We start from the raw sequence: 57,671 nt of genomic DNA on the forward strand, positions 1-57,671 counted from the left end.
AAGAAGAGGCACACTATCTCGGCGTGGATGTGCAATCGGTTCAACGGCTGTTGCTGGTATGCAGTGCCTTGCTGGTTGCCGCCGCCGTAGCGGTGAGCGGTGTGATCGGCTTTATTGGTCTAGTGGTGCCGCATTTAATCCGCATGTGGCTGGGGGCCGATCATCGTGCCGTTATTCCCGGTTCAGTTCTCGCGGGCGCGCTACTCTTGCTGATAGCCGATACCTTTGCCCGCACGCTGGTCGCCCCGGCGGAAATGCCGGTCGGCCTGCTGACCAGCATTCTCGGCGCACCGTGGTTTTTATGGCTGATTTTCCGTCGCGGAGGGCAACATGGCTGAATCACTGAGCGTGAAAAATCTGCATTACCGCGTGGCGAATCGGCTGATTATCCGCGATGTGTCACTCAGCCTTGAACGTGGTGAACTGTTGACGCTCATCGGCCCTAACGGAGCGGGAAAATCGACGCTGCTGCGCTTACTGACCGGTTATCTTGCGCCCGCCGGCGGCGAACGCTGGCTGGCGGGTAAAACGCTGGAGAGCTGGGAGGCCAACACGCTTTCTCGCCTGCGCGCGGTGATGCTTCAGCAGACGCAGATGGGCTTCGATTGGCCGGTTGAAGCGGTAATTGGTATGGGGCGCATGCCATGGACGCAACAGCCGGAAAACGCCGTGATTCAGCAGGTGATGCAGCTCACCGAGTGTCTACCGCTGGCGGGTCGACGTTATGCGTCACTGTCCGGCGGAGAGCAGCAGCGCGTCCAGCTGGCACGAGCGCTGGCGCAGCTATGGTGTGAGGGTTCACCACGCGGCTGGTTATTTTTAGATGAGCCTACCTCGGCGCTGGATCTGTACCATCAACAGCATCTGCTGCGTTTGTTGAAACGGCTGACCCGGCAAGGAGCACTCCACGTGTGCGTGGTGCTGCATGATTTAAATCTGGCCGCGCTGTGGGCCGACAAGATTGTGTTGCTGTATGAGGGCATGGTAGTTGCACAGGGTGCGCCTGATGCGGTGATACAGGCGGAGACGCTGGCGCGCTGGTACGGCGCGGAAGTGCAGGTGCGGACGCATCCTGAATGCGATGCGCCGCAGGTGTTTTTAGCCCGGTGACATTGCCGGGGGCGCTGCGCTTGCCGGATGCGGCGTAAATGTCTTATCCGGCCTACAAAATCATGCAAATTCAATAAACTGCAAAAATCTGTAGGCCTGATAAGCGAAGCGCATCAGGCTTCTGTGTTTCCGGCCTTACCAGCCGTATTTCACCCCCAGCATCCCCTGGGTGTCGCTATAGCCCTTATCGCCCATTTGCACGCCCACGTTGCCCCACACGCTCAGGTTTTGACTCAGCTTGCCTTCCACACCCGTGCGCACTTCGCCCAGATTGCGCGAGCCGTCGCGGCTGACGCGTACCCCGTCCATCCGCACGCCGTAGGTTTCACTGTTGTAAATCCAGTTTGCCTCCACATACGGCTGGAACTCACGGCCTTTACCTTCATCCAGCGTGTTATGGCTGTTGAGGAAGGTCTTCAGGCCCAGACGCGTCTGCACATTACCGTCGCCCTCACTGCGGATGCGCGTGCCGTCATGACGAGTATGCGCATCATCCTTCACCCCCATCCACGTCACCTGCGCCTGCGGCTGTACGTACCAACTGTTCAGCGTACCCGCGCTGCCGCTGAACTCGCTCGCTTTCAGCGTATAGCCCGCTTCCAGCGAGGCCGTCAGCCCCTTCGACTGGTAGTCGTCGCGCTCACGGTTGTCTGCTTCCACGCTGTTATCGAACCCGCTGTACAGCAGCCAGCTATCCACATATGCCCCGCTGCGGTCGGCCTCGTTCTGGTACCATGTGCCGTACACCCCGACGCTATAGCCGCTGATGCGTCCGTCTGAGTCATAGCCCGCCCGGTCGCTGCGGGTGTGACTGTGCGCGTTGGCGTAGCCGCCCATCACGCCCAGATGGAAACGGTCCTGCCCGCTGGCGCTCCACTGCGCCACTTCGCCCCCCACCTGTAACACATAGCGGTTGCTCTGCGTTTTCAGTTGACCATCACCCGCCTGTGAACGCTCATGCCCGCCGACGTGACGCATCCACAGGCTTCCCGCGAAGCTGTCCTCGTCATGCAGCCCCTCCGTGTACTGCGGCTCGCCCAGACGGTCGTGCAGACGGTGCGTGAAGAAACTGTTGGCCGTCGCCAGGTTACTGATGTAGCTCCCCGCTTCCGGGCGCAACACCGATGGCCCGGTCGGGTCAACGACGGGCGGCTGCGCCGGCGTGACACCGCTCCACTTACTGGTCAGATACCAGTTCGCGGCGTTATCGCCCTGCCCTTTCGCCAGGCTATAAACCCACGCGCCCGCTTCCACCGTGCCGGTGGTCAGGGCGAAGTTACCCGCCGAGTTACCGCCTACGCTCACCAGTTCAATACCGTTGGTCGTCTGCGCCCCAAGGCCGCCAACGTTATTCACCTGCACGCGGGTATTTCCTGAAGTGTCGCCCGTCACCGTCAGTTTATCGGTGGCCGACTGGTCATCGCCCAGCTCGGTGTTGAAGGCTATCAGGCCGTTATTTCCCGTGTAGTTGCCGTTGACCATCAGTTGATTACCCGGCTGAACGCCCGGCTGGTTCATCAGCACCGTGCCGCTGTTATTCAGGTTACCGCCCACCGTGGTATTCGCCACGGCCAGCGTGCCGCCCTGACGAACATCCATATCCCCCGCCGTGCGACCAAAGCCTGAGAGCATCGCCCCGCTGTGAATATTCACCTGCTGGCTCGCCATCGCCACGGCGTGGGCGGCATCCGCGCCGAGCGCCAGCTCTCCGCCGGTGATGTCCGTGTTGCCGGTATACTCCGCCGAATCCGCCGTTAATGTCAGCGTGCCGCTGCCCTGTTTGTTCAAGTCGCCGCTGCCGCTAACCGCAGGACTCAACGTCCAGTCGCTGTTGGTAGCCACCGTCAGCAGGCCGTCGTTCTTCACGCTGGCTGTGCCGAGGTTCGCCGCTTCCGTGACCGTCATAGCGCTGTCCGTATTGATAGTGAACTGCCCACTGAAACTCGGGTTATCGCCAGTCACGGCGACATCCGATGCCTGCGCCACGTCAACAATGCCCGCGCCGCTCAGGCTGTTGAGCAGTTCCCCGGTGACGCCATTCAGCGTCAGGGCTCCGTCATTAACCACGTTACCGCTGCCCGCGCCCTGTGCATTGTTCAGCACCACTTCCGCTGCGCTTTCGATGGTGGTGGTGGCGCTCAGCCCTGCGTTTACCCCGTCAATCGTCAGCACGCCGCCCGCCACGCCGAGATTACCCGCCCCGGTCAGGCTGCCCAGGCTGGCGCCGCCGTTCTGAAGCGTCAGGCTGCCGCCGTTGAGCGCCAGCGTGGAGCCCGCGTCTGCGGAGAGTTGGCCCGCCGTCTGCGTGGTGCCGTTCAGGTCGGCGGTGGCGCCATCACGGATCAACAGCGCTGACGTGTTACCCAGCGCGCCGTCCGCATCGGTGCGCAGCGTACCCGCCTGCACCTGCGTTTCGCCACTGTAACTGTTACCGGCGTTCGACAGCGACACCAGACCAGCCGTGTTAATGCCGAGATTCCCCTCACCGGAGATAGCCGCCGACATATCCGCCGCCGCCCCCTGCGCCCCAACGCGCTCCGCCAGTATCAGCGTCTGCCCGGCATGAATATCCAGCGCTTGCAGGCCGTAGTTGATGTACAGTCCATCGCCCGGCGCGGTGGTCAGGCGAAAGCCATACTTCCCATCCGCCACTACGGTACCGTTTTGCGCAATGGCGATGCGTTCATTTTCCACCACCGCGTTACCGCTTTGGTCGGTCAGCGTCAGCGCACCGCCCGAGCCGGTCACGTCCTGTGCCTGCACCAGTTGCACGCTCACATTCGTATCATCCTGCTCCAGCAGATTCAGTGTTGTGTCCGGGTTAGCCGCGCCCGGATCGTTCCACGGGTTCGCCACCGTGACCTGCACCGTTCCCGTATCCGCCGTCAGCATACCGGTTTGAATCGCGCCATGCGCCTGTGTACTTGCGGGTATTTGGGTGTTGAAAATCAGTTTGCCGCCGTTAAGATGCAGACCGCCAATCTGTTGTACGCCATCGCCGACAGTAGTGGTATTGCCCGCGTCCAGCTTCAGCGTCGCCTGCGTCAGCGCCAGAGTATTGTCGCCGGAAAGATCGAAGGTGCTGTTTTTAAGCTCTGCTGTCCCGGTATACGCACTGCCGGTGGTATCAGCGAAGTTAAAGGCGTTATCCGCACTGGCAAGGTCAACCTGCAGCAGGCCGCTGCCGGTAAGCGCGTTGCTCAGGGTGTAGTCGCCGGTCGCTTCACTGGCGCCCATCACCGAGAGCGAGCCCGCGTCGGCAATATTCACCGCGCTGCTGCCCAGCCCGGTATTACCGGTTGTAGAGTGCGATGCCACGGTTAGCGTGCCGCCATTCACCTGCGTGCGCCCGCCGTAGCTATTTTCGGCGGTAAGGACGGTGTGACCCGCGTCCTGAATAACCGCGCCATTTTCCCCTGCGATCAACGGATTAAAGAGATAGCCCGTCGCAGAATCATCGGTGTGGTTAAAGACCAGCGAACCGTTGCCGTCACCAAACTCAACGCTGTCGGTACCGGTGAGATGTCCGGCGACCGCCGCGATATCCTCGTGCGCCGCGCCGATGTTGAGCGAGCCGGTACTCCCTTCAGCCAAACCCAGTAAGACGCTTCCATTCGTCAACGCCAGCGTTCCCTCATTGCTGAGCGTCACGGCGCCATCACCGTATGCGCCGATCTCAAGGGTAGTGCCTTGCAGCAGTGAACCGACGCCGTCCACATTCACGCGGCCGACTCCGGTGTTATTTACTCCCACGGTGGTAGCGCCTGCGGTAACCGTGCCTTCGCTCGCAATATTGAGCGTGCCGTTCCCCCACTCACCTATCATCAGGGTTTGCGGGCTGTTACCCGCCGAGACAATCTTCCATTGGCCTTTGGTGCCCACGTTCACCACGCCGACACTCTCCTCTACATCGCCAATGGTGGCCCTCGAGGACGTGTTCACTTCAGCAGCGTCGCTGATATTCAGGGTTCCCGCTCCTCTCTCAGCGATCATGATTTCAGCGGTATTCAGTTGGGAACCTTCGCCGCTGACATTCACGTCACCCGTGGCCATTTCCCAACGCGCCAGCGAGACCTCTCCGGCATCCACTTTCCCCCCGCTGGCAATGTTTAGCGTACCGCTTCCGCCAGTGCCAACGGTCAGCATTTGTGCACTGCCGCCAGCATCTGCCAGACTCCAGTGACCGTTATCGCTGACATCGACCACGCCGACAGAGTCACCATTTAGCCCAACCGCACTTGCGCTGGTGCTCTGCACTACGGCAAGGTTGGAAATCGACAGGTTGCCTGTTCCAGAATCGGCAACAACCAGCTCGGCGGTGGTCATTTTCGATTCCTCGCCGTCAACGGTTACGATGCCCTGCGCGCCGGCACGCGAGCCAATGAAGGCGTTTCCCGCGATGACCTTCCCTGCGCTGTTAATGTTGAGCGTGCCGGAACCCGATTGGCCCACCAATAACTGCTGGTTATTAAGCACCTCCCACTCGCCGCCGGTGGATACCGTCACGGTGCCCGTTCCCGTTGCTCTTTGTGCAATGGTGCTGTTGCCGTTACTGTAGACAATGCCGGAGTCAGAGATGGAGAGTTCACCCTCGCCATAATCACTGACCCGCAGGGAGGCGGTCGTGAGTACGGAACCGCTCCCCGTCACGGTAGCTGTACCCTTGCCACTCTCAAAGCTGCCAAGTGTCATCACACCTGATGTAACGCTGCCGTTTGAATGAATATCCAAATTCGCTGTACCGTTATAACCAATATTCAGGCTTTGTGACTGATTTGTATCGTTAATCAGATTCCAGCTACCGCTATCCGTCACCGTTACCAGCGCAGTGACGTCAGCCTCAGACGCAATAATGACATTCTGCGCCGAGGTTATATTTCCCTCATTACGAATATTCATCATGGCGTTGCCTTGCCAACCAATAATCATCGCTTCGGTATTAAGTTGGGCGCCCTTTCCTTCGACGTTTAAGGTTCCATTCCCTCCGTCACGATATGCCAGGATAGTTCGACCTGCGCTTACAGTGCCGCCGTTAAGGATATTCAACGTTCCGGTACCCCGATTACCAATTGAAAACTCACTCTGCCCCAGTTCCCAGATACCTGTTCCGGTTACGTTCGCAGTGCCGACTGCATTGGTATTTGCCCCAATCGTTGAAGAGCCCGTTATACTGGTCAGGGCACCATTATCGTTAATGGTCATTGTCCCGGTGCTCGTATTTCCGACAATAACGCGCTCAACCGTCAGTGCATTGTTATAGGTTTGACTATCACCATTATCGATAGTGAGCACCACAGCCTGGGCGGAGCCGGATAGCGCCAGCATGATCCACAGTGACAGACGGCAAAGAGATTTAATGCTCAGCGCAGCATCGCCTGGTGAAACCGTTACGGCTTGCTGAACAGACACAGTTTTACCCAGCCGGCGAGTATGCTCCGAGCAAACCTGATAAACACGTAAAGTGCAGTTCCAGACAACACGGTAAATCCTATTCACTATTATTACTCCTTGTTTTCACAGGCAATGCCGGAAGCCCGCTGCACTTTTTACAGGCGAGCAGAGGCCGTAAACGCTAAAAAAGCGTTATTTCTCAGTACAAAACATTCACTCTTTTTCCTTATTCACCCTGCTAATTAGCCAGATCAAAATGAGATAATAAGAAAGTTTGAGCGTTAAGGATTATTCCATTCAGATAATATTTTCATTCCAGGTCAATATAAAACCGCCCCCTCAGAAGTGGCTTTCTACTTTACCTGTTAATAAAAGTGACGGCCCAGTTTCACATCACCAAAAAAAACTGTCAACATAGCCACAAAGAAGCAAACATTGAGTTAATAACATGACAAAACTATTTTGCGTAAAAACTCTCACCTTTGCGCCATTTAAAAAACGCGCACCGCGCCAGCTACCGCCCCTGCAACAATTCACCTTCAGAAATTTAAATATGCATATAAGATTTGCACACCTAAAATCTCTTTTTTCACAACAATTGCTCACCGCACAAATTGCCAAAAGCGATCAAATATCAACCAATAAATGATTAGCAATGAGAATGAATACCCTTCTTCACTCTTTCGAATCACAACGAAAAAAAGTTACGAACAAAAATCTTCACTTGCGCAGAAAATCATAAGTATTGCGTAATCTTGCTCTGTCAGCGTTTGCCGCCAGGTCTCGTCATTACTGGCTCCATAGCAATATTCCGTAACAAATGAAATGCTATTAGCTTTCTTAAATTACACTTAAGATGCGAAACGCTAACTATGAGAATTCTAATTAGTTGGCATGTAAATTATTTCACAACTAACAACACTTCAATAACACTTAAGATCACGTGCTTAGCAGGGGCAAAATGGAATTTAGGGTAATGCTCAAATCGCACTTCGAGCAGGTCAGATGCAAGTCGGATTTCCTTTCTTTTTTTACAGAGCTCCAGCGCAATAATGTTTCTTATTACATCTATTTTGTCGCTACGGGGAACGTCAAGGTCATCACCACATCCGATAATTATGTGGCGGTAAAGAGTAGCCGGGGTATTATCAAAATTAACGCAAATGCGAGTAAGTTTTTAACACGCGTGGCGGCGAAAAGACATTTCGCGGGAAGAACATCGTATGAGCAGTATTGTGTAGAGTTAGCGAATGCGGGTGTCTTTAAGTGGATCGTTGATTTAAATGAGAATATGCGCTTTTACTGGTCTAAGGATAATCGGCTGCTGTACTGCGAAAATATTATTCCTTGCGAAAAAGAATAAAATGAACAGTTATCTTCTTTCTAACATCAGTGAAGTAAAAATCGGCGCTGGCGCGCCGATTTTAAAGGCGTGACTATCAGGCGTTAGTCACCGGTTTCTGGTCATTCGGTGTCTGTGCATTCGCCAGCATACGGCGTACCGGCACAATCAACACCATCAGAACCGCCGCACAAATCAGCAGCGCGATAGAGCAGCGCGCGAAGAGGTCTGGCAGCATATCGAGTTGGTCGGCCTTCACGTGACCACCAATCAGGCCCGCCGCGAGGTTGCCCAGCGCACTGGCGCAGAACCACAGCCCCATCATCTGGCCGCGCATTCTTTCCGGGGCCAGAAGGGTCATGGTTGCCAGGCCAATCGGGCTCAGACACAGCTCACCCAGGGTCAGCATCAGGATACTGCCCACCAGCCAGAACGGCGATACGCCCGCCCCGCCGTTGCTCAGCACGTTCTGTGCCGCCAGCATCATCAGGCCAAAGCCCGCTGCCGCACACAGAATACCAATCACAAACTTAGTGATACTGCCCGGACGGATGTTTTTGCGCGCCAGCATCGGCCACGCCCAGCTAAATACCGGAGCCAGTAGGATGATGAACAATGCGTTGATAGACTGGAACCATACCGCCGGAATTTCAAAATCGCCGATCATGCGGTTGGTGTAGTCGTTGGCAAACAGGTTGAATGAGGTCGGTTTCTGCTCAAAGGCAGACCAGAAGAACGCGGCAGAAACCAGCAGGATAAAGCACACCAGCAGGCGCGCGCGCTCTTTACGATTCAGCCCCGCAAAGACAAACAGATAGATAAAGTAGAGCGCAACCGATGCCGCAATGATGTACACCAGCACGCTGGCGACCGCGACCGGATTGATCACTATCACGCCCTGTGCAATCAGGGTGATGATAATCGCCACGCCGACCGCCAGCGCCAGCAGCCACGCTCCGACGCCGTTTTTCTTCGCCACCGGGCTATTCCAGGTGGAATCCAGGCCGACTTCGCTGTCATAGCGTTTCATCGACGGAACCGCAAAGACGCGGAAGATGATCAGCGCCACCAGCATCCCGATGCCCCCGATACCAAAGCCCCAGTGCCAGCCATGCGATTTAATCAGCCAGCCGGAGATCAGCGGCGCGATAAACGAGCCCATGTTGATGCCCATGTAGAACAGCGAGAAACCACCGTCACGGCGTGCATCGCCCTTTTTATAGAGGGTACCGACCATGACCGAGATACAGGTTTTGAACAGACCGGAACCCAGCACGATAAACATCAGGCCGATAAAGAACAGGTTGTCGCCCATAAACGCCGATAGCGCAATGGAGAGGTGGCCCAGCGCAATCAGAATCGAGCCGTACCAGACGGCTTTTTGCTGGCCAAGCCAGTTATCCGCCAGCCAGCCGCCCGGCAATGCCGCCAGGTACATGGTACCGGCAAAAATCCCCACAATCGCCGAGGCGTTTTCACGCGCCAGCCCCATCCCGCCGTCATAAACGGTTGCCGCCATAAACAGAATCAGCAGCGGACGAATACCGTAAAACGAGAAACGCTCCCACATCTCCGTAAAGAAGAGTGAGCCAAGCGGATAAGGATGACCGAAGAAAGTTCGGCTTTCAGTGTTATTCACAGAGGAACGCATAGATTCTCCCAAAAGAGGTGTGTTGTCTTGCTTGCAAGCGCCATCATGCACGCTGGCCCTTTATCAGACGGGTCAGTCATTTACATAAGGCAAAATATTATTTAACCATTTAGCAACCGGATACTAATTTTGTCCGGCTGAGAACACAAAACTTTAAGATAAAAAGTCGACAACTGTCTAGTTTTAAAGATTTTATGTCACGAAATGTCGTTCTTTTATTGACATCGTCTGGGATAAATCGCCGGGCAATATTCATTTCCCGGGCCATTATTCGGGTATTTTCGCTTTTCGCATGTAAGTCCTGTTCATTTCAACGGCTTTTTCTCCCTGCCGTCACGCCCTACTCTTCAGCCCGTAATGTCACCATTGATTCTATTCAGGCAGGAAATTATGAACGTTAAAACGCGTAAAACCCTAATCGCACTGGCAATCAGTTTCGCCTCGGTTGCTGCCCCCTTAACGACATTTGCCGCATCGGTTCCGGCAGCGGTCTCTCTGGCGCAATTGCCCGCCGATCGCGCCATCGGCCATCCCGAAGTGGTGGCGACCTTTAGCGGCGCGATGCCAACCGGCGTCACCGTTACCGAAACAGGGCGAATCTTTGTGAACTTCCCGCGCTGGGGAGACGACGTCCCCTTTACTGTCGCTGAAATTAAAAACGGCACAGCGGTTCCTTACCCGGATGCCACCGTGAACAAAGCGGATAACGCACGCCCCGGCGAACGCTTTTTAAGTGTGCAGAGCGTTGTCGCTGATGGTCAGGGAAAACTGTGGGTGCTGGACACGGCTGCGCCCGGCTTTTCAAAACCGGTCGACGGGGGCGCGAAACTTGTCGCGATTGATTTACAGAGCAACAAAATCGTTAAAACGCTTGTGCTGCATTCGGATGTCATCCTGCCCGCGACCTATATCAATGATGTGCGGTTTGATTATCGGGTCGGGAAAGCGGGTGTCGCCTATATCACCGACTCTTCGTTATCCGGTATCGGTGGCATCATTGTCGTGGATCTGGATTCCGGTAAGGCCGTGCGTCGCTTGACGGGCGATCGTTCCACCTCTCCGGAAAAAGGTTTTGTGCCAGTCGTCGAAGGCGAAACGCTACTTCAGCGTCATGCAGATGGCACTACCGCGCCGTTTAGCGTCGCCTCGGATGGTATCGCCCTTTCCCCGGATGGCAAAACGCTGTACTACTGCCCGCTGTCAGGGCGACATCTGTTTGCCATTTCAACAGAATTACTGCGCGATCCGAGCATTACTGAGGCGCAATTATCCGCAGCAGTTCAGGATCTGGGTGAAAAAGGCGCGTCAGATGGTCTTGAAAGTGACGCCAACGGGGCGGTTTATGCGGGCGATTATGAACGCAACGCCATCCGTAAAATGGATAAACACGGCACCTGGCAAACCATCGCCCATGGCCCGCAAATTCTCTGGCCGGATACGCTCTCTGTTGGGCATGATGGTTATCTCTACTTCACGGTAAACCAGTTGCACCGCCAACCCGGTTTCCATCAGGGTAAAGATATGCGCCAGAAACCTTATTCTCTGTTAAGAATTAAAATCGACACCGCACCGGTAAGTACCCATTAATCTTTTTCAGCCCCTCAATAAGGGGCTGAAATATCATCAGTAACGCAAAGAAAAATCTCAAATAAATATCGGCTGAAACGTTTTGGTATAGGCTTAATAGTTCTTGATATTTATATCGCTGCTATTAAGGAAAATATCCACATTCATTACTGATAACCTATGCTTAAGGAGATATTTATGGCCGATCGCGACACGTTAAATCCACAATACCCATGTCCCCCTTTCCAGACGCAAACTCAGCAACCGCCAGGCCTGGATTCGAAAATGATCCCCGAGCCCGATCATGGCGAAGAGAGCTATCGCGGTCACGGCCGCCTGAAAGGGAAATGTGCACTGATCACCGGCGGTGATTCCGGGATTGGGCGCGCGGTAGCCATTGCTTACGCCAGAGAGGGCGCGAATGTCGTCATCAACTATCTGCCTGAAGAAGAGTCAGATGCGAAAAGCGTTATTGAGGTCATGAAAGCGGAAGGGGTCAAAGCGGTAGCGATCCCCGGTGATTTGCGGGATGAAAATTTCTGTCATTCTCTGATCGAACAGACGGTAGAGCAACTGGGTAAACTGGACATCCTGGTGAATAACGCCGGACGACAGCAGTATTGTGAATCGCTGGAAGATCTCACGACCGAAGCGTTTGACGCCACCTTCAAAACCAACGTCTATGCCGCCTTTTGGCTGACCAAAGCCGCACTTCGTCACCTGAAGGCGGGCGCATCAATTATCAACACCACATCCGTTCAGGCATTTAAACCCAGCCCGATTTTGGTTGATTATGCGCAAACTAAGGCCTGTCTGGTGGCATTGACCAAATCGCTGGCAAAACAACTGGGGCCGCGCGGTATTCGGGTGAATGCTGTCGCACCGGGGCCATACTGGTCAGTGCTGCAAACCAGCGGCGGGCAGCCGCAGGAGAAGGTTGAGCAGTTTGGTGCCGACGCCCCGCTGGGTCGTCCAGGGCAGCCGGTGGAAATTGCGCCACTGTATGTGCTGTTTGCCTCCGACGAGTGTTCGTACGCGTCCGGGCAGGTATGGTGTTCAGATGGCGGTACCGGAACACTGTAATTGCCTGATGGCGCTGCGCTTATCAGGCCTACGGGTCGGAGTTAACCCGTAGGTCGCGTAAGCACAGCGCCCCCGACAAAGCCGAGCGATTAGGGTTTCAGCCGCTTACCCTGTTCATCCACCACCTTTTCACCATCTTCCTTGTTGAACGCGCGTTGCTGCGCATCCGGCAATATATCCAGCACCGTTTCAGACGGGCGGCACAGACGCGTGCCCAACGGGGTTACCACGATCGGGCGGTTGATTAAAATAGGGTATTGCAGCATGAATGCCATCAGTTCGGCATCGCTAAACCGATCTTCGGCCAGCCCTAACGTTTCATAGGGCTCCACGTTTTGACGGAGCAGCGCCCGCACACTGATGCCCATATCGGCAATCAGTGTGCTCAGCTCATCACGCGAAGGTGGATTTTCTAAATAATGAATGATGGTTGGCTCTGTGCCGCTGTTACGGATCATCTCAAGCGTGTTACGCGACGTGCCGCAGGCCGGGTTGTGATAAATGATGATATTGCTCATTTCAGTTTCTCATTACAGTGTGAGTGAGAGACGTAATACCAGTGCGGTTAAGGTAACAAGCAGCACCGGTAACGTCATAATAATCCCGACGCGGAAATAATATCCCCAGCGAATCGTCATATTCTTCTGAGAAAGCACATGCAGCCACAGCAGCGTTGCCAGGCTGCCAATGGGCGTGATTTTTGGCCCCAGATCGCAGCCAATCACGTTGGCGTAAATCATCGCCTCTTTAATGACACCGGATGCACTACTGCCATCAATCGAAAGCGCACCAACCAGCACCGTCGGCATGTTGTTCATCACAGAAGAGAGAAATGCGGTCAGGAACCCCGTACCCAGCGTGGCGGCCCAAAGGCCATTATTCGCCAGCATGTTCAACACGCCGGAAAGGTATTCCGTCAGCCCCGCGTTACGTAAGCCGTAGACCACCAGATACATACCCAGCGAGAAAATGACAATCTGCCACGGCGCGCCGCGCAGCACTTTTCCGGTATTGATTGCTTCTCCCCTTTTCGCCACCGCGAAAAGAATGAGTGCGCCCACCGCGGCGATGGCGCTAACCGGAATCCCCATCGGCTCCAGCACAAAAAAGCCTGCCAGTAGCAGAAGCAGGACAACCCAGCCGGTGCGGAATGTCGCCGGATCTTTAATCGCTTTTGCGGGTTCTTTGAGGCGTTCAAGGTCGTAGGTAGGCGGTATGTCTTTGCGAAAGAACAGATGTAACATCACGAGCGTTGCGGCAATGGCCGCGATATCGACCGGTACCATCACCGAGGCGTATTCCGTGAAACCCAGGCGGAAGAAGTCTGCCGAGACGATATTGACCAGATTAGAAACGATGAGCGGCAGGCTGGCGGTATCGGCGATAAACCCCGCCGCCATCACAAACGCCAGCGTTGTACTTTTACTGAACCCGAGCGCCAGCAGCATTGCAATCACGATCGGCGTAAGTATTAACGCCGCGCCATCGTTGGCGAACAGCGCCGCCACCGCAGCGCCAAGCAGGATGATATAGGAGAACAACAAACGCCCTCGCCCGTTGCCCCAACGCGCGACATGCAGTGCGGCCCATTCAAAAAAGCCCGATTCATCCAGCAGCAAGCTGATAATAATCACGGCAATAAAGGTTGCCGTGGCGTTCCAGACGATATTCCACACGATCGGAATATCATCAACGTGAACCACACCGAACCCCAGCGCCAGCACCGCGCCAAGCGTTGCGCTCCAGCCAATGCCTAATCCTTTCGGCTGCCAGATAACCAGAATAAGAGTCAGGACAAAAATTGCGCCTGCCAGTAACATACAACCTCCCCAAAACAATACATACGCAAAAACAGATATGTTTAGTTAAATTTTTTTAGCAACAGTTTGCCGTGCCGCCATTCGCTTCCCGCTTTTGCGCCATGCGTTGAAGGCCATCGCGCTCGCTTGACCAGGCCTGCTCAATCACCTGCGCCGCCCATGCGGGAATATGGGGCGAAAGACGATAGTGCACCCATTTCCCCTGTTTACGATCGAGCAACAACCCGCTTTCGCGCAGCATAGCCAGATGGCGGGAGATTTTCGGCTGGGATTGTTTCAGCGTTATGCACAGATCGCAGACGCAGAGCTCGCCTGACTCTCTGAGTAACAGAACAATACTCAGCCGCGTTTCATCAGAAAGTATTTTGAACAATTTCAGCGCGTTTAAAGGCATTCGTCCTCCTGTCAGATGCACGATAGCCTACGCCTTATGAGGAGAAAAGCAATCATACATATGAAAAAACATACCTGTTCTTTCTTTTCTATTTCTAATCCCACCAAGAATAATCTTATATTATTTTGGGAGATACACGAGCAGGGAAAATCTTACGTAAAGAAGCGTAAACAATCTCATCCAACATGAGAGTGAGTATTGATGAAAAAATAAATTTACGTTCTATCGCTATCCGCTTCATTTACTCATCTTTCTTCATAAAATATTTACCCTGAAGCGAAGCGCGTAGCGTGATTTATTTAACAAGAATATTTAGTTACATCCACAGAACGCAATTTGATCTTTACTCAATAACCGCTAGAGTTAATTCCTGAACGACATGAGATGCGAAATAAAATTTGCATCATCCTGACATAGTAAAATATGAGGTATTGAATATGGCAGAGCATCGTGGTGGTTCCGGTAATTTCGCAGAAGATCGAGATAAAGCCTCTGACGCAGGCCGTAAAGGTGGCCAGCACAGCGGCGGTAACTTCAAAAATGACCCGCAGCGTGCATCTGAAGCGGGTAAAAAAGGCGGCCAGAATAGCCACAGCGGTGGCCGTAAATCCGATAAATAACCTTTAATTAAATAAAATATATGAATAAGCCGCGAGTCTTCGGCCTCGTGGCTTATTATGATCCGGAGAGAATTATGAATATTAAAACCATTGAAGATGTTTTTATTCACCTGCTATCCGATACCTACAGCGCAGAAAAGCAGTTAACCCGTGCCTTAGCCAAATTATCACGTTCCACCGCCAGTGAAAAACTCAGTGCCGCTTTTAGTGCGCACCTTGAGGAGACGCACGGACATATTGAGCGTATCGATCAGATCGTTGAACAAGAATCCGGCCTAAAAATTAAACGCATGAAATGTGTCGCGATGGAGGGTCTCATCGAGGAAGCCAATGAGGTCATTGAAAGTACCGAAAAAAACAATGTTCGCGATGCCGCGCTTATCGCGGCGGCACAAAAAGTCGAACATTATGAAATTGCCAGTTACGGTACGCTCGCCACGCTGGCGCAGCAGTTAGGGTATAAAAATGCGTTAAAACTGCTCACAGCCACGCTGGAAGAAGAGAAGAAAACCGATCTCAAACTAACCGATCTCGCCGTGGGGAATATTAATACCCAGGCCGAGAAAAAAGGCGCTTAACCCCGTCATCGCCGGGATGACGTCGAAAGGGAGAGTTGTTCAACCAAAATGGCAAGAGAGTAGCGAACCGCTTTTTCGACGACATCCTGGCACTCGCCCGTAAACAGTATCCGTGCCGTTTCTATTTGACCGCGAATGTTCCATGCAAACCAGACAGTCCCCGCTGGGGTACCGTCGTCTCCCCCATCCGGGCCGGCATAACCGCTAATCGCGATACTGATATCAGCCCCAGCCTGAGTCAGTGCGCCTGCAGACATTTCCCGCACGCATTGTTCACTGACAGCACTAAACTTTTCTAATGTGCTGGCCTGAACATTCAGCATTTTTTGCTTTGCCGCATCGCTGAAAGTCACCACGCCAATATCATAAAATGCCGCGGTATTCTCTTCTGCGCAGAGTGCCGACGCAAGGTTGCCCCCCGTACATGACTCGGCGGTGGTTAAACGCCAGCCACGTTCCAGCAGCGCATTTGCGGCCAGTTTGGTCAATTCACCGGTGGTTTTTGAATCGTTATAAAGGGTTTCTTCCATCAGGTGCTCCTTATTTTTCTAACGGGATAATCGAGATATGCCCATTACGTTCAAGTATGGCATATTTAATTTTCTCCAGCTCTGTAATGCCCTGATTTTGGCGCGCGGCGACAAGTATGTCATCGCAAGAGACATCCACCTTTTTAAGTTTTTCCCTTAACACTGTCCCGTTTTCAACCAAAATAACCGGCGAACCATCCAGTTCCGACTCCGCGCCGGAAAAATATTTTTTCATCATCCCAAAAAGCATATCCACAACAATCAGCGTGATGATTGTCAGCATCGCACCGGTGACAGAGAAATCATTCCCTAATAGGGCCTGCTGAGTTGCCTCGCTGATAATCAATAATAATATCAGATCGAAACTGGTCATCTGCAACAGGGCTCTGCGCCCTGCTATTTTAAAGACAACCAGTAAAATCAGATAGATTGCAAGTGCACGAAATATCATCTCCATTCTTTTTTCTCCTAAGGATAGATAAACTGCCAGAAGTCTATTTCTGACCCGGCATTTAACCTAAGCGAGTTATGGGCATAACCGAATTCTTGTGGAGTGGCGTATAACCAGACGGTAAAGGGTTCTGTCTGTTGTGCGATATGATAAACAAAAAATAGCGTGTTATCCTGGCTGGACATTTTATCTGGCTTAGGCCAAATATTGCTGATTTCAAAATGTTTATTATAGTCACCATGCAGGCTGAAAACGAATAATCCCGTTCGTGCTGGTTTAGCGGAAATTTTTAATGCAAATTCCGTTTGTAATCTGCCAAAGCGTTCATATTCAACCTGCAACTTTTGGTCTGAAGATACCTTTATCGTTTGACTCAAATAGCCGTTGGAAAACAAGCCTCCAATTGCCAGTAAAACAACGAGCAACAGAAGAATTAATCCCCCATTTCTGCAGGCGGCTTCGAAATTTAGCGCGCGTTCACTCTCCTGAACACCGGGCAGTTGTTTTTCTTTTGACATTTCACACCTCACCGTTTCGCTTATTTTTAGCAGAACGATGATTTTTAAAGTAAACCCTTTTTAAGATTCATCGCGTTGCCAGTTTAAGGAATAGCAACCACGCTTAATATGTCAAGCCAATCACACGCAGGGAGTGTAGTATGAAAATATCTCTTGTTCCTCTTGTTTGCACATTATTGATTCCTGGCGCTTTTGCCGATGAAAAAGGTGGCCTGGAAAAAGATGCCGCACCTCCCGCCCCTCATGCGCTGGAAGAGGGATACCGCGGAACTGAAAATGCGCGAATCATGACCGTCGATCACGCTAAAACAATGCACGACGGCGCGACAATTTCGCTTCGCGGCAATCTCATCGACGATCAGGGCAATGACAAATTTGTGTTCAGGGATAAAACCGGAACGATCCACACCATTATTCCGCAATCGGTTTTTGATGGACGGACGGTAAAACCCGATAACATGATCAGTATTAACGGAAGCCTGGATAAGAAAGTCGATCCGCCGGTCGTGCGGGTAGATATGATTCAGAAATAATAAAAAGAAAAGCAGGATCGTGATGATCCTGCTTTTTATTTAAACATCTTGTTTAAACATCCGGGAACATCACGCTATTCCCAGGTGCTTCCCGATGTAAATGAATAAAGTTGAGGTGTCGCTCGTACTGGTCAAGAATATCAGTGATCACCTGCTCTTTACTGTAATCCATCAGGTCATTACCCTGGCTGCCCTCCAGCAGGAAGGTTTCCAGCCGGTAGTAGGTCGATTTCCCGCTGCGCGCGCGGTAGGTAAAGCCCGGCACCGAATATTGCCGTGGCCAGATCTGATAGACAAAGTTTTGCTCTTCACCCATATGCACCAGTAAATCCAGATGCCCCAGATGCTCGCCCTCTTCCGGTGGCAGGCTTTTCAGCTCGACGTACGCACCGCGTAGCCGCAGTTCCTGCGCCACATCTTCCATTGCCGGATAACAGACAGTTTCCATCATCTGTTTGGTGTAGCGCGTACCTGGGTAGTTCATCAGCCGCGAGAGACGCTTTTTCCAGCTGAGACGATCCTGAACGCTTAACGGTCGCGGTGCTGTATCACGATTGGCACTTTCGCGGCGATAGTCCTCCACTTTCAGCGATTTATACAATCCAGCCATCACGAAGAAGATCACAAAGCTGAACGGCAGCCCCATGATCACCGTGGTGTTTTGCAGCGCTGAAATTCCGTTAGTCATCAACATGCCAAGCGTCAGCAGGCCAATGGCCACCGACCAGAATACACGCAACCAGCCAGGTGCATCGCTGTTGATGTCTTTCAGCTGCGAGGTGAAATTGCCCAGTACCAGCGCACCGGAATCCGCCGAGGTGACATAAAACAGCAGGCCAGTAATGGTGGCGACGGAAGCACTAAAGGTGAACCCCGGATACTGTGCCAGCAGGCTGTAGAAGCCACGTTCCGGGTGCGCCATCGCTTCCTGTGCGAAGGCGGCACCGCCATGGATGATTTCATACAGCGCGCTGTTACCGAATACCGACAGCCACAGCAGCGTGAAGGTGAACGGAATAATCAAGGTGCCCAGCACAAACTGGCGAATGGTACGCCCGCGAGAGATACGTGCCAGGAACAGGCCGACAAACGGCGACCAGGCTACCCACCACGCCCAGAAGAAGAGCGTCCAGTTGTTCATCCACTCGACCGGGCGGTCAAAGGCGAAGCTGTTAAGTGTCATCCCCATAAAGCGATTTACATAGTCGCCAACGTTCAGTACCAGCGCATTGAGCAGAAACGAAGTGTCGCCCATAAACAGTACGAACAGGATCAGCCCCAGTGCCAGTGCGACGTTAAGTTCTGACAACACACGAATGCCTTTATCGACACCGGACGTCACCGAAATGGTGGCGATGATCACCGACAGCGCGATCAGCGCCGCTTTTGCCGCCATCGAATCCGGGATATCAAACAGTACGCTCAGCCCGTAATTGAGCTGCACCACACCAATGCCAAGCGTGGTGGCGATGCCGAAGATGGTGCCGATTACCGCCGCGATATCCACCGAGTGACCAATCGGCCCGTTGATACGTTTCCCGAAGATTGGATACAGCGCCGAGCGGATCGTGAGCGGCAAATTATAACGATAGCTAAAGTATCCGAGCGCCATCCCCATCAAGGCATACATCGACCAGCCGGTTAAGCCGTAGTGGAACAGCGTCCAGACCATCGCCTGACGCGCCGCCTCCATGGTTTGCCCTGCCCCTTCCGGCGGCTGCATATATTGTGTCACCGGTTCGGCGACGGAGAAGAACATCAGGTCAATACCGATACCGGCGGCAAACAACATCGCCGCCCAGCTCAGCAGGCTGAACTCAGGCTTAGATTGCTCCGGCCCGAGCTTTACCGAACCGAAACGCGAACAGGCAATGCAGACCACAAACACAATATAGAGCGTTGCCGCTAGCAGATAGTACCAACCAAAGGTTTTAGAGACCCAGTCCAGCGTGCGGCCAATCCACAGAGCGGAGAAGTCGCGAAAGAGGATCGTTGTCAGGGAAAACAACAAAATCAGTCCTGCGGAAGTGTAAAACACAACCGGATTGATTTTGTCCTTTTCCCTTGTCTGTGAAAGGTCTGTCATCCAGTATCCCCACTGTTTTTGCAACTATTAAAAATCAAATTCGCAACAATTAAGACACATTTTATATTGAACGTCCAATCAAAAACCGCTTTAATGTATAACCAATGCTGATGAATGGAGTGGCAAAAATGCCCAAACTGGGGATGCAGCCGATCCGGCGCAGGCAACTGATCGACGCCACGCTGGAAGCAATAAATGAAGTAGGCATGCACGATGCGACGATCGCACAGATCGCCCGTCGGGCGGGCGTTTCCACCGGGATCATCAGCCACTATTTCAAAGATAAAAATGGCCTGCTGGAAGCGACCATGCGCGATATCACCAGCCAGTTGCGTGACGCGGTATTGAGCCGTCTGCACGCCCTTCCGGAAGGTAGCGCAGAGCAGCGGCTCCAGGCGATTGTCGGCGGCAATTTCGATGAAACGCAGGTCAGTGGCGCGGCGATGAAAGCCTGGCTGGCCTTCTGGGCCAGCAGCATGCATCAGCCGATGCTCTACCGTTTGCAGCAAGTGAGCAGCCGCCGTTTGCTGTCCAATCTTGTGTATGAGTTTCGTCGCGAATTGCCGCGTCAACAGGCTGAAGAAGCGGGCTATGGGCTTGCCGCTCTGATCGACGGCCTGTGGTTGCGCGCCGCACTCAGTGGAAAACCGCTGGATATCACCCGCGCGCAATCGCTCACCAGCCACTTTATCAGCCAGCATTTACCGACCGATTAACCGAGGAGGAGTTATGTCCCGAATGGCAGAACAGCAGCTTTATATCCATGGTGGTTATACATCCGCCACCAGCGGTCGCACCTTCGAGACCATCAACCCGGCCAACGGTGAAACCCTGGCAACGGTGCAGGCCGCCGGACGCGAGGATGTCGATCGTGCCGTAGAAAGCGCCCGGCAGGGGCAGAAAGTCTGGGCGGGCATGACCGCCATGGAGCGCTCACGCATTCTGCGTCGGGCGGTGGATATCCTGCGTAAACGCAATGACGAACTGGCAACGCTGGAAACACTCGACACCGGCAAAGCGTTTTCGGAAACCTCAACCGTCGATATCGTTACCGGCGCAGATGTGCTGGAGTATTACGCGGGGCTGATTCCGGCGCTGGAAGGCAGCCAGATCCCCCTGCGTGAGTCATCGTTTGTCTACACGCGCCGGGAACCGCTCGGCGTGGTCGCGGGGATTGGCGCCTGGAACTACCCGATTCAGATTGCCCTGTGGAAATCCGCCCCGGCGCTGGCGGCAGGCAATGCGATGATCTTCAAACCGAGCGAAGTTACCCCGCTCACTGCGCTTCAGCTCGCAGAAATCTACACAGAAGCAGGACTGCCGGACGGCGTGTTTAACGTTTTGCCAGGCATCGGCGCGGAAACCGGGCAGTATCTGACCGAACATCCAGGCATTGCCAAGGTGTCGTTCACCGGCGGCGTCGCCAGCGGCAAAAAAGTGATGGCCAACTCTGCGGCCTCTTCGCTGAAAGAAGTGACGATGGAGCTGGGCGGTAAATCCCCGCTGGTTATCCTCGACGATGCGGATTTAGATCTCGCGGCGGACATTGCCATGATGGCGAACTTCTTTAGCTCCGGCCAGGTGTGCACCAACGGTACTCGCGTATTTATTCCGGCGGCGTTCAAAACCGAATTTGAACAGAAAATCCTTGAGCGCGTAGGCCGCATCCGCGCAGGCGACGTTTTCGATGTGCAGACCAACTTCGGCCCACTGGTCAGCTTCCCGCATCGCGATAACGTGCTGCGTTACATCGCCAAAGGCAAAGAGGAAGGCGCGCGCGTGCTCTGCGGCGGCGATGCGCTGAAGGGCGACGGTTTCGATAACGGTGCCTGGGTCGCCCCAACTATCTTTACCGACTGCACCGATGAGATGACTATCGTTCGTGAAGAGATTTTCGGGCCGGTGATGTCCATCCTCACGTATGAATCTGAAGACGACGTGATTCGCCGCGCCAACGACACGGACTACGGCCTGGCGGCAGGCGTCGTAACGGCTGACCTGAATCGGGCACACCGCATCATCCACCAGCTTGAAGCGGGTATCTGCTGGATCAACACCTGGGGTGAATCCGCAGCAGAGATGCCGGTTGGCGGCTACAAACACTCGGGTATTGGCCGCGAGAACGGCGTGATGACGCTACAGAGTTACACCCAGGTGAAGTCCATCCAGGTTGAGATGGGTAAATTCCAGTCCATATTCTAACCGGGAGGTTTATTTGCAATTTGACTACATCATTATTGGTGCCGGCTCTGCCGGCAACGTCCTCGCCACACGTCTGACTGAAGATCCGAATACCTCCGTGCTGCTGCTTGAAGCGGGCGGCCCGGATTATCGCTTTGACTTCCGCACCCAGATGCCCGCCGCGCTGGCCTTCCCACTACAGGGCAAACGCTACAACTGGGCCTATGAGACTGAGCCGGAACCGTTTATGAACAACCGTCGCATGGAGTGCGGACGCGGCAAAGGTCTGGGCGGATCGTCACTGATCAACGGCATGTGCTATATCCGCGGCAACGCGCTGGATCTCGATAACTGGGCGAAAGAACCCGGTCTGGAGCACTGGAGCTATCTTGACTGCCTGCCCTACTATCGCAAGGCTGAGACGCGCGATATTGGTGAAAACGACTATCACGGCGGTGACGGCCCGGTTAGCGTGACCACCTCAAAACCCGGCGTCAATCCGCTGTTTGAAGCGATGATTGAAGCGGGCGTGCAGGCGGGCTACCCGCGCACGGACGATCTTAACGGTTATCAGCAGGAAGGTTTCGGCCCGATGGATCGCACCGTAACGCCGCAGGGACGTCGCGCCAGCACCGCACGTGGCTATCTTGACCAGGCAAAACAACGTCCCAACCTGACTATTCGCACGAACGCCATGACCGATCACATCATCTTTGATGGCAAACGTGCGGTGGGCGTCGAGTGGCTGGAGGGCGACAGCACGATTCCGACCCGAGCGACAGCAAATAAAGAAGTGCTGCTGTGCGCAGGGGCGATTGCCTCCCCGCAAATTTTGCAACGCTCCGGCGTGGGTAATGCTGCACTGCTGGCTGAGTTTGATATTCCGCTGGTGCATGATTTACCGGGCGTAGGCGAGAACCTTCAGGATCACCTGGAGATGTATCTGCAATATGAGTGCAAAGAACCGGTTTCCCTCTACCCGGCTCTGCAGTGGTGGAACCAGCCAAAAATTGGCGCGGAGTGGCTGTTTGGCGGTACCGGCGTGGGCGCAAGCAACCATTTTGAGGCAGGCGGATTTATTCGCAGCCGCGAGGAATTTGAATGGCCGAATATTCAGTACCACTTCCTGCCGGTGGCGATTAACTATAACGGTTCGAACGCGGTGAAAGAGCACGGCTTCCAGTGCCACGTCGGCTCAATGCGCTCGCCAAGCCGCGGGCATGTGCGGATTAAATCCCGCGACCCGCACCAGCATCCGGCGATCCTGTTTAATTACATGTCGCACGAGCAGGACTGGCAGGAGTTCCGCGATGCAATTCGCATCACCCGCGAGATCATGCATCAACCCGCGCTGGATAAATACCGTGGCCGGGAAATCAGCCCTGGCGTGGAGTGTCAGACGGACGAGCAGCTCGACGAGTTTGTACGTAATCACGCGGAAACGGCTTTCCACCCCTGTGGTACCTGCAAAATGGGTTACGACGAGATGGCCGTGGTTGACGGCGAAGGCCGCGTACACGGCCTGGAAGGCCTGCGCGTAGTAGATGCGTCAATTATGCCGCAGATCATCACCGGCAATTTGAACGCCACGACGATTATGATCGGCGAGAAAATGGCGGATAGGATTCGTGGGCAAGAGGCGCTGCCGAAAAGTCTGGCGGCCTATTTTGTGGCAAATGGGATGCCGGTAAAACGCTCGCGCGCCTGAGAACAGAGCACAGGGACGTGCTTATCACCTCGCTTGAAAAGGCTTTATTCACGAACATCTGGACATTTTTTTCACCCAAACGGCAATCATCCCCACCGCCACAATATTGCAAAACCGTTCATAAATTGTGTTTATTTGTAAAATTATTTTTACCAATACTAACAATTAGTATTGATAATGAGAAACTCTATCGGCAAAATTCGCATTATCACATGATGTGGAATCTGCCTGATGATAACTTTGCCCATGAACCTGCTGGCGTGGAATCGCGTTGCACAGCGCATTCTGAAATGGCCTCTTCGTGAAAACACGACATCGCGCTACATCGCATGTTCCCCTTCCCAACTGATTATCACGCTCGCTAAATGCCTAACAGCGTCATCGGGTTATTCCCGAGCGTCCCTCCGGCATCAGGGCATAGGCATCTGCTCATATTCTGAATCTCGCCATGTCGCGCGATTTATTCGTTCTCACACATCGCCTGCGCTTCTCCCATGACGCAGCGGTAACCGGGAAAAACCGCAGCCAGCGGCTGCACCTCCAACTGCTACTCAGCCTCTTTGGGCAACACTTTTTTGCCCGCGTAAAGGAATGACGATGATAGCCAAAAAATATACGCTCTGGACCCTTAACCCGCTGCTGCTCGCCATCATGGCACCTGCGGTCGCACAACAGACTCCCGACGACACATTGGTGGTTTCCGCCAACCGCGCTAACCGAACGGTGGCGGAAATGGCGCAAACTACCTGGGTGATTGAAAACGCCGAACTTGAACAGCAGATTCAGGGCGGTAAAGAATTGAAAGACGCACTGGCACAGCTCATCCCCGGGCTGGATGTAAGCAGCCAGAGTCGTACCAATTACGGAATGAATGTGCGTGGCCGTCCATTGGTGGTGCTGGTTGACGGCGTACGCCTGAACTCATCGCGCACCGACAGCCGCCAACTGGACTCGATTGACCCCTTCAATATCGACCACGTAGAAGTCATCTCCGGCGCCACCGCGCTGTACGGTGGCGGCAGTACGGGCGGCCTGATTAATATCGTGACGAAGAAGGGCCAACCAGATACCCAGGTGGAGTTTGAGTCGGGGATCAAAAGCGGCTTTAACAGCAGTAAAGATCATGATGAACGTATTGCCAGCGCGATCTCGGGCGGGAACGATCGTATCTCCGGTCGCGCGTCGGTGGCGTACCAGAAATTTGGCGGCTGGTTTGATGGCAATGGCGACGCAACGTTGCTCGATAACACCCAGACAGGGCTCCAGTATTCTGACCGTCTGGATATCATGGGCACCGGCACGCTAAACATTGACGATACCCAACAACTGCAGTTGATCACTCAATATTATAAAAGCCAGGGTGACGATGATTATGGCTTGAACCTCGGCAAAGATTTTTCAGCAATTAGCGGAACCAGTAAGCCTTATGTCAGCAGCGGCCTGAGTTCAGACCGAATTCCAGGCACTGAACGTCACCTTATTAGCCTGCAATACTCTAACAGCGACTTCCTCGGCCAGGAGCTGGTGGGTCAGGTTTATTATCGCGATGAGTCGCTGAAGTTCTATCCTTTCCCAACCGTCAATGCCAATAAACAGGCGACCGCGTTCTCCTCATCGCAGCAGGACACGGATCAGTACGGTGCGAAACTGACGCTGAACGGTCAACCATTGGAGGGCTGGCAACTGACTTATGGGCTGGATGCGGATCATGAACGCTTTACCTCTAACCAAATGTTTTTCGATCTGGCACAGGCAAATGCGTCTGGCGGGATGAACAATAAGCGTATTTATACCACCGGGCGCTACCCAGCGTACGACATCACCAACCTGGCGGCCTTCCTGCAATCAAGCTATGACATCAACGATATTTTCACGATCAGCGGCGGCGTTCGCTATCAGTACACAGAGAACAAGATTGATGATTTCATTGGCTATGCGCAGCAACAGCAGATTGCTGCCGGGAAGGCACAGTCAGCCGATGCTATCCCCGGTGGCTCGGTCGATTACGATAACTTCCTGTTTAATGCGGGGCTGTTGGTTCACCTGACCGAACGCCAGCAGGCATGGTTTAACTTCTCCCAGGGCGTGGAACTGCCTGACCCTGGTAAGTACTATGGACGCGGCACTTATGGCCCCGCAGTCAACGGACACCTTCCGCTAATTAACAGCGTGAATGTGAACGAGAGTGAACTGGAAGGCGTCAAGGTCGACTCCTACGAACTGGGCTGGCGCTTTACCGGCGATAACCTGCGCACGCAAATTGCGGCTTACTACTCAATTTCTGACAAGAGCGTGCAGGCCAATAAAGATCTGACAATTAGCGTGGTCGATGACAAACGCCGTATTTACGGTGTCGAAGGTGCGATCGACTACTTTATTCCGGATACCGACTGGAGCACTGGCGCAAACTTTAACGTGCTAAAAACCGAATCCAAAGTCAACGGGAGCTGGGAAAAGTACGATGTTAAGGTCGCAAGTCCTTCAAAAGCGACGGCATACATTGGTTGGGCACCCGATCCCTGGAGCCTGCGAGTTCAAAGCACCACCTCCTTCAACGTGAGCGACGATCAGGGAGAGAAAATCGAGGGTTATACCACCGTTGATCTGCTCGGGAGTTATGAACTCCCTGTGGGTAAACTCAGTTTCAGCGTGGAGAATCTTTTCGATCGTGACTACACCACCGTCTGGGGTCAGCGCGCGCCGCTCTACTACAGCCCGGGATATGGCCCGGCGTCACTGTACGATTACAAAGGCCGTGGTCGTACTTTTGGTCTGAGCTATTCACTGCTGTTTTGAGTGATCGACTGTCTGCCCGGCGAAAGTCGGGCATGTCGGTTTGATACGCTTTGCTGACAAGGTGAGCAGATTGGCGCAACGTTGTTCCGCCTAATACTGGCATGGGCCTTATCTTTGAATATTTTATGGATCCATTTTTACACTCAATATTACTTCTATTTTTGATTATTTTTTGAAGTGAAACCGCCGGGGTAATCTGCAAAAATGAGTTCAGTTTTATTACGGGGCTTTCCCTTAATAAGTTCTAATCAACACCCCCCATTTAATAAAGAGTGATATGTAATGAAGAATATTATGAAGATTTGCGCCACTGCTGCTTTAGTATTGGCATATGCTAATTCAACTTTCGCTGCAAACCAGAGTACAGACCTGAAAGTTCAGGGTACGCTGACCATGGGAGCCTGTACACCGACGCTCTCTTCAGGTGGCGTCGTGGATTATGGGAAATTATCTATTGCTGCTTTGAATGCGAGTGCGGTAAACCAGTTGGGTGAGCATAAAGTCACTTTATCTATAACCTGCGAAAGCCCGACTAAAGTAGGTTTCACTGTGGTAGATGACCGGGCGGATACTGTCGCTGATACGGCCCCTAGTGCTAATGGCTTTTCTGCTAAACCTGCTCAGGAATTTGGTCTGGGTAAAACAGCGGGCGGAATTAATTTAGGTTCCTTCGCTATTCTTCCCTTTAGTGACTCTAATAATACAACGATTGATGGACAGCCTGGCCAACTCATCACCTCCAGAGATAATGGCGCTAACTGGTTCAAATTAAGCACGCTCGTTAAAAATGATGGTTCTGAAATCGTGGCATTTGCCAGTGATGATGTAACACCTGTGGCTCTGACAACCGCTACTGAAATAATGGATGTCAGCGCGGCGATTCAGGATACCACTACGTTGGCTATCACCGATGACACTCCGCTGGATGGTCAGGCGACGATTTCAATGGTATACCTGTAAAAATATAAATCCCTATCTAAATATAATCGGGGACACCCGATTATATTTAGATCTCGCAATAAACAATAGTACTATTTTAAAAAATCTGTTCGCTGCATCCGTTTTTATATTATAAATTAGAAAAATTGTCAAAGGGAGCATACAGCATTTTGTGAGAAAATCTGTTACTCCCTCATACGCGTTAAAATACATCCCCTTGATTCCAAATATGTCTCTTTTACTTAATCCAAATCGCCACCTCACCATACTCTTTATTTACGAAATAATAAATCATTAGGATAGTATAAAAACCAAAAAGTTGACAAAGGGGTCATCAAGGCGATATTCAGGCATCCTTAAGTGATGTAACCGAGATTTGGTTACTGTCCTTCTGAGGCTCTGCCCCTACAGTGAATATTGAAAAGTAGCCTGGATCGACGAATAACGTAATTTTTATATTTGGGGATGGTGAGTTCATACGATAAGACGTCGCTATATAATTACCTCAAAAATCCATTTTTACACCCAATACCGACTCCAGTCTTGGTTATTATTTAGCGTGAAGCCTCTTAGTTAATTTGCGAAAATTAATTGAGTTTTTATGAAGGAAAGTTAATCCCTTAAAAACCTCCAATCGATAACCGCCTATTATATAAAGAGTAATATGTAATGAAAAACATTTTGAAGTTATGTGCTACCACTGCTTTAGTATTGTCATCTGCGAATTCTGCCTTCGCAGCAAACCAGAGCACAGACCTGAAAGTTCAGGGTACGCTGACCATGGGGGCCTGTACACCGACGCTCTCTTCAGGTGGTGTCGTGGATTATGGAAAATTATCTATTGCTGCTCTGAATGCGAGTGCGGTAAACCAGTTGGGTGAGCATGACATCACGTTATCTATAACCTGCGTTAGCCCGACTAAAGTGGGTTTCAGTGTGGTAGATGACCGGGCCGATACTGCCGCTGATACCATCCCATCCGTTAATGGTTTTGAGGCTAAGCCAACTGAAGAATTTGGCCTGGGTAAAACGGCTGGCGGGACCAATTTGGGTTCCTTTGCAATGCTTCCCTTCAGTGGCACCAATAGCTCAACGGTTGATGGACAAACTGGCCGCATCATCATTTCAGACGACAATGGCGCTAACTGGGACACAAGTCACCTTGTTAAGAATGATGGCTCAGAAATCATCTCATTTGCCAATGAAACAGATCTTATCCCTGTTGCCCTGACAACCGCCACGGATCTCATTGGTGTTAACGCAGCCATTCAGGACACCACTACGCTGGCTATCACTGATGATACATCACTGGATGGCCAGGCAACTATTTCCATTGTTTATCTGTAATAATTAAATAAACAATATAAATATAACCGGGAAAATCCCGGTTATATTTAACAATGACACTGACCTGCGGTACCACTCTACATAGTCAGCACGTTTCCCTGTATTTAGCCCGAACCTTCCCTGTTACGTCATTATTATAAAATATGGCTCTGATATTATTGACAGACTTACAGATACACCAGATTAAGTGTGGCCTGGCCTTCATAGGGTTGATCGTCAGTCAGGGCCAGCGTCTTCAGGCTTTGTACCACCGGATGCACTGATAATGTGGCTGTGGCAGTTTCTACTGCTAAGGGTCGCGAGAAATCATCGGTACTGGAAAACGCCATGATATTACTGCCGCTATTCGATGCTTTCGTTGAACTGGAAGCCAGCTGCCACTGCGTGCCGCCATTGTCTGAATAAATAGTACGAGCAGGCGTATTATTAACGACTGGAGTCGGTAAGCTCGAATCTGCGACATACAAATAAAAATGCCCGATATGCACCTCCTCAGGTGTCAGACCAATTCCAAAACCATAGTTTTGAATATCTGCACTGCCCCCATCCAGAGTATCCTGACGGTTATCCTGAAACGAATAGCCCACCACAACTGGAGCTGTACAGGTTATGTGCATATTTATACTTCGGGTATCCAGGCCACTGGGCGTATCCGTATAAAGATGACTAACAGGAAAATCGCCAAATTCCAGCACCCCCCCATTATCCAGCGATGGCGTACAGGCACCCTGATCGATAGCTGCTTTTATTCGGATGTTTGTTGATGTCGCCCCCATAGAAACAAAAGGCAACATCGTGAACGGAAGATAACAGGCGAGTCTTAATAAAGAGAATTTCATTTTATTCCTTATTAAACAAAAATGCGTAAAGCACGCTTCAGGAAATGTAGTGTCAACACAGTGGAGAATGGAAGGTGAGATGAGAACAACGCTTTTGCTGGCCATATCTCTATATTCTCAGCCTTTTTATAGCGTGGCGGCACATCTCACCCTGGTAAAGATCCGCTAAATTAGGCTCTGTTGCAGCTATTATCAAGAAAGAGTTTAAAAAAAAGATCGCAAAATTGGACTCATTTTTGGCTCTATAAATGATTTATTTTTGGTGTGCTAAAAAACATCAGGCTAAGTAAAATAATGCTCATCAAGTAATCATGTTTTGTTTAATTTATAGATACCCGACTGGAGACAATATGTTTTCTCTTAAGCATTCTGCACGCCTGTTTACACTCGCACTGGTAATAAAATCCGTAACTGCTCTTGCTGCTGGTATGGTTCCGGAAACCTCCCTTCTCTTAATTAACGAACAAGATAAAGGAGGAAGTATTAATGTTAAGAATACGGATCCACATCCGTCATTGCTGTATACCAATATCGTTGATTTGCCTGATGACAAAGGGGTTCATCTGACGCCGACACAACCCGTGACGCGCGTCGAGCCAGATCAAACCCAACAATTACGGTTTATTCTGACCACCGATGCCCCACTGACCACAGAGCATCTTAAGCGTGTGACATTTGAAGGGATCCCCCCTAAAACAAAAAGCGATCATAGCCATGTCGCCATTAATATTCGTCAGGATCTTCCGGTATTGATCCACCCGGCAAATTTACCTGTCATAAAAGATGCGTGGACGCTTTTGAAATGGAGCGCCTCGGGTAACACGCTCACCGTTCATAACGACTCTCCCTACGTGGTTCGCCTGTCCGAGCAGGTAGTCGCACAGCCCTCCGGTGCCATGATGAAGCTTTCACGGACTTACATCCTGCCAGGCCAGACCCTGACGGCAAAGTCGAAGCAATCTCTGGAGGGCGATGGCCAGCTCAAGTTCTTTCCGGCCAGTCGCTACGGTATTCAGGTAGCCAGCTATACCGCGCCTTTGTCCAAATAACCTCTGCCGGATAATCATTTCATGTTCTCGTTATCAAATCGTTACTTACCGGTAGCGGTACTCAGCTGCCTGCCCTGCATATGTGCTTTTGCTTCAGATGCTCCGCTGGAGTTCGACGCTGGCATGTTAAAAAATCGCGGGCTTGACCCATCATTGGGGCAGTACTTTGCAGAAAAACCGCGCTTCATGCCGGGCGTAAAAGTCGTGAATGTCGTGGTGAATGGAGCGAAAAAAGGCAAGGTCGCCGCCACTTTTGGCCCGGATGGCCAACTTTGTGCAACCCCTGATTTTCTACAGGGCGCATCGCTTGTTGTTCCGGCAGATTTGCCCGACGCTCGTGATGATGAACATCTTGATAAAGCGCAATGTTATGACTACGTCCAGGCGTATCCAGGAAGCGTCATCACCCCCATTCCTTCACAGGAAGAACTCGATCTGGTTGTGCCTCAGGACGCGCTGGATACGACGGGTGAGGGTGATCAGGTACGGAATTATACGACAGGCGGTAGCGCCGGCATTTTTAACTATTCAGCATTTGCCACGCAGAACACGGCTAACGGAACCCGTACTGAAACAAAGCAGATGATGCTGGAAGAAGGGCTGAATATGCATGACTGGCTGTTGCGCAGCCGACAGTCATTGATGGAAGAGGACGGAAGTCGTCATACGGATAATCTGTACACTTATCTTCAGCATACGTTTGTCAGTCAGCAGAAAATTTTTCAGGCAGGACAGATTAATACCGCAGGTTCGGTCTTTGCCGGTACGGCGATTTCCGGGGTGCAAATCATGCCGGAAGACGCACTGGATAAAGAGGGTAACAGTGGCGTCATGGTTTCCGGTATTGCTCGCGCAGCGCAGGCCCGGGTTGAAGTCAGACAATCCGGACGAATGATCTATTCAACGCTGGTACCTGCCGGCCCCTTTACGCTGACTGATGTACCGGTAATCAGCAATAACGTAGGACTCGACGTCACGGTAACCGAAACAGATGGCAGCCGCACTCATTTTGAGATCCCGGCAGATGCCATCAACAGCCATCAATTGCGTAGCCCATCCGGGCTGTCTGCTGCAGTAGGACGGTATCGTAGTGATACGGAGAGCACCTCCTCTCCTCTGCTGGCAACAATGTCCGATGGCTGGAAAATCTCACCGCGGGTCAATGTGGGTACAGGTCTGCTGGCTGCCGAGGATTATGATGCTGCGGCAGTCACCCTGGACACGTTGGCTTTTCGCCAGTTACTGGTATCGGCAACCTTAAAAGGGTCTGCTGACAAGAAGCATGCCGTCAATGGACACAGCACGACATTCACTGCCAGTTATATGCTGGACAGCAAGGTCAGCATGGACATCAGTCTGACGCGCTACAGTTCCGGGTACAGAGAACTCGAAGACGCATTATCTGATGACGATGATTTTGAACAGTACCAGGGACAGTATTCCGCTGGCCTTCACTTTTCTCTGCCAGATTACGGCTCTTTTTCGTTCCGATACTCGCAAAACCAGGCGACATCTGGCGATCAAGGTAGTCAGTATATTAACGCCGCCTGGGGCAAATCGTTTGGTCGCGCCAATCTGAATATCAGCTGGCAGCACTCTCTGGGTCATGATGATCGTGTACAGGAAAACGATCATATCAACGATGACGAAGGCGATACCGTATTTGTAAACCTGAGTCTGCCAATAGGTGATCACCGGGTCAGTGCTTATTCGCATACCCTGCACCACGAGACGAATGTTGGTTTGCAAACAAATGGTGATGTGGGCGACAGCTCAAACTATTCACTCTCTGCCGAGCGCGATGTCAGCACCGGGGAGAATGACTTTAATGGCGCACTTAACAGTAATCTGCATTACACCCGTGTGGGCATAAGTGCCGGGATGAATGGCCCAGACGATCGCAATTACAGTCTGGCACTGTCAGGTGGGATGGTGGCACATAAAAATGGCCTTACCTTATCCCCATGGCCGGTCAAAGATACCTTTGCCATTGTGGAAGCCGGAAAAGACTTACCGAACACCCGGATCTCCACCCCTTCCGGTGATGTCTGGACGGATCATTGGGGGCGTGCTGTTGTCCCCTCTGTCAATCCTTATCACAAGGTTCGTGTGGAACTCGATCCCGTTAACCTGCCGGATAACGTGGATGTAGAAAACGGCTTTGGCGAAATTTCTGCCGGCCGTGGAGCCGTGGGAGCACTGCACTTTACTACGCTACATGTCCACCGGGCCATGTTACATGTCCGGATGGCCGACGGCAGCGTGCTCAAAAAGGGCAGTACCATTGTGGATGGTGCAGGCCAGTATGCGGCGACAGTCGTCGATGATGGGGTGCTGTTTATCGAAGATGTCAGCCATCAGCCTCAGCTTATCCTGATGGATAAGGCAAATCATCCGGTATGCCAGATTGCGTACCAGGCTTCTCCGGAAGCTGAAAGTCATGTGTTTGAGAACATCACAGGAGTATGCAAATGAAGCGCTGTCTTCGTAGTCTTATGTTTCTGGTCTCCGTACTAACGGTGTCATCCCCTGCTTTTGCGGAATGTAATGTCACCGTTTCTAACAACAATGTCGATTATGGCCGAATCAGCAGAAATGAAGTAAGCCAGCATCACGGTGACTGGTACTCACTCGATGAGCGAGACGTCAGGGTCAACGCATTTTGCAGCGAGCCCCAGGCTATGGCCCTTTTCTTCAGCGACAGCTCCGGATTACAACGTTTCCGGTTTGGTGATAATGGCGATCTTGTGATCACCGCGCAGCAAGGGATGCTGGATGGACGGCGTGTTGATCTGGGGAAAAGCCGTACTCACGGCATATTTTCGCCAATGGGAACGAAAAACAGAAGAACGTTATTGGTTCTCAATGACGAAGGGATTCTCCCGGTTCGCGGAGGAGAGGTCGCCATTGGGCAGCAATTCTCATTTGTCCTGCACCTCAAACCGGCGCTGAAGGCCGGACAACATTCTTCATCCGCCGATGAAGAACTGTTAACCAACCTGAACGTTCAACTTGAGACACAATAGCTTTTTGTGTAACTCACTCAGAACCGGCATCCCAGGTTTGCCGGTTCTGCACTATCTTTAACAGTAACAACAATGCGTGGATGACATGTGATGACGAATTCCAGGGAAATTATTCAGCAGCTTATTGACGGTTTATCACAGAAACAATCAATTTTTACGAAACGGAAAAACCAGGTTATTACGATGGATGGTTTTTCTGAACGTAACATTATCATCTTTCATCAAGGCATTATCTCAACATGCCGACTCAGCGATGACCGCCTTCTGGCTAATTTCACGGCCCCCAGAGTTTTTGGGCTAAATTACTATCTCGATGATGTACTTATGTATTTCAGGGCCTGTACTGATGTCAGCTATGAATTTCTACCACTGGCGGTGGCGGAAAAAGTGATCGTCGATAAGAATCTTTGGAAAGAAGTCGCGATCAACCATATGGTCACCCTTAATCAGATGTTCCGCTATGTCAACAACATGGCCGGCGTATCCAGCTATGCGCAAATTATTAATTGTCTTTATCAGTTGCAGGCTGAGCCTGACATCATACGTCTTCGTCGAACCGCGGCTGATTACATTGTTGAAAAAAGCGGTTTGTCCCGCAGCACGGTCATGAAAATGCTGGCGCAGCTTAAAGCTGATGGTAAATTACTGATGAGTAAGGGATTGCTGATGGATGTTCGGGATCTGGAATAACCCGCTGTGTTGAGCGGAATATCCTGAGTTGATTATCGTTTATGTACCTGAATATTCCGCACATTTCTCTGAATGCCTGCCCATTCTGACGTTGCCCCCACGCCATTGTTCATCTGACTTACGTAGGCGAGAGGTAAAATCAAGTGTATTTTTACATCCATTTCTAATCTTTATTTAGCTGGATTATTCAACTGTAAACACCGACAATAGCTGCGTTGTTTTAAAAGACAAACAACAATCTCCGGTTAGCGCTTACCCTGGCTTAATATAATATCGACGTCACGGTAGCATCCTTATCTTCCCGGTTATTTTAAAAAAGACTTTCCTGATATTGTCCAACCCGGGCAGGTTTCAGTCTTAATAATTAATATAAAAAACACATATAAACTTTTATTTATCGGCTAAGGAATAATTAACTCTGACTCTGGTTTGTTTTCATGTTTTTTCGTCATGCCTTTATCTCATTTCTGATTTGTTTTTCTTCGGCCACTTTTGCATTTGACCATATTTTGCCGGAAGAATGGGGGCCGACTCGTCTGGCCTCGACGCCCGTGAATGCCGTTTTGCCCGTCAGTCGCGCCCATTTGAAGCGGAGCATCATGCAAGAGTTCCTGTCATGGCAGGGGACGCGCTACCAGTGGGGCGGCAATACCCGACAAGGCATCGATTGTTCTGCCTTCAGTCGCCGGGTGATTGCAGCGGTATTACATCGCCCATTGCCCCGAACAGCGCTGGCACAAAGCCAAACTGGGGTAGCGGTGAGCCTCTCTTCACTGGAAACCGGAGACCTCGTCTTTTTTCTGACGCAGCCAGGGGTTCACCATGTCGGCATTTACATTGGTAACAATCAGTTTATCCATGCCTCCAGTTCGCAGGGAGTCACATTATCTTCTTTATCAAATCACTATTGGCGAGAGCATTACCAGATGGCGCGGCGGGTAACGGCTTAGTATATTGTGAGAGTTTCTCCAATCTGTTCCCGATATTCAGTACGCAATATTAGCGTTGGATGTTTGGCGCACGCAGCAAACGTTATTTTGAAGCGTTAACAACCACGCCGTAAAAAGGAGGGAAAAATGCCCCGGCACATGGATTTGAATGGCCGTAGCAATTTGTGTGAACGAGTAGCCCCCTTCCCTGCTGTGACACCTTTCCATACTCCGTCGCAGGTCGTGACCACCGTGTGGTGAGTCGATTCCGGGCGGCATGATCCTCCGGCGGACTACTCTCCTGCAACTGCCCGGCGTGGAATCAAGGATGAAACCGCCGGCGATACTCTCCGGGTGTCAGTCCAACGATGCGGGTAAACACCTTCCGGAAGGCCCCTGCATCGCTGTAACCCACATCCCACGCGATGCGTTCCAGCGGAAGCTGAGAAGACTGGAGCATTTCCCTGGCTCGCCCCACGCGCAGGCGCTGACAATACTCGGTGGTCGTCATACCGGTCGCTTTCTGAAAGCGGCGTAAAAAAGTGCGTTCTTCCAGGCCCGCCAGGGCTGCCAGCACCGGCAGCGCACTTTCCCTGGCACCCGTCTCTTCTAACCAGCGCTGAACGTTCAGTACCGCCCGATCGCCGTGTGACAGACGTGGAGAGAACGCGCTGTAGAAACGCTGCTGCCGACCAGGTGGATCAATCAGCAGACGCTGGGCGGTTTCAATCATAATGGCAGCCCCATAATAGCGGTCCACCAGACGAAGGCCCAGATCCACCCAGGCCATCGCACCGCCTGCCGTCATAATATCGTCATCATCTATCAGTAACTGATCAACATCGAGCCTGACATCAGGAAAACGCTGACTGAAAAGTTCAGCATATTGCCAATGGGTTGTGATGGTTCGTCCCCTGAGCAGCCCCGTTTCTCCCAGTAAAAAAGCGCCTGCACAGACGGATGCGATCGTCGCTCCCTTTGCATGCTGCTCGCAAAGCCACTCGATATAAGGGCGGGAAGAGAGTGCCGGGAGAGGGTCTTCCAGGCTCGGTGGCAGGATAATCACATCAGGGCCATTCTCGTGATCCCGGACGCTGTCATCAAGTCTGTGCGGGACACCTGCACTCTCTTCACGCAGCCATCGCGTCACCGTCACCGGAGTAGTTCCCTTCGCGTCATGCCGGAGCCGGATCTTTTCGGCAAAATTCAGCAAATCCATCAGGCCCAGAACGGCAGCCTGCTGCGCATGTGGATAAATAAGTATCGCGATTTCAGTCGTCAATCGCCTCTCCATATGTCGTTTTCACCCTTGAATATGTCGTTACCGCCACTTTGCATGTTATCTGCACTGATACACACTGTCTGTACTAAATTTGTAAAGCCAACAGAGGGAAACACGCCATGACCAGAGAAGCCATTATTGTTATCGATCTGCAGAATGAATATCTTCCGACAGGAAAATTGCCGCTGACCGGTATCGAATCCGCTGCGGCTAACGCGGCAAACGTTATTGCTTCAGCCCGCGAACGCGCTATACCGGTTTTCCATATCCAGCATATTTTCGCGAATAAAGAGATGCCGGTATTTGTCCCCGAATCCGATGGGATAAAAATTCAACCTTCTGTGCTGCCTGCAGGCAACGAACCGGTCATCGTGAAAAATTATGCCAACGCCTTCCTGAAGACCAACCTCAGACAACTGCTTGAGGAGCAAGGCATTACCTCACTGGTCGTCGTCGGCGCAATGAGTCATATGTGCGTCGACGCTGCCGTACGTGCAGCTTCAGATTTTGGCTATGACGTAACGGTTCTGCATGACGCTTGTGCCACACTGGATTTAGAGTTCAACGGTGTCCGCGTGCCAGCTGAGCAGGTACACGCCACCATGATGGCCGCACTGGCTTTTGCCTACGCCAGGGTGATTTCCACAGGGGAGTATTTGCAGCGCTGATGATTTAGCGAGCCGTTTATGCAAACCGAGCAGTAGCTTATTGCTGGTCGGTTTTGCATCAATAAAAAGGTGGGAGCCATCAGGAATTTCTGTGCGGGTATTGAAAAAAATAGGGTATGGGAAACGCTCAAGGGATTCCTCGAAACAGGCATCTTTCGGCAAGGCATTTTACGGAATATGCGAGCAAGGTTGATACGATTTTGAGCTGGAAGATCATCAATATGACATGAGCGGGAACGTGGATGACTTGAAGCGAGGTGATTCATTGAATTAAATGGTGCCGATAATAGGAGTCGAACCTACGACCTTCGCATTACGAATGCGCTGCTCTACCAACTGAGCTATATCGGCCCTGAAAAGGACGTGTTCACGAGTGCGAATCACGGTGGACAAGGTTAAAACTAACCGGGCGATGCGTCAATGGCCTTGAGAATCAAATGGCTACTTTTGCATCACCCGGTGTTAATTAGGCACGAATGGTATCGTCACCGAAGCCAATCCACTTATAGGTGGTCAGCGCTTCAAGTCCCATCGGGCCGCGCGCGTGCAGTTTTTGCGTGCTGACGGCCACTTCTGCGCCCAGGCCGAACTGGCCGCCGTCGGTGAAGCGCGTGGAGGCGTTCACGTAGACTGCCGAAGAATCGACTTCATTCACAAAGCGGTTGGCATTGCTCAGGGTGCGCGTGAGAATGGCGTCGGAGTGCTGAGTGCCGTGCTCACGGATGTGCGCGATAGCATCGTCCAAATTAGCCACAACCTTCACGTTAAGATCCAGCGACAGAAATTCGTTATCGAACTCTTCCGCTTTCACCGCCACTATATGCGCCGGGCCCGCTTTTAACAACGCCATGGCGTTATCTTCCGCGTGCAGCGTCACGCCGCTCTGCGCCATCTGCTTGCTCAGCGCAGGCAGAAAACGTTCCGCGATATTCTGATTCACCAGCAGCGTTTCCACCGTGTTACAGGTGCTCGGGCGCTGGGTTTTGGCGTTGACGATGATTTTCAGCGCCGGTTCAATTTCCGCCGTGTCATCCACATAAATATGGCACACGCCAATCCCGCCGGTGATCACCGGGATCGTCGACTGTTCGCGGCACAGCTTATGCAACCCTGCACCGCCGCGTGGGATCAGCATGTCGATGTATTTATCCATGCGCAGCATTTCACTGACCAGCGCGCGGTCCGGGTTGTCGATCGCCTGAACAGCACCCGCCGGTAAGCCGCACTCCTGCAACGCTTTTTGAATCACTTTTACCGTGGCGGCGTTGGTGCGATGCGTCTCTTTACCGCCGCGCAGAATCGCTGCGTTGCCGGTTTTCAGGCACAGGCTGGCTACGTCAACGGTGACGTTCGGGCGCGCTTCATAAATTACGCCAATCACGCCGAGCGGGACACGGCGACGTTCGATGCGCAGGCCGCTGTCGAGCACTCCGCCGTCAATCACCTGCCCTACCGGATCGGCGAGCGTGCAAACCTGGCGCACATCGCTGGCGATAGCGGAGAGACGCGCCGGCGTGAGCGCCAGCCTGTCGAGCATCGCGTCGCTCAGGCCGTTAGCACGCGCATCAGCCAGATCCTGCTGGTTAGCGTCGAGGATCTCTGCGCTAAATGTTTCCAGATAATCAGCAATTTTTTCCAGAGCCTGATTCTTTTCACGGCTCGATAGCTGCGCCAGCTTATAAGAAGCCTGTTTGGCAGCAATGCCCATTTGTTCGAGCATAGTGAACTCCTTAGCGGGTGATCATATCGTCACGATGGACGGCAACCGGGCCGTACTCATAGCCGAGAATAGCATCGATTTGCTGTGAGTGGTGTCCGGCAATAAGGCGCAGCGCATCGCTGTTATAACGGCTCACGCCATGCGCGATATCCCGCCCTTCAAGGCTGCGAATACGGATCACTTCCCCACGGGAGAAGTTGCCAGTCACGTTTTTAATGCCTTTTGGCAGTAATGAACTTCCTCGTTCGAGAATAGCGGAGGTTGCGCCTTCATCAACGGTGATTTCACCTGCTGGCGGTGCGCCGAAGATCCAGCGTTTACGGTTCTCCAGCGGCGTGTCCTGCGCGTGAAAGCGCGTACCGACGGAGACTTCCGCCATCACGTCGCCAATCACGCCAGGGCGGCTGCCTGCGGCGATGATGGTCTCAATACCCGCGCGGCAAGCGACATCGGCGGCCTGCAATTTGGTGCCCATCCCGCCTGTACCGAGGCCGGAGACGCTGTCGCCCGCAACGGCGCGTAGCGCATCATCGATGCCGTGCACATCGGTAATCAGTTTGGCATCCGGGTTACTGCGCGGGTCGGCGGTGAAGAGGCCCTGTTGATCGGTCAGCAGCAGCAGTTTGTCGGCACCGGCCAGAATCGCCGCCAGCGCAGAAAGGTTGTCGTTATCGCCGACCTTAATTTCAGCGGTGGCGACCGCATCGTTTTCGTTAATCACCGGCACGATATTGTTATCGAGCAGCGCGCGCAGGGTATCGCGCGCATTGAGGAAACGTTCTCTGTCTTCCATGTCCGCGCGGGTCAGCAGCATCTGCCCGACGTGAATGCCGTAAATAGAGAACAGTTGTTCCCACAGCTGGATGAGGCGGCTCTGGCCGACGGCGGCCAGCAGTTGTTTCGAAGCGATAGTCGCGGGCAGTTCAGGGTAACCCAGATGCTCACGCCCGGCGGCAATTGCTCCTGACGTTACAATGACAATTCGATGCCCAGCCGCGTGAAGCTGGGCGCACTGGCGAACCAGCTCAACGATGTGCGCGCGATTCAGGCGGCGCGATCCGCCCGTTAAAACACTGGTGCCCAGTTTGACCACCAGCGTCTGACTATCACTCATGATTATCTGCCGTTAAAAGTGAAATAATGAAACCAGGTTCACGTTTTATCAGGAGTCAGCCCGCTTGCCAACAGGCAGCGCGGAAAGCGAGGGATTTTATTGCGCGCGATCAGTAACCTTAACCGCACGTTTTGACGTTTTTATGACAAATCTAATTAACGGCACTTTTTTAATATAATTCTGACATTCAACGCATCTTGTCATAAATCTTTCATTGAGAAACGTTACAACCCTTCCTGTTTTTTCATCTGCATCCATTTTTATAAATGTTGTCTTATTAAAAACTCAGGAAAGGAAAATGAAAAAAAGCACTCTGGCATTAATGATGATTAGCGCATTGACCACCGCTTCGGCAGTACAGGCGGCAGAAGTATATAACAAGAATGGTAATAAACTGGATGTGTATGGCAAAGTCAAAGCCATGCATTATATCAGTGATTATGATAGCAAAGATGGTGACCAGACTTATGTCCGTTTTGGTATTAAAGGCGAAACGCAGATCAATGAAGATTTAACCGGATACGGCCGCTGGGAGTCTGAATTCTCCGGTAATAAAACGGAAAGCGATTCTACACAAAAAACGCGTCTGGCGTTTGCCGGTTTGAAACTGAAGAATTTCGGTTCTTTCGATTATGGTCGTAATCTGGGCGCGCTGTATGACGTTGAAGCCTGGACTGATATGTTCCCGGAGTTCGGCGGTGATTCCTCCGCGCAAACCGATAACTTTATGACCAAACGCGCCAGCGGCCTGGCGACATATCGCAATACCGATTTCTTCGGCGTGGTGGATGGCCTTGATTTAACCCTGCAATATCAGGGGAAAAACGAAAACCGCGACGTGAAAAAACAAAACGGCGACGGTTTTGGTACCTCACTGGCTTATGATTTTGGCGGCAGCGATTTCGCCATCAGCGGCGCGTACACGTCTTCTGACCGTACGGCGGATCAGCAAAATGCGGCCCTTGCCCCGCGTGGTCAGGGTAAAAAAGCCGAAGCCTGGGCTACGGGCCTGAAATATGATGCCAATAATATCTATCTGGCGACGTTCTATTCTGAAACCCGTAACATGACGCCAATTTCCGGTGGTTTTGCTAATAAAACGCAAAACGTGGAAGTGGTGGCGCAGTATCAGTTCGATAACGGTTTCCGCCCTTCACTGGGTTACGTTTTGTCTAAAGGCAAGGATATTGAGAACGTCGGTAGCGAAGACCTGGTAAACTATATTGATGTGGGCGCGACCTATTACTTCAACAAGAACATGTCCGCGTTTGTTGATTACCGCATCAATCAGCTGAAAAGCGATAATAAACTCGGTATCAATGACGATGATATTGTCGCGCTGGGGATGACTTACCAGTTCTGATAAAAAAGCCCACCTAATCAGGTGGGCTCATATTGCTGACAACGTGTGCTTTATACTTGCCGGATGCGCTACGCTTATCAGGCATACGGGAAAGGTAGGCCGGATAAGCGTAGCGCATCAGGCATTATCTCATCGCGTTAAGCAGATAAACGCATCGGCTGGTCGTCAAAACCGTCTGCCGGTTCCAGTTTCAAGTCTAATGTTGCCAGTAATTCGCGTGCTCTCTCGTGAAACCCACGCAACGTTTGCTCCACGCGTTCATTAATTTCAGGATCCTTAATCGCGGTTGCCTGCCATTTGCCGTCTTTGTTAAACAGACCAAACTGGTAGCTGTAAGTGAAACGGTCTTCTTCCGCTTCCATTTCCATCCACCATCCCCAGAATTCACGGCTTTCAGGCGCTGGCTTAACGTTCACGCATACAGCAAGGCAATCGAAAAAGAAGCGGTTCTCTTCACACTGCTCCTCACGGATGTAAGGGCCTAGCGCAGTGAGTTTTTTAATCAGTCTACTCTTCGGGTGTCCACTTGGTAACGTCATTGCGATCTCCTTTGGTGATGCAACTGTTTTACCAAATCAATAAAATTTAGCAATCTATTAACTAAATCTATTATTGATCCACCCTGCAATTTCTTTCAGCGCTTTGTCGAAATTACGGTACACCGGGTTGAATGGCACATTCAGAAGTTTACCCTCTGATGAGGAGGAAACGATAAGTCGCGACTCCTCTTCCGGGCTGAACGGATCGTTGTTCCAGTAGCCTGACAGCATCGGTGTCGGGCAACGGCGGCCCAGCAAGCCCTGCGTTTTCAGCGAGTAACGGTTGAGCTCAATGCGTAGCGCTTCATCAGAGGCGTCATGCATACCGAGGCGCGAGGCCAGCACATCAAGATACATCTCTGGCACCCGGCCCTGACGCAGTGGGTCATTCAACAGGCAGTGAACGATGGGGCCAAGGCAGGCCACGCCGCGCAGGCGCTGGGATTCGAGATACGCCAGGCGCACCGCCACGTTCGCGCCAAAGCGGAAGCCAAACGCCGCAACGCGCGTGTGGTCAACCCACGGAATATTGGGCAGTTCGCGTAGCACATGCTGATGCAGATAGCTGGAATCCTGGGTCAGTTTCCACTTCGATGAACCACCAATCGACGGCATATCCAGCGTGAGCATAGCAATGCCCAGCGGCGCGAAGTAGTGTTCATATAAGCTGTAGTAATCAATTTGCAGGCCATCGAGCCCACCGCACATCAGCACCGTCGGGAACGGGCCGTCGCCTTTTGGCATGTGCAGGAACGCGCTGACCGGCGAGCCGCCTGGAATAGGGATGTCCAGCTCGCGCATTTCGCCCGGCAGACGCTTAGCCGCTTCGGCATAAGCGCGATTGGCCAGCACCTGGGCCTGTTCAGCGAGATCGTCGCCTTTCAGGTGTGGATAGGCCGCAATGCTGTAGAGATTCGACGCATGCAGCCAGTGACGGCCACTGAGCAGCGGGTCATCTTCCTGCGTCGCTTTTTGTTGCCACTGCATCGCCTGGGTTGACCATTCGTAGATCCAGTTGCCACCGCGATAGCCGACCACCGTGTCGAGCATGCCTTCGTCGGTGCGTTCGGCCTGGCTCATCACGATGCGCGCCTGCACATCAAGTATTTCCTGCGGCGAGATGCCGCGCCAGATCCACATCAGGCGGTTAATCATGCGATACCAGTGCGGGACGGTTTTACCGTCAAGCGCAGATTGCACCGCAGGATCGCTTCCCGGGTTAAATCGACGCACCAGCGTGGAGGTTTCAGGGTGTTTGAAACGCGGTTTGAACAGGGTTTCGCTAAGATTCGCCTCTGACATCGCATGATCTCCATGAATACGAGCTTTAGACTATTGTAACGCGCCAGGCAGTAAAAAAAACAACGCCCGGCATGGCCGGGCGCTGGAATCGCATTTATTGCGGGAATTAACGGCCAGCGATAGGCGGTACGAAGACCACGCCCATATCCCACGGCTGTTCAATCCAGGTATCCTGCGGAATATCAATTACATAATCGTCAACCAGCGGGCGACCTGCCGGTTTAGCGAAGATGGTAACGAAGTGTGCTTTAGGATACATTTCGCGGATAGCCACTGCGGTACCGCCGGTATCAACCAGGTCGTCGATCACGATAAAGCCTTCACCATCGCCTTCGGCGCGTTTCAGAACGGTCAGCTCGCGCTGGTTGTCGTGGTCGTAGCTGGAGATGCAAACGGTATCAACATGACGAATGCCCAGTTCACGTGCCAGCAGAGCGCCCGGTACCAGACCCCCACGGCTAACGGCAATAATGCCTTTCCACTGTTCAACAGGTAACAGACGGCTTGCCAGTTTGCGGGCGTGAATCTGCAACATGTCCCAGGTGACGACGTATTTTTCGCTCATGTGAAAATATCCCAGCCTGTGTTATACGGCTTAAAAAGTGTTCAAGGGGGAAATAGGTTGCGCGAGATTATAGAGATCTGACGCACTAAAAACCAGCCTTAAGGGCACTCTGCCCCTCTTTTTCCGTGGTTTGTTCTACCAGAGAAGACAGAAAGTGGTATTCTCGACCTCATCTCGCAAGCGCAGCTTGTGGTGTCTGTTTCGCTATTTATTACACTTATTCCAGATGCATAACGCCGTAAGGAGACTCATCGTGTCGGAACTGTCTCAACTCTCCCCGCAACCGTTGTGGGATATTTTTGCCAAAATTTGTTCTATTCCTCACCCGTCTTATCACGAAGAGCAACTGGCTGAACACATCATCGGCTGGGCGAAAGAAAAAGGTTTTCATACGGAACGCGACGAAGTCGGTAACATTCTGATTCGTAAAGGCGCAACCGCTGGAATGGAAAACCGCAAACCGGTCGTTCTGCAGGCGCACCTCGATATGGTGCCGCAGAAAAACAACGATACCGTTCATGACTTCACTAAAGATCCAATCCAGCCGTATATCGATGGCGAGTGGGTAAAAGCCCGCGGCACTACGCTGGGTGCCGACAACGGTATCGGGATGGCGTCCGCCCTGGCGGTACTGGCTGACGATAAGGTTGAGCACGGCCCGCTGGAAGTGCTGCTGACCATGACCGAAGAAGCAGGTATGGACGGCGCGTTCGGCCTGAAAGCCAATTGGTTACAGGCGGATATCCTGATTAACACCGACTCTGAAGAAGAGGGTGAAATCTACATGGGTTGCGCGGGCGGTATCGATTTTACCTCCAACCTGCATCTCGATCGCGAAGCCATTCCGGCAGGTTTCCAGAGCTTTAAGCTGACGCTGAAAGGCCTGAAAGGCGGCCACTCCGGCGGCGAAATTCACGTCGGTCTGGGTAACGCCAACAAACTGCTGGTGCGTTTCCTGGCGGGACACGCGGCAGAACTGGATCTGCGTCTGGTCGATTTCAACGGCGGTACGCTGCGTAACGCCATTCCACGTGAAGCGTTCTCTACCATTGCCGTGGCGGCGGATAAAGTTGAATCGCTGAAAGCGCTGGTGAGCCAGTATCAGGATATCCTGAAAAACGAACTGGCTGAGAAAGAGAAGAACCTGACCGTACTGCTGGAGTCCGTCAGCAACGATAAAGCCGCGCTGACCGCACAGTCTCGCGATGCTTTCGTTCGCCTGCTGAACGCCACGCCGAACGGTGTTATCCGCAACTCTGATGTGGCAAAAGGCGTGGTTGAAACCTCCCTGAACGTCGGCGTCGTGACCATGACTGACGACAACGTGGAAATCCACTGCCTGATTCGTTCGCTTATCGACACCGGTAAAGAATATGTGGTCAGCATGCTGGATTCACTGGGTAAACTGGCTGGCGCGAAAACCGAAGCCAAAGGCAGCTACCCAGGCTGGCAGCCGGACGCAAACTCTCCGGTGATGCATCTGGTGCGTGAAACCTATCAGCGTCTGTTCAACAAGACGCCGAACATTCAGGTTATCCACGCAGGTCTGGAGTGCGGTCTGTTCAAAAAACCGTATCCGGAAATGGACATGGTCTCCATCGGGCCAACCATTACGGGCCCGCACTCCCCGGATGAGCAGGTTCATATCGAAAGCGTGGGCCACTACTGGACGCTTCTGACTGAACTGCTGAAAGCGATTCCGACGAAGTAATATCCGTTAAGCCGGGCGGCCATCACTACCCGGCTTTTTTATACCTCTCGCACCATCAGATAATTAATAAACCGCTCTCCCCTCGCCTCCACATTCTGCTCACGCACCAGCACAAACCCCTGACGTTCAAAAAACGGTTTTGCGGTAATGCTCGCCGCGACGGTCACTTTTCCCGGCAACATTTTTGCCAGCAATGCTCGTAACAGCGCCCCGGCAATCCCCTGCCGCGCGTAATCTGGCGAGACAAAAAGCAGGTCGATGTAATGCCCAACGGCGGTGATAAAACCGATAATCATGCCGTCAACTTCCGCCACCAGCACCACGGAAGAGGCTAATTTTTGCCGCCAATGCGCCTCATCCACCTGACCCCAGGCGGCGATTTGCGCGGGCGAATAGTGCTGACTGGCGGTTTCGTGGACCGCACGCAGGAAAATCTGGCTCAGTTGCGGCAGTTCATGCGGCTGCCACGCGCGAATGTTCATAATTAGAGTCCTAACACCAGTTGTCTTTCAAGTTGTGGATCAAGCAGCGTAACGTGCAGCCCCACCAGCCGGACGCCACGCCCGGCGCGACGTTCGTGCCAGGTTTTGTAGGCCGTGGCGATCAAATCGTCTTTATTCAGCCGCGGCCAGACGTGTTCCTGAGTCGTGAGCTGGAAGTCATTAAATTTGAGTTTCACGCCCTGACGGGCAATCAGCAGGTCGGGTTTGACCTTCGCCAGCCTTCGCTCCAGCTCCGGGTAGAGACGTTCGATAATCGCTTCACACGCTGACCAATCATGGATATCTTCCGCCAGCGTGCGCTCTACACCGATCGATTTTCGCAGCCGTTCGTTATTGATGGCGCGCTCATCAATCCCCTGACTGCGCTCCCACAATACGCGGCCAAATTTTCCAAAGCGTTTCAGGAGCATAGCGAGATCGCTTTTCTGCACGTCTTCGCAGGTTTTCAGCCCCATACTTTCGAGCTTCGCGGCAGAAACTTTCCCAACACCGGGAATTTTTTCCAGCGGCAGCGTTTTCAAAAACGCGGGAACGTCGGCGGGCGTGAGCACAAACTGGCCGTTGGGTTTGTTGAGATCGGAGGCGATTTTGGCGAGAAACTTCACCGGGGCAACGCCTGCGGAAGCCGTGAGCTGTAATTCGTTGAAGATAGTCTGACGAATTTCCTGTGCAATCAGCGTGGCAGAGCCGTGGCAATGCACACTGTCGCTGACGTCGAGATAAGCTTCATCCAGCGACAAGGGCTCAATTAGCGAGGTGTAGCGAGAGAAGATTTCGCGGATGTGCTCAGAGGCTTCTTTGTAGGCGTCAAAACGCCCGGGTAAAAGGGTGAGATGCGGGCAAAGCTTCAGCGCCATGCCGGTGGGCATTGCGCTACGTACACCGAATTTACGCGCCGGGTAGTTGGCGGTACTGATGACGCCCCGTCGTTCACGGCTGCCGCCGATAGCGATAGGGATGTCGCGCAGCGCAGGGTTATCACGCATCTCTACCGCTGCGAAGAAGCAGTCCATATCGACGTGGATAATTTTGCGCATACATAGCCCCTACGGATGTTACTGGACAAGTATACAGTATAAATAGAGTGGGTGAGAAGAGAGATTGTGCCGGGTTTTCACACCCCCCCTCTCCCACTGGGAGAGGGAACCGTATGTGTACGGTGTTAATGCGTTTTCGCCCCCTCCCCCGGCACTACAATATCCGCCTCTCTTTCTGCAACGCTTCGCGCGCCATACGCTTTTTGCGTGCGTCACAGGGCTCCGGGCAGTCGCAGACTTTCTCCAGCCCCAGCGAGGTAATCCCGCCGCAGCTACCCTGGATGCTTTTACGCTTAATGATGTACCCCAGCGACATCCCGAGGATCACCAGCGCAAAAATCGCAAACGTCGCCAGAAATACCGTGAGCATCATCAGCCTCCAAAATCATCGAGCATGATGTTTTCATCTTCCACGCCCAGGTCTTTGAGCATTTTGATGACAGCCGCGTTCATCATCGGCGGCCCACACATATAGAACTCACAATCTTCCGGGGCAGGATGGTCGCGCAGGTAGTTTTCATACAGAACATTATGGATAAAGCCCGTGTAACCCGTCCAGTTATCCTCCGGCAGCGCGTCCGAAAGCGCGATGTGGAAAGTGAAGTTAGGATTGTCACGCGCCAGCTGTTCGAATTCGTCCTGATAGAACATTTCACGCAGGGAACGCGCGCCGTACCAGAAGCTAATTTTCCGCTTGCTGTGCAGGCGTTTAAGCTGGTCGAAAATGTGCGAACGCATCGGCGCCATCCCGGCCCCCCCGCCGATAAACACCATTTCCGCGTCGGTATCTTTTGCAAAAAACTCGCCAAACGGGCCGGAAATCGTCACTTTATCGCCCGGTTTCAGCGACCAGATATAAGAGGACATGATCCCCGGCGGCGCATCCGGCACGCTCGGCGGTGGCGTGGCAATACGCACGTTGAGCATGATGATGCCCTTCTCTTCCGGATAGTTCGCCATTGAGTAGGCGCGCACCGTTGGTTCTTTAACCTCGGAAACGTAGCGGAAAAGATTGAATTTATCCCAGTCGGAACGGTACTCATCAGGCACGTCAAAATCGGCGTACGCAACCTTATGCGATGGACATTCAATCTGAATATAGCCACCCGCGCGGAACGGTACGACCTCGCCTTCCGGAATAGCCAGCTTCAGCTCTTTAATGAACGTCGCTTTGTTATCGTTAGAGATAACCTCGCATTCCCATTTTTTGACACCAAAAATTTCATCCGGCAGTTCAATTTTCATGTCCTGCTTCACCGCGACCTGGCACGCCAGACGGCAGCCCTCTTTGGCTTCGCGTTTGGTGATGTGTGCCAGCTCGGTCGGCAGAATGTCACCGCCACCTTCTTTAATTTTCACGCGGCACTGGCCGCAGGAGCCTCCGCCACCGCATGCGGACGAGACGAAAATCCCGTTGCTGGAGAGCGTATTCAGCAGCTTGTCACCTGCTGGCGTGCGGATCTGTCGGTCGGCTTCGTTGTTGATTTCAATCACCACATCGCCCGAGTTCACCAGCTTCGATTTGGCAAACAGAATCAGCACCGACAGCGCCAGTACGATGAGGGTGAACATGGCCACGCCAAGTATAATTTCCATTTTCTTCGCCCCTTATAGCTGCACGCCGGAGAACGACATAAAGCCAAGCGCCATCAAACCGGTGGTGATAAAGGTGATCCCTAAGCCCTGCAAACCCGCAGGGACGTTTGAGTATTTCATTTTTTCGCGTAGCCCGGCCATGGCGACAATCGCCAGCATCCAGCCGATGCCGGAGCCGAAACCGTAGACGATAGATTCGCCAAAGTTATAGTCGCGCTGAACCATAAACGACACGCCGCCAAAGATGGCGCAGTTCACGGTGATTAGCGGCAGGAAAATCCCTAACGCGGTATAGAGCGCCGGGAAATACTTATCGAGGATCATCTCCAGAATTTGCACCAGCGCCGCTATCACGCCGATAAAGGTGATAAAACTCAGGAAGCTAAGATCCACACCGTCCATCAACGCGCCGTCGCGCAGCACCAGATTGTAGACGAGATTGTTCGCCGGAACGGAAATCCCCAGTACCAGTGTCACCGCCACGCCCAGACCAAACGCCGTCGAGACTTTTTTAGATACCGCGAGGAACGTACACATCCCCAGGAAGAACGCCAGCGCCATATTTTCAATAAAAACGGCGCGGACAAAGAGGCTGATATAGTGAGCCATCGGTTACTCCTTCTCCTGCTGTTCTGGCTTGCAGGTGCGAAGCGCCCAGATCAACAGGCCGATGATGAAAAAGGCGCTCGGTGCTAACAGGAACAGGCCATTTGGCTGGTACCAGCCGCCGTTTTGCACCGTTTGCAGAATCGTAATGCCAAACAGTTTGCCGCTGCCGATAAGCTCACGCAGGAAACCGACAATCATCAGAATCGCGCCGTAGCCCAGGCCGTTACCGATACCGTCCATAAAGCTCGCGAGCGGCGGCGCTTTCATGGCGTACGCTTCCGCGCGCCCCATCACGATGCAGTTGGTGATGATCAGGCCGACGAAGACCGAGAGCTGCTTTGAGATCTCATAAGCGAAGGCGCGCAGCAGTTGATCGACGACGATCACCAGCGAGGCGATGATCGCCATCTGCACGATGATGCGCACGCTGTTCGGAATATGGTGGCGGATCATCGAGATAAACATGCTCGAAAACGCCGTGACCAGCGTTACCGCGATAGTCATCACGAATGCGGTTTCCAGTTTAGTGGTCACTGCCAGCGCCGAGCAGACGCCGAGGACCTGAAGCGCAATCGGGTTGTTGGCAATCAACGGCCCCACCAGCACGCGCTTCACTTCTTTCATATCGCCCTGTTCAGCCATTATTCAGCACTCCTTCACGAACCTGTTTCAGGAACGGGCCAAAACCGAGGTCGCCCATCCAGAAATCAAAACTATGCTGTACGCCATTGGCGGTTAACGTGGCCCCGGAAAGGCCATCCACCGCGTATTCATCACCCTGACGGGCCCCGCCTTTCACCACTTTCAGCGCCGGTCGGCCATTGTCATCGAGCACTTTTTTACCGATAAACTGCGCGCGCCAGTTCGGGTTTTCGATTTCACCGCCCAGACCCGGAGTTTCGCCCTGATCGTAATAGGTGATGCCTTTCACCGTGCGACCATCCGTATCCAGCGCCACAAAGGCGTACATCATCGACCACAGGCCGTTGCCGTAAACCGGCAGCACGATTTCCTGTACCTTTTGCTGGGCGTCTTTGACCAGATAGATTTCTACCACATTGCTGCGGCGTTTAATGCCCGCCGGGTCGTCGTGAGCGTCGAGCTGGACGCTTTGCTCCGGGTCTTTCAGCGCCAGCGCCTGGTTGAAGGACGTCGGGTCGCTGTCGAGCAGATTGCCGGTTTTCAAATCCAGCAGGCGCGGGGTGATACGTTCACTAAAGATATCGGCCACATCATCGGTGGACATTCCCTGCTGCATCAACCCGGCGACGGCGAGAATATTGCGCTGTTTATCGAGTGCGCGCTGTTCCTGCTGGCGGGATTTCAACCCTACCGCAGAGCCTGCCACCACGATGGAGCACACCAGGCAGAGCACCAGCACCACCAGCAGCGTTTTGCCGATGCTATCGTTACTTTTAACTTCAGCCACGCGACTTCCTCCGCTTAATGTTGGCCTGCACCACCAGGTAGTCAAACAGCGGCGCAAAGAGGTTGGCGAACAGAATCGCCAGCATCATCCCTTCCGGATAGGCCGGGTTTACCACGCGAATAAGCACGCACATCACGCCAATCAACGCGCCGTAGCACCACTTCCCTTTATCGGTAAACGACGCCGAGACGGGGTCGGTCGCCATGAACATCATGCCGAATGCGAAACCGCCGAGCACCAGATGCCAGTACCACGGCATGGCGAACATCGGGTTAGTGTCGGAACCCACAAAATTGAACAGCGTGGCGCTGGCAATCATGCCGAGCATCACCCCGGCGACAATGCGCCAGGAGGCGACGCGTCCGTAAATGATGATGGCGCCGCCGAGCAAAATCATCAGCGTCGAGACTTCACCAATCGAACCGGGAATGTTGCCAAGGAAGGCGTCCATCCACGTGACCGGCTGCCCGGTCGCGACGTTGACCAGCGTTTCACCGCCGTGGCTTGCCCACTGGGAAAGCGGCGTCGCACCGGAGAAGCCGTCCGCCGCCGTCCACACCAGGTCGCCGGAGATTTGCGCCGGATAAGCAAAGAACAGGAACGCACGTCCGGCCAGCGCCGGGTTGAGGAAGTTGCGCCCGGTGCCGCCGAAGATCTCTTTGCCGATCACCACACCGAAGGAGATCCCCAGCGCGGCCTGCCAGAGTGGCAGGGTGGGTGGAACAATCAACGCAAACAGAATCGACGTGACAAAGAAGCCTTCGTTGACTTCATGCTTGCGAATTATCGCGAACAGCACTTCCCAGAAGCCGCCGACCAGGAAAACGGTGGCGTAAATCGGCACAAAGAAGACCGCGCCCAGCGTCATCATGCTGAGCCAGCCTGCGTCTGGCGCGAAGCTAACGCCCAACGCCTGCGCCAGGCTGTAGTGCCAGTTTGCGGCAATCACCTGCTGAAGCTGTTCCGCGCCGTACAGTTTATGCAGCGCCGGGATGGTTTGCAGACCGACGCTGTACATCCCCCAGAACATTGCCGGGAAGACCGCAAACCAGACCAGTATCATCATGCGTTTGAGATCGATGGCGTCGCGTACATGCGCCGCACCTTTGGTGACCTGCCCCGGCGTATACAGCAGCGTCGCTGCCGCCTCATACAGGGGATAATATTTTTCCAGCTTGCCGCCGTGGGTAAAGTGCGGCTCAAGTTTTTCGACCAGATGCTTTAAGCCCATCACTTATCCTTCCTGCTCAATTTGGGTTAACACGCTGCGCAGCACCGGGCCATATTCATATTTTCCCGGGCAAACGTAGGTACAGAGCGCCAGGTCTTCTTCGTCAAGCTCGAGGCACCCCAGCGCCTGAGCGCTGTCGGAATCGCCCGCCAGCAAGTCGCGCAGCAGCATCGTCGGCAAAATATCCAGCGGCATGACGCGCTCATAGCTGCCAATCGGCACCATCGCGCGTGCGCCGCCATGGGTATCGGTGGAGAGGTTAAAGAGCTTGCGCTTCAGAAAGTGACCAAGGGTGGTGCGAGTGATAGAGAATTTGTCGCGGCCCGGCGCAACCCAGCCGAGCAGCTCTTTTTCGCGTCCTTCTTTCAGCACGCTCACCTGCAAATGGAAACGCCCCAGGTACGCCTGTGGGCCAACGGCCTGGCTGCCGTTGAGTACAGAACCGGACAACACGCGGTTCTCGCCTTCCAGCAATTCGCCCTGCGTGAGCTCCTCCAGCGAGGCGCCCAGACGCGTGCGCAACAGGCGCGGCTGTTTCACCTGTGGCCCGCCAAGTGCAATCACGCGCTCCACCCACAACTCACCGTCGAGGAAGAGTTTGCCGATAGCGATCACGTCCTGATAGTTCAGGTGCCAAACCTGTTTTTCGAGGCTAACAGGCTCAAGAAAATGAATGTGCGTACCCACTAACCCCGCCGGATGCGGCCCGGTGAACTGATTAAACGTTACCTGCCCGCACGGATGGCCACCGAGCTTGCCGCCGCTCGCCTGGCAAACGTGCACTTTTCCATCGGTGAGGCGCGTGAGCAGCGTCAGACCCGCGTCAAACGCTTCGCGCTGGGCAAGAATTATCGGCTGCGGATCGGCGGCCAGCGGATTGGTGTCCATCGCGGTGACAAAAATCGCCGCTGGCTCCGTGCCCGGCGCTGGCGATTTACTGAAAGGACGGGTACGCATTGCAGTCCACAAACCGGACTCAATCAGTTGTGCTTCAACGGTTTCACGTGACAATGTTGCCAGCTCATCGGCGGCAAAATGGGGAAATTCAACCGCATCATCGCCCTCAATATCAATGACGACGGACTGAAGTACACGGCGCTCACCGCGATGAATGGCGCTGACGATGCCGCTGGCTGGCGCAGTGAAGCGCACGCCCGGGATTTTTTTATCGTCGAAAAGCAGTTGCCCTTTCAGTACGCGATCGCCTTCCTGCACGGCCATTGAGGGGCGCAGGCCGACATAATCGTCACCTTTTACGGCGACGCGCGTTACCGCAACTTCATCAATGTGTTGTTTGGGCACGCCCGCAATGGGGATATCAAGACCCTTTGTTATTTTAATCATACTGTTAGCAGGTATCCGTTAAGGCCAGCGTTGTGATTAACGAAACAAAAGAAAGGAGTAGCGGTATTCACCCCGAATCATTCCATGATGGGCGATGAGGAGAGAAACGCATCCTTTCTTACACTTCCACCACCTGAAGGTGTCTGTCAGACGTTGAGGTACGAATCAGACAGGATAGCCATATAGAAAAGGCATATTTCCCCCAGAATGATAACGTTAATCAATCTTAACACTATCTTTCAGCCCCTCGCAGCAGTTCCGCTGAATTCGGCGCTAAAATGCGAGCCATTACGCAAAGCATCGACATTTTTGCCTGTGGGCGTGTTGCTTATCAGCCGTGGCTTCGGCACGCAATTTATTGATATTGAGGTGTGTTATGCGATGAATTTTGCACAGGCGTGAAAACTTAATTGTAAACACAATAATCACCCTCTTGCGAAAAAATGCTGTGATGCTAATGTGAGCCCTCTAAAGACAGATAACTCTGATTTTGTCTCTCTCTTGCCTTCCTGGCATGTGGTTTTTGTTTATCAAGGAACACGTAGTATGCGCAAAATCGCATTTTTCATTGCGATGCTTCTTATGCCGTGCATGTCATTTGCCGGGTTGCTGAGCAGCAACAGCCCGATGACACCGGTCAGTAAAGAATATAAGCAACAGTTAATGGGTTCACCGGTTTACGTTCAGATCTTCAAAGAAGAACGCGCCCTTGACCTGTACGTCAAGATGGGCGAGACGTATCAGCTCCTTGATAGCTACCGCATCTGTAATTACTCCGGCGGCCTGGGCCCGAAACGTCGCCAGGGTGACTTCAAAAGCCCGGAAGGGTTTTACTCCGTACAACGCAGCCAGCTCAAGCCTGACAGCCGTTTCTACAAAGCCATTAACATCGGTTTCCCTAATGCTTATGACCGCGCACACGGTTATGAAGGGAAATATTTGATGATCCACGGCGCGTGCGTGTCGGTGGGTTGCTATGCAATGACCGATTCCGGTATTGATGAAATCTTCCAGTTTGTGACCGGGGCGTTAGTCTTCGGCCAGCAGAGCGTGCAGGTGAGCATTTATCCGTTCCGCATGAGCGATGCCAATATGGAACGTCACAAATACTCAACCTATAAAGATTTCTGGCAGCAGCTGAAGCCGGGGTATGACTACTTCCAGCAGACGCATAAGCCGCCGATCGTTTCTGTCGTCGATGGACGCTATGTCGTCAGCAAGCCACTGAGCCACGAAGTGGTACAGCCGCAGCTGGCGTCAAATTACACACTCCCCGAGGCAAAATAAGCGCCATTCGCCTGGCATAATCTTTTGCCAGGTTTCATTACCCGTCAGCGGCTGGGTCGCAATCACTGTGACCACGTCGTTGGCGGTTGTCTCCTGCTGAAAATCAATTTCCACGTCCTGATCCAACAGCGTCGCGACGCCGAACGGTGCCCGACGGGTGATCCAGAACAGGTTGGTGGAGCAGAACGCCATCACGTAGCGCCCATCGGACAACAGCATGTTGAACACGCCTTTTTCGCGCAGTTGTGCGGCGAGCGTCGCAATGTATTTAAATACCGCAGGCATATTACCAGGCGTGCGCGGATAACGCTCGGCGAGCTTGTGCAGCAACCAGCAAAAGGCTTTTTCACTGTCGGTTTCGCCGACCGGACGGAAGTTGCCGGTTTCCAGCGATTTGTAACCGTCAAGCTGGCCGTTGTGGGCGTAGGTCCAGTTGCGCCCCCACAGTTCGCGGGTAAACGGATGGGTGTTTTCCAGCGCCACGTTGCCACGGTTAGCCTGACGGATATGCGCCACCACGGAACAGGATTTTATCGGATATTCCTGCACCAGTTTGGCGATAGGTGACTGGTAGCTTGGGTGGGGATCTTTGAATGTGCGACACCCTTTGCCTTCGTAAAAGGTGATTCCCCAGCCATCTTTATGCGGGCCGGTGCCGCCACCGCGCTGAACAAGCCCGGTAAAACTGAAGCAGATATCGGTTGGCACATTGGCGCTCATCCCGAGCAGTTCACACATTCTACACCCCCACCGCTAATCGGGGCCGAAGCCCCGTCGTTCTTACGCTTTAACCATCTCTTTTTCGATCAGCATAATCAGGATATGGATCACTTTGATGTGAATTTCCTGAACGCGATCGGCATAGCCAAAGTGCGGCACGCGAATTTCGATATCCGCAGATCCCGCCATTTTGCCGCCGTCTTTGCCGGTCAGGGTGATCACTTTCATCCCCTGCGCGCGCGCCGCTTCAATCGCTTTAATCACGTTGCCGGAGTTACCTGAAGTGGAGATCCCCAGCAGGACGTCACCTGCGCGTCCTACGGATTCAACGTAACGAGAGAAAACATATTCATAGCCGAAATCATTACTCACGCATGAGAGGTGGCTGACATCGGAAATCGCAATCGCCGGATAGCCCGGACGGTTTTCACGATAGCGGCCGGTTAACTCTTCAGCAAAGTGCATCGCGTCACAGTGGGAACCACCGTTACCGCAAGATAACACTTTACCACCCGCTTTGAAGCTGTCGGCCAGCAGCACCGCTGCACGCTGAATCGCGTGGATATTGGCTTCATCTTTCAGGAAGTTAGCCAGCGTTTCTGCCGCTTCGTTCAGTTCGTTACGAATAAGATCCTGGTACATGAGGATAATCCTTCAGTATGGGTGAAATAACTTTTTCACAGTGTACCGGATAGCATCAGCAGCGAGAAGCTAAAGCCCACCACTTCACGATGGCTTTTGATTTTTGGTGCCTATGAAAGCGGCAACAATGTGAGCTGAGTTGTAATTATTTTGTAATCACATTGCTAAAAGAAATGACATCAACTAGAACAATACTATCACAAGTGGTCAGACCTCCTACAAGACAGGGAGCATTTCTCTATGATGATTTTGAGTATTGTTGCAACCATTGCTTTACTCGGTGTGCTCTTCTATCACCGCGTCAGCCTTATGCTGAGCAGCCTGATTTTACTGGCCTGGACCGCGGCCCTTGGCGCGGCTGGGCTGTGGAATATCTGGCTGCTGGTGCCGCTGGCGATTATTCTGGTGCCGTTCAATGTGCCTTCTATGCGCCGTGCGATGATCTCCGCGCCGGTGTTCCGTACCTTCTGTAAGGTGATGCCGCCGATGTCGCGCACGGAGAAAGAAGCGATTGACGCCGGTACCACCTGGTGGGAAGGCGACCTGTTCCGCGGTAACCCGGACTGGAAAAAACTGCATAACTATCCGCAGCCGCGCCTGACGGCGGAAGAACAAGCGTTTATCGACGGCCCGGTAGAAGAAGCCTGCCGTATGGCAAACGACTTCGAAATTACCCATGAAATGGCAGATCTGCCGCCAGAACTGTGGGCATATCTGAAAGAGCATCGCTTCTTTGCGATGATCATTAAGAAAGAGTACGGCGGCCTGGAGTTCTCCGCCTATGCTCAGGCGCGTGTGCTGCAAAAACTTTCCGGCGTGTCGGGTATTCTGGCAATCACCGTTGGCGTACCGAACTCATTAGGGCCGGGCGAGCTGTTACAGCATTACGGTACTGAAGAGCAGAAAAATCACTATCTGCCACGCCTGGCGCGTGGGCAAGAGATCCCTTGCTTCGCGCTGACCAGCCCGGAAGCGGGTTCCGATGCAGGCGCTATTCCGGATACTGGCGTCGTTTGCATGGGCGAATGGCAGGGCGAGCAGGTGCTGGGGATGCGCCTGACCTGGAACAAACGCTACATTACGCTGGCACCTATCGCCACCGTGCTGGGGCTGGCTTTTAAACTCACCGACCCGGATAAACTGCTGGGCGGCGAAGAGAATCTGGGCATTACCTGTGCATTGATTCCGACCAGCACACCGGGCGTGGAAATTGGCCGTCGCCACTTCCCGCTCAACGTACCGTTCCAGAACGGCCCGACCCGTGGTCAGGATATCTTCGTCCCTATCGATTACATTATCGGCGGCCCCAAAATGGCCGGACAAGGCTGGCGTATGCTGGTTGAATGTCTGTCGGTTGGCCGTGGGATCACCCTGCCGTCGAACTCGACAGGCGGCGTGAAATCCGTCGCACTGGCGACCGGAGCGTATGCGCATATCCGCCGTCAGTTCAAAGTTTCCATTGGTAAAATGGAAGGGATTGAAGAGCCGCTGGCGCGCATTGGCGGCAACGCCTACGTGATGGACGCGGCGGCATCGTTAATTACCTACGGCATTATGCTCGGTGAAAAACCGGCGGTGCTGTCGGCGATTGTGAAATATCACTGTACCCACCGCGGCCAGCAGTCAATTATTGATGCAATGGATATCGCAGGCGGTAAAGGCATTATGCTCGGCGAAGGTAACTTCCTCGCCCGTGCTTATCAGGGCGCGCCGATTGCCATCACCGTTGAGGGTGCGAACATTCTGACCCGTAGTATGATGATCTTCGGCCAGGGCGCGATCCGTTGCCATCCGTATGTGCTGGACGAAATGGCCGCCGCGCAGAATAAAGA

Annotated in this window: 51 protein-coding genes and 1 tRNA gene (2 of these 52 only partly in view); 24 read left to right on the forward strand and 28 right to left on the reverse strand. The window is 52.9% G+C overall.

Annotated features, from left to right (window positions below; genetic code table 11):
• Both DBY68_RS07570 and DBY68_RS07575 read left to right on the forward strand, forming a co-directional pair.
• Nucleotides 1-338: the 3' end of an iron ABC transporter permease gene (locus DBY68_RS07570; protein ID WP_108474745.1), read on the forward strand. It extends 655 nt beyond the left edge of the window; only the last 338 of its 993 coding nucleotides appear in the window; the start codon falls outside the window, past its left edge; the stop codon is at nt 336-338.
• The gene (locus tag DBY68_RS07575) at nt 331-1,110 is read left to right on the forward strand and encodes a heme ABC transporter ATP-binding protein (protein WP_108474744.1); all 780 of its coding nucleotides are present in this window, start codon (nt 331-333) and stop codon (nt 1,108-1,110) included. The genes DBY68_RS07570 and DBY68_RS07575 overlap by 8 nt, the downstream gene beginning before the upstream one ends.
• A 135-nt stretch (nt 1,111-1,245) precedes the next feature.
• Here the strand turns inward: DBY68_RS07575 and DBY68_RS07580 are convergent, their stop codons facing one another.
• Nucleotides 1,246-6,606, reverse strand: coding sequence for an autotransporter outer membrane beta-barrel domain-containing protein (locus DBY68_RS07580; protein WP_108474743.1), 5,361 nt, complete (start codon nt 6,604-6,606; stop codon nt 1,246-1,248).
• 856 nt (nt 6,607-7,462) lie between these two features.
• Here DBY68_RS07580 and DBY68_RS07585 point away from each other — a divergent pair.
• Nucleotides 7,463-7,864 carry a DUF1398 family protein gene (locus DBY68_RS07585; protein ID WP_108474742.1) on the forward strand — a complete coding sequence of 134 codons (402 nt, stop codon included), beginning with the start codon at nt 7,463-7,465 and terminating at the stop codon, nt 7,862-7,864.
• 76 nt (nt 7,865-7,940) lie between these two features.
• Here the strand turns inward: DBY68_RS07585 and DBY68_RS07590 are convergent, their stop codons facing one another.
• On the reverse strand, nt 7,941-9,494 hold the full coding sequence (locus DBY68_RS07590; RefSeq protein WP_108474741.1) for a peptide MFS transporter: 1,554 nt from the start codon (nt 9,492-9,494) through the stop codon (nt 7,941-7,943).
• Between the two features lie 390 nt (nt 9,495-9,884).
• Here DBY68_RS07590 and DBY68_RS07595 point away from each other — a divergent pair, with 390 nt between their 5' ends.
• On the forward strand, nt 9,885-11,081 hold the full coding sequence (locus tag DBY68_RS07595; RefSeq protein WP_108474740.1) for an L-dopachrome tautomerase-related protein: 1,197 nt from the start codon (nt 9,885-9,887) through the stop codon (nt 11,079-11,081).
• A gap of 177 nt (nt 11,082-11,258) precedes the next feature.
• The gene (locus DBY68_RS07600) at nt 11,259-12,143 is read left to right on the forward strand and encodes an SDR family oxidoreductase (RefSeq protein ID WP_108474739.1); all 885 of its coding nucleotides are present in this window, start codon (nt 11,259-11,261) and stop codon (nt 12,141-12,143) included.
• Nucleotides 12,144-12,232: 89 nt separating this feature from the next.
• On the opposite strand, the gene arsC is transcribed toward DBY68_RS07600, so the two are convergent.
• From arsC to DBY68_RS07615, 3 genes are read right to left on the reverse strand one after another with little or no spacing between them, the layout of a single operon-like run.
• Nucleotides 12,233-12,661 (reverse strand): glutaredoxin-dependent arsenate reductase, encoded by a 429-nt coding sequence (gene arsC / locus DBY68_RS07605; protein WP_108474738.1) that lies wholly within the window; start codon nt 12,659-12,661, stop codon nt 12,233-12,235.
• A gap of 12 nt (nt 12,662-12,673) precedes the next feature.
• On the reverse strand, nt 12,674-13,963 hold the full coding sequence (locus DBY68_RS07610) for an arsenic transporter (RefSeq protein WP_108474737.1): 1,290 nt from the start codon (nt 13,961-13,963) through the stop codon (nt 12,674-12,676).
• 55 nt (nt 13,964-14,018) lie between these two features.
• Nucleotides 14,019-14,357, reverse strand: coding sequence for a metalloregulator ArsR/SmtB family transcription factor (locus DBY68_RS07615; protein ID WP_108474736.1), 339 nt, complete (start codon nt 14,355-14,357; stop codon nt 14,019-14,021).
• 437 nt (nt 14,358-14,794) lie between these two features.
• On the opposite strand from DBY68_RS07615, the gene DBY68_RS07620 reads away from it, so the two are divergent.
• Together DBY68_RS07620 and DBY68_RS07625 are read left to right on the forward strand one after the other, a co-directional pair.
• Complete coding sequence (locus tag DBY68_RS07620) at nt 14,795-14,977, forward strand: general stress protein (protein WP_108474735.1); 183 nt, start codon at nt 14,795-14,797, stop codon at nt 14,975-14,977.
• Nucleotides 14,978-15,051: 74 nt separating this feature from the next.
• On the forward strand, nt 15,052-15,555 hold the full coding sequence (locus DBY68_RS07625) for a ferritin-like domain-containing protein (RefSeq protein WP_108474734.1): 504 nt from the start codon (nt 15,052-15,054) through the stop codon (nt 15,553-15,555).
• Nucleotides 15,556-15,560: 5 nt separating this feature from the next.
• Here DBY68_RS07625 and DBY68_RS07630 read toward each other — a convergent pair whose 3' ends face one another.
• Genes DBY68_RS07630 through DBY68_RS07640 form a run of 3 tightly spaced genes read right to left on the reverse strand, consistent with a single transcriptional unit; the run spans nt 15,561 to nt 17,054 of the window.
• The gene (locus tag DBY68_RS07630) at nt 15,561-16,085 is read right to left on the reverse strand and encodes a 2-oxo-tetronate isomerase (RefSeq protein ID WP_108474733.1); all 525 of its coding nucleotides are present in this window, start codon (nt 16,083-16,085) and stop codon (nt 15,561-15,563) included.
• Between the two features lie 10 nt (nt 16,086-16,095).
• A complete protein-coding gene (locus DBY68_RS07635; protein WP_108474732.1) occupies nt 16,096-16,542 on the reverse strand; it encodes a YetF domain-containing protein in 447 nt (148 codons plus the stop codon).
• A gap of 11 nt (nt 16,543-16,553) precedes the next feature.
• The gene (locus DBY68_RS07640; RefSeq protein ID WP_108474731.1) at nt 16,554-17,054 is read right to left on the reverse strand and encodes a hypothetical protein; all 501 of its coding nucleotides are present in this window, start codon (nt 17,052-17,054) and stop codon (nt 16,554-16,556) included.
• A 140-nt stretch (nt 17,055-17,194) separates the two neighbouring features.
• Here DBY68_RS07640 and DBY68_RS07645 point away from each other — a divergent pair, with 140 nt between their 5' ends.
• Nucleotides 17,195-17,587, forward strand: coding sequence for a YdeI family stress tolerance OB fold protein (locus DBY68_RS07645; RefSeq protein WP_108474730.1), 393 nt, complete (start codon nt 17,195-17,197; stop codon nt 17,585-17,587).
• 52 nt (nt 17,588-17,639) lie between these two features.
• On the opposite strand, the gene betT is transcribed toward DBY68_RS07645, so the two are convergent.
• Nucleotides 17,640-19,673, reverse strand: coding sequence for a choline BCCT transporter BetT (gene betT, locus DBY68_RS07650; protein ID WP_108474729.1), 2,034 nt, complete (start codon nt 19,671-19,673; stop codon nt 17,640-17,642).
• 128 nt (nt 19,674-19,801) lie between these two features.
• Between betT and betI the strand changes: the two genes are divergently transcribed.
• The 6 genes from betI (at nt 19,802) to DBY68_RS07690 (ending at nt 28,644) form a co-directional block, all read left to right on the forward strand.
• Nucleotides 19,802-20,389, forward strand: a complete 588-nt coding sequence (gene betI, locus DBY68_RS07660) for a transcriptional regulator BetI (protein WP_108474727.1) — start codon at nt 19,802-19,804, stop codon at nt 20,387-20,389.
• A gap of 13 nt (nt 20,390-20,402) precedes the next feature.
• Nucleotides 20,403-21,875 carry a betaine-aldehyde dehydrogenase gene (gene betB, locus DBY68_RS07665; protein ID WP_108474726.1) on the forward strand — a complete coding sequence of 491 codons (1,473 nt, stop codon included), beginning with the start codon at nt 20,403-20,405 and terminating at the stop codon, nt 21,873-21,875.
• A gap of 13 nt (nt 21,876-21,888) precedes the next feature.
• Nucleotides 21,889-23,562: a choline dehydrogenase gene (betA, locus tag DBY68_RS07670; RefSeq protein ID WP_108474725.1), complete on the forward strand. Its 1,674-nt coding sequence runs from the start codon at nt 21,889-21,891 to the stop codon at nt 23,560-23,562.
• A 597-nt stretch (nt 23,563-24,159) separates the two neighbouring features.
• A complete protein-coding gene (gene iutA / locus DBY68_RS07680) occupies nt 24,160-26,358 on the forward strand; it encodes a ferric aerobactin receptor IutA (RefSeq protein WP_108474724.1) in 2,199 nt (732 codons plus the stop codon).
• A gap of 282 nt (nt 26,359-26,640) precedes the next feature.
• Entirely contained in the window at nt 26,641-27,318 is a 678-nt protein-coding gene (locus DBY68_RS07685; RefSeq protein ID WP_233503882.1) for a DUF1120 domain-containing protein, read from the forward strand.
• Between the two features lie 648 nt (nt 27,319-27,966).
• A complete protein-coding gene (locus DBY68_RS07690; protein ID WP_108474722.1) occupies nt 27,967-28,644 on the forward strand; it encodes a DUF1120 domain-containing protein in 678 nt (225 codons plus the stop codon).
• 167 nt (nt 28,645-28,811) lie between these two features.
• Here DBY68_RS07690 and DBY68_RS07695 read toward each other — a convergent pair whose 3' ends face one another.
• The gene (locus DBY68_RS07695) at nt 28,812-29,483 is read right to left on the reverse strand and encodes a DUF1120 domain-containing protein (protein ID WP_158529108.1); all 672 of its coding nucleotides are present in this window, start codon (nt 29,481-29,483) and stop codon (nt 28,812-28,814) included.
• Between the two features lie 350 nt (nt 29,484-29,833).
• Here DBY68_RS07695 and DBY68_RS07700 point away from each other — a divergent pair, with 350 nt between their 5' ends.
• The 5 genes from DBY68_RS07700 (at nt 29,834) to DBY68_RS07720 (ending at nt 35,198) form a co-directional block, all read left to right on the forward strand.
• Nucleotides 29,834-30,532 carry a fimbria/pilus chaperone family protein gene (locus tag DBY68_RS07700; protein WP_108474720.1) on the forward strand — a complete coding sequence of 233 codons (699 nt, stop codon included), beginning with the start codon at nt 29,834-29,836 and terminating at the stop codon, nt 30,530-30,532.
• Nucleotides 30,533-30,553: 21 nt separating this feature from the next.
• On the forward strand, nt 30,554-33,007 hold the full coding sequence (locus DBY68_RS07705) for a fimbrial biogenesis usher protein (RefSeq protein WP_108474719.1): 2,454 nt from the start codon (nt 30,554-30,556) through the stop codon (nt 33,005-33,007).
• Nucleotides 33,004-33,558: a hypothetical protein gene (locus DBY68_RS07710; RefSeq protein ID WP_108474718.1), complete on the forward strand. Its 555-nt coding sequence runs from the start codon at nt 33,004-33,006 to the stop codon at nt 33,556-33,558. The genes DBY68_RS07705 and DBY68_RS07710 overlap by 4 nt, the downstream gene beginning before the upstream one ends.
• Before the next feature lie 90 nt (nt 33,559-33,648).
• On the forward strand, nt 33,649-34,248 hold the full coding sequence (locus DBY68_RS07715; RefSeq protein WP_108474717.1) for a helix-turn-helix domain-containing protein: 600 nt from the start codon (nt 33,649-33,651) through the stop codon (nt 34,246-34,248).
• Between the two features lie 437 nt (nt 34,249-34,685).
• Nucleotides 34,686-35,198, forward strand: a complete 513-nt coding sequence (locus DBY68_RS07720) for an NlpC/P60 family protein (RefSeq protein ID WP_108474716.1) — start codon at nt 34,686-34,688, stop codon at nt 35,196-35,198.
• Between the two features lie 301 nt (nt 35,199-35,499).
• On the opposite strand, the gene DBY68_RS07725 is transcribed toward DBY68_RS07720, so the two are convergent.
• Complete coding sequence (locus DBY68_RS07725) at nt 35,500-36,471, reverse strand: helix-turn-helix domain-containing protein (protein ID WP_108474715.1); 972 nt, start codon at nt 36,469-36,471, stop codon at nt 35,500-35,502.
• Nucleotides 36,472-36,578: 107 nt separating this feature from the next.
• Between DBY68_RS07725 and DBY68_RS07730 the strand changes: the two genes are divergently transcribed.
• A complete protein-coding gene (locus tag DBY68_RS07730) occupies nt 36,579-37,127 on the forward strand; it encodes a cysteine hydrolase family protein (RefSeq protein ID WP_108474714.1) in 549 nt (182 codons plus the stop codon).
• 275 nt (nt 37,128-37,402) lie between these two features.
• Here DBY68_RS07730 and DBY68_RS07735 read toward each other — a convergent pair.
• From DBY68_RS07735 to proB, 3 genes are all read right to left on the reverse strand, one after another.
• A tRNA-Thr gene (locus tag DBY68_RS07735) sits at nt 37,403-37,478 on the reverse strand.
• 115 nt (nt 37,479-37,593) lie between these two features.
• Nucleotides 37,594-38,847 carry a glutamate-5-semialdehyde dehydrogenase gene (proA, locus tag DBY68_RS07740; protein WP_108474713.1) on the reverse strand — a complete coding sequence of 418 codons (1,254 nt, stop codon included), beginning with the start codon at nt 38,845-38,847 and terminating at the stop codon, nt 37,594-37,596.
• Between the two features lie 10 nt (nt 38,848-38,857).
• A complete protein-coding gene (gene proB / locus DBY68_RS07745; protein ID WP_108474712.1) occupies nt 38,858-39,961 on the reverse strand; it encodes a glutamate 5-kinase in 1,104 nt (367 codons plus the stop codon).
• Nucleotides 39,962-40,259: 298 nt separating this feature from the next.
• Between proB and phoE the strand changes: the two genes are divergently transcribed.
• A complete protein-coding gene (gene phoE, locus DBY68_RS07750; protein WP_108474711.1) occupies nt 40,260-41,324 on the forward strand; it encodes a phosphoporin PhoE in 1,065 nt (354 codons plus the stop codon).
• A gap of 137 nt (nt 41,325-41,461) precedes the next feature.
• On the opposite strand, the gene crl is transcribed toward phoE, so the two are convergent.
• From crl to gpt, 3 genes are all read right to left on the reverse strand, one after another.
• Nucleotides 41,462-41,863, reverse strand: a complete 402-nt coding sequence (crl, locus tag DBY68_RS07755) for a sigma factor-binding protein Crl (RefSeq protein ID WP_108474710.1) — start codon at nt 41,861-41,863, stop codon at nt 41,462-41,464.
• A 57-nt stretch (nt 41,864-41,920) separates the two neighbouring features.
• Nucleotides 41,921-43,165, reverse strand: coding sequence for an esterase FrsA (gene frsA, locus DBY68_RS07760; RefSeq protein WP_108474709.1), 1,245 nt, complete (start codon nt 43,163-43,165; stop codon nt 41,921-41,923).
• Between the two features lie 106 nt (nt 43,166-43,271).
• On the reverse strand, nt 43,272-43,730 hold the full coding sequence (gene gpt / locus DBY68_RS07765) for a xanthine phosphoribosyltransferase (protein WP_015965764.1): 459 nt from the start codon (nt 43,728-43,730) through the stop codon (nt 43,272-43,274).
• 253 nt (nt 43,731-43,983) lie between these two features.
• Between gpt and pepD the strand changes: the two genes are divergently transcribed.
• Nucleotides 43,984-45,441, forward strand: a complete 1,458-nt coding sequence (gene pepD, locus DBY68_RS07770; RefSeq protein ID WP_108474708.1) for a cytosol nonspecific dipeptidase — start codon at nt 43,984-43,986, stop codon at nt 45,439-45,441.
• A gap of 38 nt (nt 45,442-45,479) precedes the next feature.
• Here pepD and DBY68_RS07775 read toward each other — a convergent pair whose 3' ends face one another.
• The 9 genes from DBY68_RS07775 to DBY68_RS07815 form a co-directional block, all read right to left on the reverse strand.
• Entirely contained in the window at nt 45,480-45,923 is a 444-nt protein-coding gene (locus DBY68_RS07775) for a GNAT family N-acetyltransferase (RefSeq protein ID WP_108474707.1), read from the reverse strand.
• Between the two features lie 2 nt (nt 45,924-45,925).
• The gene (gene dinB, locus DBY68_RS07780) at nt 45,926-46,981 is read right to left on the reverse strand and encodes a DNA polymerase IV (RefSeq protein ID WP_108474706.1); all 1,056 of its coding nucleotides are present in this window, start codon (nt 46,979-46,981) and stop codon (nt 45,926-45,928) included.
• Between the two features lie 154 nt (nt 46,982-47,135).
• Nucleotides 47,136-47,351 carry a (Na+)-NQR maturation NqrM gene (nqrM, locus tag DBY68_RS07785; protein ID WP_167405928.1) on the reverse strand — a complete coding sequence of 72 codons (216 nt, stop codon included), beginning with the start codon at nt 47,349-47,351 and terminating at the stop codon, nt 47,136-47,138.
• A gap of 2 nt (nt 47,352-47,353) precedes the next feature.
• Nucleotides 47,354-48,577, reverse strand: coding sequence for an NADH:ubiquinone reductase (Na(+)-transporting) subunit F (gene nqrF, locus DBY68_RS07790; RefSeq protein ID WP_108474704.1), 1,224 nt, complete (start codon nt 48,575-48,577; stop codon nt 47,354-47,356).
• A gap of 12 nt (nt 48,578-48,589) precedes the next feature.
• Nucleotides 48,590-49,186, reverse strand: coding sequence for an NADH:ubiquinone reductase (Na(+)-transporting) subunit E (nqrE, locus tag DBY68_RS07795; protein ID WP_015965771.1), 597 nt, complete (start codon nt 49,184-49,186; stop codon nt 48,590-48,592).
• 3 nt (nt 49,187-49,189) lie between these two features.
• Nucleotides 49,190-49,828 carry an NADH:ubiquinone reductase (Na(+)-transporting) subunit D gene (locus DBY68_RS07800; RefSeq protein WP_108474703.1) on the reverse strand — a complete coding sequence of 213 codons (639 nt, stop codon included), beginning with the start codon at nt 49,826-49,828 and terminating at the stop codon, nt 49,190-49,192.
• Nucleotides 49,821-50,615, reverse strand: a complete 795-nt coding sequence (locus tag DBY68_RS07805) for a Na(+)-translocating NADH-quinone reductase subunit C (protein WP_108474702.1) — start codon at nt 50,613-50,615, stop codon at nt 49,821-49,823. The genes DBY68_RS07800 and DBY68_RS07805 overlap by 8 nt, the downstream gene beginning before the upstream one ends.
• The gene (locus DBY68_RS07810; RefSeq protein WP_108474897.1) at nt 50,608-51,846 is read right to left on the reverse strand and encodes an NADH:ubiquinone reductase (Na(+)-transporting) subunit B; all 1,239 of its coding nucleotides are present in this window, start codon (nt 51,844-51,846) and stop codon (nt 50,608-50,610) included. The genes DBY68_RS07805 and DBY68_RS07810 overlap by 8 nt, the downstream gene beginning before the upstream one ends.
• A gap of 3 nt (nt 51,847-51,849) precedes the next feature.
• Nucleotides 51,850-53,190: a Na(+)-translocating NADH-quinone reductase subunit A gene (locus DBY68_RS07815; RefSeq protein WP_108474701.1), complete on the reverse strand. Its 1,341-nt coding sequence runs from the start codon at nt 53,188-53,190 to the stop codon at nt 51,850-51,852.
• Between the two features lie 546 nt (nt 53,191-53,736).
• Here DBY68_RS07815 and dpaA point away from each other — a divergent pair.
• A complete protein-coding gene (dpaA, locus tag DBY68_RS07825) occupies nt 53,737-54,477 on the forward strand; it encodes a peptidoglycan meso-diaminopimelic acid protein amidase (protein WP_108474699.1) in 741 nt (246 codons plus the stop codon).
• On the opposite strand, the gene DBY68_RS07830 is transcribed toward dpaA, so the two are convergent.
• Nucleotides 54,448-55,215: a class II glutamine amidotransferase gene (locus DBY68_RS07830; protein ID WP_108474698.1), complete on the reverse strand. Its 768-nt coding sequence runs from the start codon at nt 55,213-55,215 to the stop codon at nt 54,448-54,450. The genes dpaA and DBY68_RS07830 overlap by 30 nt on opposite strands.
• A 42-nt stretch (nt 55,216-55,257) precedes the next feature.
• Nucleotides 55,258-55,839 (reverse strand): D-sedoheptulose 7-phosphate isomerase, encoded by a 582-nt coding sequence (gene lpcA, locus DBY68_RS07835; protein WP_015965778.1) that lies wholly within the window; start codon nt 55,837-55,839, stop codon nt 55,258-55,260.
• A 240-nt stretch (nt 55,840-56,079) separates the two neighbouring features.
• Between lpcA and fadE the strand changes: the two genes are divergently transcribed.
• Nucleotides 56,080-57,671, forward strand: the 5' portion of a protein-coding gene (fadE, locus tag DBY68_RS07840; protein ID WP_108474697.1) for an acyl-CoA dehydrogenase FadE. The gene runs 853 nt beyond the window's last position; only the first 1,592 of its 2,445 coding nucleotides appear in the window; it begins with the start codon at nt 56,080-56,082; its stop codon lies beyond the right edge, outside the window.

This window comes from Pseudocitrobacter sp. RIT415 (assembly GCF_003057695.2).
In the GTDB taxonomy this organism is placed as follows: domain Bacteria; phylum Pseudomonadota; class Gammaproteobacteria; order Enterobacterales; family Enterobacteriaceae; genus Pseudocitrobacter; species Pseudocitrobacter faecalis.

Bases quoted from the DNA above. Each gene is read 5' to 3' on its own strand.
- DBY68_RS07575 (WP_108474744.1), top strand. From the start codon at position 331: ATGGCTGAATCACTGAGCGTGAAAAATCTGCATTACCGCGTGGCGAAT.
- DBY68_RS07585 (WP_108474742.1), top strand. From the start codon at position 7,463: ATGGAATTTAGGGTAATGCTCAAATCGCACTTCGAGCAGGTCAGATGC.
- DBY68_RS07590 (WP_108474741.1), bottom strand. From the start codon at position 9,494: ATGCGTTCCTCTGTGAATAACACTGAAAGCCGAACTTTCTTCGGTCAT.
- DBY68_RS07595 (WP_108474740.1), top strand. From the start codon at position 9,885: ATGAACGTTAAAACGCGTAAAACCCTAATCGCACTGGCAATCAGTTTC.
- DBY68_RS07600 (WP_108474739.1), top strand. From the start codon at position 11,259: ATGGCCGATCGCGACACGTTAAATCCACAATACCCATGTCCCCCTTTC.
- arsC (WP_108474738.1), bottom strand. From the start codon at position 12,661: ATGAGCAATATCATCATTTATCACAACCCGGCCTGCGGCACGTCGCGT.
- DBY68_RS07610 (WP_108474737.1), bottom strand. From the start codon at position 13,963: ATGTTACTGGCAGGCGCAATTTTTGTCCTGACTCTTATTCTGGTTATC.
- DBY68_RS07615 (WP_108474736.1), bottom strand. From the start codon at position 14,357: ATGCCTTTAAACGCGCTGAAATTGTTCAAAATACTTTCTGATGAAACG.
- DBY68_RS07620 (WP_108474735.1), top strand. From the start codon at position 14,795: ATGGCAGAGCATCGTGGTGGTTCCGGTAATTTCGCAGAAGATCGAGAT.
- DBY68_RS07625 (WP_108474734.1), top strand. From the start codon at position 15,052: ATGAATATTAAAACCATTGAAGATGTTTTTATTCACCTGCTATCCGAT.
- DBY68_RS07630 (WP_108474733.1), bottom strand. From the start codon at position 16,085: ATGGAAGAAACCCTTTATAACGATTCAAAAACCACCGGTGAATTGACC.
- DBY68_RS07635 (WP_108474732.1), bottom strand. From the start codon at position 16,542: ATGGAGATGATATTTCGTGCACTTGCAATCTATCTGATTTTACTGGTT.
- DBY68_RS07640 (WP_108474731.1), bottom strand. From the start codon at position 17,054: ATGTCAAAAGAAAAACAACTGCCCGGTGTTCAGGAGAGTGAACGCGCG.
- DBY68_RS07645 (WP_108474730.1), top strand. From the start codon at position 17,195: ATGAAAATATCTCTTGTTCCTCTTGTTTGCACATTATTGATTCCTGGC.
- betT (WP_108474729.1), bottom strand. From the start codon at position 19,673: ATGACAGACCTTTCACAGACAAGGGAAAAGGACAAAATCAATCCGGTT.
- betI (WP_108474727.1), top strand. From the start codon at position 19,802: ATGCCCAAACTGGGGATGCAGCCGATCCGGCGCAGGCAACTGATCGAC.
- betB (WP_108474726.1), top strand. From the start codon at position 20,403: ATGTCCCGAATGGCAGAACAGCAGCTTTATATCCATGGTGGTTATACA.
- iutA (WP_108474724.1), top strand. From the start codon at position 24,160: ATGATAGCCAAAAAATATACGCTCTGGACCCTTAACCCGCTGCTGCTC.
- DBY68_RS07685 (WP_233503882.1), top strand. From the start codon at position 26,641: ATGAAGAATATTATGAAGATTTGCGCCACTGCTGCTTTAGTATTGGCA.
- DBY68_RS07690 (WP_108474722.1), top strand. From the start codon at position 27,967: ATGAAAAACATTTTGAAGTTATGTGCTACCACTGCTTTAGTATTGTCA.
- DBY68_RS07695 (WP_158529108.1), bottom strand. From the start codon at position 29,483: ATGAAATTCTCTTTATTAAGACTCGCCTGTTATCTTCCGTTCACGATG.
- DBY68_RS07700 (WP_108474720.1), top strand. From the start codon at position 29,834: ATGTTTTCTCTTAAGCATTCTGCACGCCTGTTTACACTCGCACTGGTA.
- DBY68_RS07705 (WP_108474719.1), top strand. From the start codon at position 30,554: ATGTTCTCGTTATCAAATCGTTACTTACCGGTAGCGGTACTCAGCTGC.
- DBY68_RS07710 (WP_108474718.1), top strand. From the start codon at position 33,004: ATGAAGCGCTGTCTTCGTAGTCTTATGTTTCTGGTCTCCGTACTAACG.
- DBY68_RS07715 (WP_108474717.1), top strand. From the start codon at position 33,649: ATGACGAATTCCAGGGAAATTATTCAGCAGCTTATTGACGGTTTATCA.
- DBY68_RS07720 (WP_108474716.1), top strand. From the start codon at position 34,686: ATGTTTTTTCGTCATGCCTTTATCTCATTTCTGATTTGTTTTTCTTCG.
- DBY68_RS07725 (WP_108474715.1), bottom strand. From the start codon at position 36,471: ATGGAGAGGCGATTGACGACTGAAATCGCGATACTTATTTATCCACAT.
- DBY68_RS07730 (WP_108474714.1), top strand. From the start codon at position 36,579: ATGACCAGAGAAGCCATTATTGTTATCGATCTGCAGAATGAATATCTT.
- proA (WP_108474713.1), bottom strand. From the start codon at position 38,847: ATGCTCGAACAAATGGGCATTGCTGCCAAACAGGCTTCTTATAAGCTG.
- proB (WP_108474712.1), bottom strand. From the start codon at position 39,961: ATGAGTGATAGTCAGACGCTGGTGGTCAAACTGGGCACCAGTGTTTTA.
- phoE (WP_108474711.1), top strand. From the start codon at position 40,260: ATGAAAAAAAGCACTCTGGCATTAATGATGATTAGCGCATTGACCACC.
- crl (WP_108474710.1), bottom strand. From the start codon at position 41,863: ATGACGTTACCAAGTGGACACCCGAAGAGTAGACTGATTAAAAAACTC.
- frsA (WP_108474709.1), bottom strand. From the start codon at position 43,165: ATGTCAGAGGCGAATCTTAGCGAAACCCTGTTCAAACCGCGTTTCAAA.
- gpt (WP_015965764.1), bottom strand. From the start codon at position 43,730: ATGAGCGAAAAATACGTCGTCACCTGGGACATGTTGCAGATTCACGCC.
- DBY68_RS07775 (WP_108474707.1), bottom strand. From the start codon at position 45,923: ATGAACATTCGCGCGTGGCAGCCGCATGAACTGCCGCAACTGAGCCAG.
- dinB (WP_108474706.1), bottom strand. From the start codon at position 46,981: ATGCGCAAAATTATCCACGTCGATATGGACTGCTTCTTCGCAGCGGTA.
- nqrM (WP_167405928.1), bottom strand. From the start codon at position 47,351: ATGCTCACGGTATTTCTGGCGACGTTTGCGATTTTTGCGCTGGTGATC.
- nqrF (WP_108474704.1), bottom strand. From the start codon at position 48,577: ATGGAAATTATACTTGGCGTGGCCATGTTCACCCTCATCGTACTGGCG.
- nqrE (WP_015965771.1), bottom strand. From the start codon at position 49,186: ATGGCTCACTATATCAGCCTCTTTGTCCGCGCCGTTTTTATTGAAAAT.
- DBY68_RS07800 (WP_108474703.1), bottom strand. From the start codon at position 49,828: ATGGCTGAACAGGGCGATATGAAAGAAGTGAAGCGCGTGCTGGTGGGG.
- DBY68_RS07810 (WP_108474897.1), bottom strand. From the start codon at position 51,846: ATGGGCTTAAAGCATCTGGTCGAAAAACTTGAGCCGCACTTTACCCAC.
- DBY68_RS07815 (WP_108474701.1), bottom strand. From the start codon at position 53,190: ATGATTAAAATAACAAAGGGTCTTGATATCCCCATTGCGGGCGTGCCC.
- dpaA (WP_108474699.1), top strand. From the start codon at position 53,737: ATGCGCAAAATCGCATTTTTCATTGCGATGCTTCTTATGCCGTGCATG.
- DBY68_RS07830 (WP_108474698.1), bottom strand. From the start codon at position 55,215: ATGTGTGAACTGCTCGGGATGAGCGCCAATGTGCCAACCGATATCTGC.
- lpcA (WP_015965778.1), bottom strand. From the start codon at position 55,839: ATGTACCAGGATCTTATTCGTAACGAACTGAACGAAGCGGCAGAAACG.